Origin of the sequence: Pseudanabaena sp. CCNP1317 (assembly GCF_034931345.1) — a bacterium.
Lineage (GTDB): Bacteria > Cyanobacteriota > Cyanobacteriia > Pseudanabaenales > Pseudanabaenaceae > Pseudanabaena > Pseudanabaena galeata.
Window position 1 is genome coordinate 1 of record NZ_JAYGIF010000110.1, and the last position, 43,503, is coordinate 43,503.

Here is a 43,503-nt window from a genome sequence, read left to right on the forward strand (position 1 = left end):
GCATAATTTTGAGTTTAAGAGCTTTAGTTTTAACTTCTACTCGTTGGGAGCAATTCTGGGACAATCTCAATCAGTATGGGTTTCCTGCTGCTGTCTAATAATTGTATTGTATTGAGGTCGCACCCATCGTATTGACTAAATATGCTGAGAATCCGCTTAGAGGGTGCAGTCGTATATCCATCATTAATATGCTCAGGTGACGGAAACCCACAGCGAATCTTACTCAGATTAACGACTATTTGCGGATCATCACACCAGTTTTTAAAAGCTTCTGGTTCACTGAATAAAAAGCCTTCAAACTCATGAATCATCAGGTTGGCAATGAAGTTTGATTCTGCAATATCATCCTGAAAGGATTGCTGAAGTATCCTTGCTTTCTTAACTGATGATAAACCTGTAGGTATTGCTAATTTGGGAAAATCCGTAGGTAATCCATAAAAATCGATCAATGTCGTTACCCACGCATTCGGATCTTCCTTACATTTTTTTTCAATCTGATTTTTAAGCTTGCCATAGGTTGATATACCACCTTTACCAATTTTACTGGTACGCAAAAGAATGGGATTGATCCAAATATCTAGTCGAGCAAAATGGCTCGTTAGAAGTTCTCGCACAAAGGTTTCTTCGGTTTGCCCCTCACAGAAAATATGGACTCTAATCATCGCGACGGTCTACCACCTAACAAATTTTTTTGCCATAGTTCACCTATAGAGTATTCTTCTAGCCATTCAGCTAAAGCATCTTCATCTAGTCTGTGTAATTGTGTTGCCCCTTCGATACGATCGCACACAATTACATTAGATGCGTCAAACTCATTTAGTAGTGCGACTGACTGCGTAGAAACTATGACTTGTTTAGATTTGGCTGTGGAGCGCAGCAGTGAAGCCAGAACGTTAATGGCATAGGGATGTAACCCCAATTCTGGCTCATCGATCAAAATCATTTCAGGTTGCTTATCCTCTGGCTGCATCAATACAGTTGCAAGACAAATAAACCGCAAAGTCCCATCTGACAGTTGATATGCTTTAAATGGTACATCTTCACCCTTTTCAACCCATTCCAGTTCAATTTGGTCTTGATTGTTGGGATGGGGACGCAAATAAAAATCACCAAAGAATGGTGCTACTAATTGGATCGTTTTGACGATTCTTTGATAGTGCGTTTTATATTGCTCTTTTAGTAAGTAAAGATATGCTGCTAAATTTTGAGCGTCTGATCTGAGGTAAATATTATCGTTTATGGCTTGACGTTGTTTGACTAGAGAACTATCGCCAGTGTCGTGGAAGTGGTAGAGTCGCCAACTTTGCATTACTGGTACTGTGTAATCGTAAATTCCTGTACGCTGCTTTTGTGACTCAACTTTAGTCTCAAAGTAACCCGATCCAACATGCCAATCACCGTATCTATTCCACCAGAAATTCTCATCAACAAAAACCATGCGGTTATCTTGGGTTGGCTCTAGAACAAATTTATAGCCGTTATTACCAAAGTAAAATTCAGCAATCATTTGCGGAGTTCTTTTGCGTCCGAAATACAGTAGAGAATCTGGTCCACCCTGCTTACTGACATAAATCTGTAAGTTTCTAGCAAGGATTTGTTGAATCATGCGAAAGATAGTAATAAAGTTGGACTTACCAGAGCCATTAGCCCCAATCAAGACATTGAGTTCTTTTAATTCAAGATCGCACTCACGGATTGATTTGAACCCTTTCAGTACGATTCGTGATAACTGATCTTGGTTCATTTTTGTAGCCTATGGATACCAAAACATACCTTTGATGCCTTCGGGATCAGCGTTGAAGCCTAGCTGACTGTAAAATTCGACCACATGGGCATCGGCGAAGAGACTGATATTGCTAATGTCGGATTTGCGTAACTCGCGGATCATTTCTTCCATCATCGCTTTACCTAAACCCCTGCCCTGAAAATCAGGGTGAATTACCACATCCCACAATGTCGCGTTAAAGGCATAGTCAGAGGTAGCACGAGCAAAACCGATTAAACGTCTAAAACCGCCACGATGCTCCCACATCGAGAGAACAACAAAGCTATGCTGTAAGGCAATGCGAACTTTACGGATCGGTCGCCTTGCCCAACCTACAGAGTCGCATAATTCTTCTAGTTCGTAGAGATCAAGATCTTTTTCGGTGCTAAAGAAAATCTGTCCGCTTTGGTTTGGCACTTGGCGAAGTTTTGTTTTTTTTGTTGGTTCTAGGGTGTCAGAACCAAATAAGCTTTTCCAGAACCCCATTTGCCTAATTTTTATATAGCAGCGATCGCCCTACTTGTTACAGACATTCTAAACGCTTTTGTATTGTATCCGCTTTTGTTGAAATCACGCGATCGCAAATACTAAAATGCTGTTATTTAAATGCTAGATGCTTTTATCCAGTCTTGACTCTATATTGGTAGAATTATGCCATCATTGCTGCCTTCAACTAAGCCACCAATATTAGCGAGGTATTCAACATTGGTAATCGCACCTACTGTAATACCTACTGTAATATTTAGAGCTAAATTTAGGGCGATATCTTGGACAATATTCTGGATAATGAAATGCAATTGTAAGCGATCGGGAGGTTGGCAATGACGTTTGGGCTAAAAACCTCAACGATCGAATTACTGAAACGCTTTAACATGAGCTTTCCTCAGTTTTACGAGCAGTTTGTGAGTAGTGACATTCAACTGCAAAATTTGCGCTTGGCTTATCAGCTTTATCAAACTAAGGAAGCTGTAATTGAGCTAAAGTCTGAAAGCAGCAAAAGCGTGCTGTATTTTGCCTATCGCAATCAGTCTTTTTTGCTAAATGATATTTTCGGGGTATTAGCAGCCTATGGCTTAACGATTCATAGTCTCAGTTTGTATGGACAGATTCATACGCCGATGTTGGTGTTCATTAAGCTGGTGATTTCTCGTGGTGGTAAATCTTTGCCTCAAAAAACGGCGGAAAATGTGCGAAAGGCAATCAAAGAGACTCTCTTGGGGCGCTTTGAGGTGGAGGAAATGTTGGCGCTAGAGTTTAACCTTGACAGTGGGCTTAAGAAAGTAGAAACCAACTTTTATGTCGATCGCGTATTTCATTTGCCAGCATTGTTAGTTGAGGCAGACAGTCAACCAGGATTATTTTATAAAGTGATGAATGCGATTTGGCAGGAGGATTTGTTGGTGGTGAATGCTAACTTATTAGTCTGGCGTGGGCGGACACGTTTGATCTTGTATTTGTTGGGACCAAATGAAAATTTAATTCCTGAATATTTAGGAACAAAGATTGCTGAAAGTCTCAAGCAGAGATTGTCTTATTAATTTTTGTTCCCCTCTCCCACTGGGAGAGGGGCTAGGGGTGAGGGCTTATTCTTTTAATTTTTGTTCCCCCTCTCCCACTGGGAGAGGGGCTAGGGGTGAGGGCTTATTCTTTTAATTTTTGTTCCCCCTCTCCCACTGGGAGAGGGGCTAGGGGTGAGGGCTTATTCTTTTAGCTTTGCGATCGCATCATACAGAGGCTGCCAATCATCATTAACAGTAATCCGTTCCCACAGTTCTTCAATTTTAGGACGCAAGAAAATAATGGTGGGATTGGAATACTGGAGTTGTTGAGCAATATTTGTTAATTCGGCGATCGGTTGACGGATAAGTAGTTGATGATAAACTTCACGCCACTTTTCTAATAAGGGTAATTGCTCATCAGTGATTTCCCAATCGTGATCAGCAAAAATATTACCTACATCTTCGCGCCAATTGGGTTGAAAAGATTGACGCAAATTCACGAAGAACTGGTTATAGCCGATCGCTTGTACACCTGACAATAATTCCAAAGTTGCACCGATTAAATCCTCAGTTTCAGGCTCGGAAAGCGAAGCAAATCCCAAACGCTTCAGCATCATTTCGCAATAGGCAACCCGATAAAAGTCTTTAAACTTCAGCAATGACTCTTGCATATCATCCTTGTCCATCACCATGCTCAGAGGATCTTGCAGCTTTTCCAAATTCCAATAACAAGCGGCTGGTTGATTGGCATAGCTATAGCGTCCTGCATGATCGAAGTAAGCCGCCGTAAATCTAGGATCATAGTTAGGAATAAAAGCAAATGGTCCGTAATCAAAGCTCTCACCCGTAATTGACATATTGTCAGTATTGAGAACTGCATGGCAAAATCCTGCTGCCATCCATTGAGCACAAAGCTTAGCAACTCGTTCCACTAGTTCCAAATAAAAGATACTATCTTGATTCTCTTTGCCCCAGATATGGGGGTAGTAAACCTGCAAAACATGATCGAGTAGTTTCCGAGCAAGATCATCGCGTCTAATCCAGCGGAGACGCTCGAATGTGCCGAAACGAATATGCGATCGCGAAAAGCGCACCATTACCGATGAGCGTGTTGGCGATGGTTCATCACCACGCCATAGGTCTTCGCCTGTTTCGACAAGACTGAGACAACGGGAAGTTTTAACACCCATACGATGCAATGCTTCTGAAGCAATGATTTCGCGCACGCCGCCCTTGAGGGTAAGCCGACCATCCGCAGTTCTTGAGTAAGGAGTTCTGCCTGAGCCTTTTGTTCCAAAATCATAAAGTTCATTATCGATGCCGCGTACTTGTCCATAGATAAAGCCACGTCCATCGCCGAGTTGGGGGTTATATTCACCAAATTGATAGCCGTGATAGCGCAGAGCTAAGAATGGACGTACAGCATGGAAATGTCCAAAGGCTTCGATAAAGTCATCATCACTTACCTGTGAGGGTTCAAGTCCTAGAGTTGGCAAAATATCATCATTACGCCACCGCAATTTATGAAGTGGATATTCGGCAGCAGTAACGACATCGTGATAGTCTGCTAGGGATTCGATCGCGGGTTCGTAGTTGAGATTAAGGAAGGGGTTGCTAGGGTGACTCATATCGAAGAAATAGGCGGCGAAATATTAGATGCTTCTGCCATCATACTTGGTTCAGAGGAAGATCAAGCTGTTACCTATTGGTATGAAGGGATTTGCCCCTATAGTGGTGAATTGTTGCGATTGCCAAGAACTTTGCAGGTTGAGGCGATCGCTCAAAATCTGATGCAGGAATTCAAACGTAGCTATCCCGAAAATGCAGAAGGGAAAATGTATGGGGTATTGCTCGCGAAATCATCAACGGGAAAAAGATTGGTTCTCAAAGCCTTTTCTGGATTATTAAATGGTCAAAGTGAACTAGAAGGATGGGTTCCCCCAATTGCAGGTCGAGAGAAAGTGGCGATTGAGGAATCAATTACATTAACCAAATTAGCGACCATTAAACAGGAATTAATCGAGTTAAGTGAAATTCCTGAACGTCGGGAATATGAGCAGCAATCTCAGGAATATGCCGCCCAGTTGCAAGCTTTGCGCGATCGCCATCAAGTTTCTAAACAAGAAAGACATGCTAAGCGATCGCAATTATTAGCAGCTTTAACAGGAAAAGAGTTGGAAATTGCACTCAAGGACTTGGATAGGGAAAGCCAACAAGAAAAGATGGCAAGACGGGATTTTAAACGCGATCGCGATCAGGTTCTGTTGCCCTTAAGGGAAATAATTACGCTGGCTGACAGCAAAATGCAAATCCTCAAACAACAACGTCGAGAATTATCACGTACCTTGCAAACCCAAATGCACAATGCCTATGTGTTAACTAATTTCGCAGGAGAAACGCGATCGCTGCGGGAGTTAATTACTGAAGGAGCAATGCCTACGGGAATGGGTGATTGTTGCGCCCCCAAGTTACTACACTATGCTGCAACTCATAACCTTATACCTCTAGCAATGGCAGAGTTTTGGTGGGGTAGTCCTTCGCTTGATGGTTATAAAATTCAGGGTGAGTTTTATGGTGCTTGTGTAGAAAGGTGTCAGCCATTAATGGGATTTTTATTGTCAGGAAGAAGATCCCCCCCAGCCCCCCTTAAAAAGGGGGGAGAAGAACTTTTTAAGGGGGATTTAGGGAAATCTCTTCCAATTGTTTATGAGGACGAACATCTAATTGCGATCGCTAAACCTCCAGAACTTCTCTCTATCCCCGGACGATATTTAGATACTCAAGACAGTGTACTCAGTCGATTACGTCAATCCTTTGGTGCAGATGTTTCCATTTATCCAGTACATCGACTCGATCGCCAAACTTCAGGAATTCTATTATTTGCCCGTGATTTAGAATCTCTTCGTAGTCTGAGTGAACAGTTTCAAAAGCGAGAAATCCACAAAATTTATGAAGCATTGCTATCAGGTAAGATGGAGCGTGAGCAGGGGATAATTGATTTGCCACTATGGGGCAATCCCGAAAATCGCCCCTATCAACAGGTAGACTTGCTACGGGGTAAGCCCAGCGTGACGAAGTTTCGCTTACTAGGACAGGTCGGGAATTATTCACGCATGGAATTTATTCCTTTAACAGGAAGAACTCATCAATTGCGAGTTCACTCTGCTGATTCTCAAGGGTTAGGCATACCAATTTTAGGCGATCGCCTGTATGGTTGTCTTGCTGTGACAAGTCGTCTCCATCTCCACGCGAGGGAGTTGACTTTCAGACATCCGCGATCGCAAGAGTGCATTCATTTGCAAATACCTGTTCCTTTTTAACGCCAGTTCGACGAAAGCGAAAAATGGTAAGAATCGCTAAGCGATTCTTACCATTTTTCGCCATTTGCGGCGTGCTTCGCACGCCGCAAATGGCTATATCGAACTCACGTTACTTTTAAAAATCTTGCTGATCGCTTGCTAAACGCAAAATTTTCCCTGCTAACATCGCCGCTCCGAAGCCGTTATCAATATTGACTACCCCTACACCCGTCGCACAGGAATTAAGCATTGTTAGCAAAGGCGCAAGCCCACTAAAGCTAGCCCCATAGCCGATACTCGTCGGCACAGCCACAATCGGACAATCCGCTAAACCTGCAACCACACTTGCCAACGCCCCCTCCATTCCAGCGACTACGATAATCACATCAGCATCGGCGATCGCGTCACGGTGACTGAGCAAACGGTGGATTCCCGCAACACCCACATCCCAAAGCCGCTTCACTGTAAATCCACATAGTTCACCTGTAACCGCCGCTTCCTCTGCGATCGGCAGATCGGCAGTTCCTGCGGTGATAATCGTCATTGTGCCTTGCTTTTTCATGGTTGATTCACCGAGGCAGCAAATTTGGGCGATCGGGAAATATTTCAATCCACGCAAAGATGGCTGAATTTGGGCATAAACAGAAGCCGAGATTTTGGTTGCCATTACCAAAGGATTTTTGGACTCCATTACGCGCATAATCTGGATAATTTGCTCAGGAGTTTTACCCAAGCCAAAAATCACTTCAGGAAAACCTGTTCGTAAAGTACGATGATGATCGATTTTGGCGAAATCTCCCACTGACTCATAGTGGAGATATTTCAATTCTTCTAAAGCTCTCTCTGGACTAAGTTCTCCTTTTGCTACTGTTTCCAGAATTTGCTTTAAGTTGTCATGCATAGAGGTTCAATGTACTGATTTAGGGCAAACAATTCCAATATAGCAATGTAATACCAAAGCCCAAATAAATAAAGGCATCGCTTCGCACCGCCTTTATTTATTTGGGCTTAGCGACTTATCCGCAAGGCTTTGGAAATATAGAAACCCTGCAGAAGCTAGGAACGTAAAGTAAGCGATCGCTTGTCCAAGAAATAGGCGATCGCGAAAACCCAATAAAGCCTTGAGCAAAATCCCTGGGAATTCTTTGTCTGGTAGCATTTCATGTACATCCCAAACTAAACCACCTAGCAAGCAAGAAGATACCGAGGTTGCTGCCTCAGTGGGAAAACAGATGGCAGTTTGGGAGAGATCGGCAAAGGCTGCCACGGCTTTGTCCAAATGACCGATCGCACTGATTACTAATCCAGCCACGATTAGCAATAAAAATACTCCCATCGCTTGAAAGAATACTTTGAGATTAATACGAACCCCAAATTGAAACAGAGCGACCCCGATCGCTACTGCCCCCACTAAACCCGCGATCGCACCCATGATTGGCACAAGTCCGCCTTGCAGCTTTGCCGAGATAAAGATCACCACCTCAAAACCTTCTCGTAATACCGCGATCAAAATCAGCGTAAAAACAGCCCAACCAGCAGTCTTTTCATCCGCGATCGCCTTACCGATTTGCCCCTCGATTTCTCCCTTTAGCGATTTGGCATTTTCGGTCATCCATACCAACATCCAACTCAACATGGCGATCGCGGTAAGTCCCAAAAGTCCCTGCCATAACTGTCCATAAAAAGCAGCTTGGTTCGGTTCTGTACTTTCAACTTGCTTGAGAAACCAGTTCAGCAATATCCCCACTACAAAGCTTGCCAATACTCCCGTACCAATGCCACCAAATACCCAAGGATTAAGCACAGTGCGATCGGCTTTTTTGAGATAGGCCATCACAATACCAACCACCAGAGCCGCTTCCACCCCCTCTCGTAAAGTAATTGCAAAAACTGGTAATGCAGCGCTGAAATCCATACAAGTTTCCTTTAGTTTTTTAGTGACCATCTCTTATTATTTTAGGACTTACGTAGATCGGTTTATCTTTAGCACTATTCGCAAGTTATAGCCGATCAAACAAGTCACAAGAAAAATCTTAAAGGTGCTGCTTTACAACACTTTTAAAATTTGGCATTGCACAAATGAAAGATGAATGAGTAAATAAAAGATAACGAGTTTTAAGCAATGAAAACTAATAAGGGAACTCCAAGGAAAAAATGATCCCTATAAAACCCAAAAACAATGTGGCGGGCTAAGCTCGCCACATTGTTTTTGGGTTCATCTACTTTGTGTAAGTCCCTAAAATTAGTAAAGTGTGGTTCAACCCATGTTCGTAAAAATGGGAGACAAGGAGATTCATCTTTCATTTGTGCAACGCCCGATCAACACAAGCGCTCTTCTGTAGTATGTATATGCGTTTTCTTCGCCGATGATACTGGTCGCGTTTGGATTTGTCTTTATGATAAGAGGTTTGAAGTTTTTTGGAATTGAGACTATCTGATTCTCTGACAAGATGCTTTCTTACATACAAGGCTCTGTCAGCGCGAGCCAAAGCCTGATCGAGAGATTCTTCTCGAGACCATGGGCTCATTCCAATGCTGCTTGAGACTAAAATCGGTTCCTCTTTGCCCTCAACGCTCAATGAGAAACTGCCGCAGTGGATACGGACTTCTTGCATAACTTGTCTGATTCTAATATCAGAGCCCGTAATCAGGAAGGCGAACTCATCCCCTCCTAGCCGACCCACGATGTCCTCACCAAGGACTAATCGCAAGCGATGCACGATCGCGCAGAGAACTTCATCGCCAAATTGATGACCGAAACTGTCATTGAGAATCTTGAAGGAGTCCAAATCAACCATACCCACGACAACAGAATCAGTATGATGCAGGTTTTGGGTACGGACAGCCGCCTCAGTAAAGAATCCGCGTCGGTTGGCTGCGCCAGTTAGAGGATCGGTGACGGAAAGCTTGAGTAAGGTCAAATAGGCATTGTCCAACCGAACTAGTAAGCTGATCATCAGTCCCACTGTGATAGGAGCAACTAGTAAAGGTATAGCTATAGCGATTATTAGCGAGACCGCTAATATGAGGTCGTGAGAATATTCCAGAGAAAACTGCGGTACGACAAAGGCAAGTGTCGCCAGAACAGACAGCATGACTGAGGCAGATGAGATCAGTGCAATGACCCCTCTTGCACCAATTCGGCGAGAAAGCATTATGATTGCCATCTCTAGAGGCTTTAAATGCATGTGATAACTATCCATAAAATTTTTATATTATATCAATCCTAAATGGGTTGTGAGAGTGCGCCCCAAAGGGGCGCACTCTCACAACCTTCCAAATCTTACAAATCATTTAGGATCGCTATATATCAATTAAATACTTTCAACAATGACTCCTTATTTTATGGCGAAGCCGATCAAGTAGTTTGGTAGGATAATAAGCATTATTTAGCTAGCTAATGCTCTTAACTTGTGTGATTTTCTATGAAGCCCAATGCCAAGATCAAAAAGCAAAATTTTGGTAAGAAATTTTCTTGGACTCCATATTTATTTCTATTGCCAGCGATCGCCTTTCTTGGCTTGACATCATTTTTGCCAGTATTCCAAGCCATATATTTAAGTTTTACCAATTATGATTTTGTTGGTAGTCCTGATTTTATTGGATGGAAAAACTATCTAAATCTCTGGAAAGATCAAACTTTTTGGAAAACCTTGGGTAACACCCTAACTTACTTGATATTTGCAGTTCCTAGCCTTGTAATTTCACCTTTAGCATTGGCGATATTAGTAAATCAAAAATTACGCAGCATTAAATTCTTTCGAGCCATTTATTATTTTCCAGTGATTGTTTCTGTGGTTGTCGCTGGTATTGCATGGAAATGGGTTTACGCTCAAAATGGGATTTTAAATTATTTTCTGTCAACCATTTCATTTCAAGATATTAAAATCCCGTGGTTAACTGACCCCAAAACAGCCATTTTCGCGATTATTGCGGTAGTAATCTGGCGAGGCGTTGGTTACTATATGGTCATCTATCTGGCTGGTTTACAGGCGATTCCCGCAGATTTATACGAGGCGGCGGCGATCGATGGTTCTGATGGCTGGCAAAAACATTTAGATATTACGATTCCCTTAATGAAGCCCTACATTATTCTCGTGGCAGTGATTTCTTCGATTGGAGCCATGAAGGTCTTTGAAGAGGTTTATATAATGTCTCAGGGTGGCCCAGCGAATAGTACCAAAACTGTAGTTTATTATTTATATGATAAAGGTTTTACAAGTTTAGAGATGGGATATGCTTCAGCGATCGGTGTATTTTTATTTCTGATTATTTTTATTATTTCAATCCTAACTTTCAAATTTATTAATCCTGCCAAAACTATTTAAATATGATTAAAACTAGTTCTTTTTTGTTGAGTGCTTCTTTATTTCTCTCTTTACCTGTTTTCGCTCAGGATAGCTCCATTAAATCAACTCCAATATTTCAATCGCAATTTTCCCGTAATCTATCAAAAAACTTTCAAGAAGCAAAATCTGAAGGCTGCTTTGTTTTGTATGACTTAAAACGCGATCGCTATATTCGCTACAACTCAAACCACTGTCAAAAGCGATTCATTCCTGCTTCGACATTTAAGATTTTTAATTCACTAGTTGCCCTTGAGACTAAAGCGATCGCTGATGAAAACACCGTAATTCCTTGGAATGGCGTGGTTAACAATGAATTTACCGCATGGAATCAAGCCCAAAATATGCGAACAGCCTTTACGCGATCGGTTGTTTGGTTTTATCAAGATTTAGCGCGGCGAGTTGGTACTGAAAGAATGGCTAAGTATATAAAAGCTGCTAGCTATGGCAATCAAGATATCTCAGACAAGATTGATTCTTTTTGGTTAAATGGCAATTTGAGAATTTCGCCAGAGGAGCAAATTAAGTTTCTCGTCAGACTTTATCAAGAAGATTTACCATTTTCGACTTCTGTGATGAGAACTGTGAAGGACATCATGCTAATTGAGCGCAAAGATAATTACATTCTTAGAGGTAAGACTGGCTGGGGAATGAATGTTGAGGGAGTACAGAATATTGGTTGGTATGTTGGTTATATAGAGCGAGATAACAACGTTTATTTCTATGCTTTAAATTTTGAAAATCAAGATCCTAACTTTGAGATGATTCCTGTCCGTAGAAAGATTTTGTTTGATGTTTTTAGCGACTTACAACTTCTTAATTAACCTCAGTTCGGGTTAATTTCAAACTAGCTTCTAGAGAGGGTTCGCGCTGCGAACCCTCTCTAGAAGCCAAAACAGTAAAAGCCTCGCTTCGCGAGGCTTTTACTGTTTTGGCTCCTAGATCCTACATTCAGCAGGTTATTTAAGATAAAAAATAATATTTACGAGAAGAGGCTCCGAGAAACTGCAAAATTAGATTTTGTCTGTCTGTAAGCTTAATCTGATACTTAAAATGGTCAAGCCAGACCAAATGAACAGAGAGAAAGCACTGAAGTAGCCAACGTAAAGTAGAGCGATCGGCTTACCTTTTTGGTCGGGAAGAGTAGCATTGGCTTTTTCTAAGGCAAGTCTGAGTTGTCTTTGCCCCAAACTATAGACCATGAGAGCAAGAGTCATGCTCATCGCCAAAGCCATGATCCGTTTCGTATTTTTGAGAAAACCACTGGAAGCAAAGAATAGAGGGTCTTTGAGAAAACGAAATCCCCGTTCCGTAGGTTGCTGCCCCTTATATTCCCGTAAGATTTCGCTTTCAGTCCATTTTTTAGAATCCAGTGAATTGGTGGCAACAATAAAGCGCCCAACTTGTTGACGATGAACAGCAATGATTACAGGGTTCTCAACTAAAGTGGCAAGAACGTGAAAAGAATGATGAGTTGGTTCAGTATTGGGGCGACCTCTTTGCGAATAATGCGGTTGAGCAAGGATTTTAGGTGCATCAAGACTGCTATTTTGAATGCGCTTAAATTAAAATACCTTTTTAACCTGCTGAATGTAGGGTGGAAGTAATGCCTGCGATCATAGAAAACAAGGGCTGGCAAGGGGGCGCAGCCCCTACAAAATCTAAATTATTGGGGTAGGGGCAACCCCCTGCCCGCTTTGCTAGCAGCAAGAGATTCATCATCAGAGTTCTATGTAACATGAGTTAATACTGGTGGTGACAGCTATATCTCAGTTCAAAGTGCAGTAAGTTAAAGTAACAGAATACTTTTTAAGCTGCTAGATGCTTTTATGAACGACAACAAAAACGATAATTTAGATGAAAATGAGTTATTTCGTTTGGGAGGGAAAACAACTAACTTTTTAATTGTGCCTGCGGAAATTCGATATCACCATATTAAAGTTGAAGAATTGGATAAGCCCGTAGCTGCGATTACCTATAATGCATCTACTTATAGTCTATTCCGCACTAGTTTTGACTGGGCTGAGGTACAGAAAATAACCAGCCGACTTTCTTCCGCCTATGTAATTACGGTTATTTCCAAAGGATGGGCAATTTGGACTTTTGAATACTGACTCACAATATCAATTCACGAAAGTGTGACCATACTTTTGTGAATTGATATTGTGAATTGATATTGTGAATTGATATAATGTGAGTATCAGATAAGCTACAAAATTTTAAAAGCCAAAACAGTGAAAGCCTCGCTTTGCGAGGCTTTTACTGTTTTATAGCAATTCACGAAAGTGGAGCAACACTTTTGTGAATTAACGGCAGTTCGATGAAAGCAGAAAATGGTAAGACTGGCTAGGCGATTCTTACCATTTTTCGCCATTTGCGTCGGGCTTCGCACGCCGCAAATGGCTATATCGAACTCACGTTGTTTTATAGCAATGTAAGTTTTGCTTAGGGCATAAAACCAAAAAGATGAGTGGCGGCGCTTTGCGCCGCCACTCATCTTTTTGGTTTTGATTTGTCCTACCTATCTCTTACGTTGCTATAGTATTAGCTCCTAAAGAGTTGCGTTCCTGCGGGACGGAACTTTATGGGGTTTGAATTTATTTACTTAGACACTGCTCGATGACACTAATAACCGATCGCGATAGGCTACTAAAGTCATAGCCACCTTCTAAACCTAATAAAATCTTGGGAGTAATCTCTAAACAAAGCTTGGTAAAAACTCCAAAATCCTCTGGCTTAAGCAAAATACTCGCCAAGGGATCATCAGCATTGGCATCAAAACCCGCGCTGATGATTAATAGATCAGGCTTAAAGTTGCGTAAGAATGGCATAATCTGCTGCTCGAATACGGGTAAATATTCAGGCATTGCCGAACCCGATCGCATGGGAATATTCAAAATATTGCTGTGAGCGCCTGTCTCATCCTTGCGCCCTGTCATCGGATAAAACGGCGCTTGGTGGGTGGACACATAGGCAATATCAGGACGATCCCAAACCGCCTCCTGTGTACCATTTCCATGATGCACATCCCAATCAAGGATGGCAACACGATCTAGATTTAAGCGATCGCAAGCTGACATCGCCGCGATCGCCGCATTACCGAAAATGCAAAAACCCATTCCTGACTGAGCGCGGGCATGATGTCCGGGGGGACGGGCTAGCACAAAGGCAGGACGACCAGACTCAAGGACTAGATCAACACCATCGAGCCAAGCACTTACAGCTAATAGCGCTACTTCATAGGTTTGGGGTGAAGCGATCGTGTCCCCATCAATATAGCCGCCACCGCGATCGGTAAGTTGCTGCAAAGCTTGAATATATTCTGGTGAATGAAAACGCCCCACCTCTTGAAGGATGTTCAGTCCTGATCTGTATCGAGAATTAAGCGAAGTCGGTTCTAGCCAAACCAATTGCGAGGCGATCGCTGAATTTTTGAGAGCATCGACTATAGCTGTAAGCCGACCCGCTTTTTCGGGATGGTAAATACCAGTGTCATGGTTCAAAAAACTCTCAGAATAAATTATCGGGAATTTATCTGTACTTTTTTGTGAAATCGAAATGGGATTTGCAAACATACGTGCTTTTGCCGATCGACAAATCGGTGAATAGTTGTTATCTCCATAGAGACTAGCGTTATACTTTTAAAATCGTGGATTTGTTTGAAATCTTTTATAGTTCCACAGCAATTTTATTTGGGTCTTTCCTGTGGTCGATCCCTTACAGCCAACTCAGCAATCAGATGTAGAGATGCTAGCCGTACCAAAAGAGCTTGCCCTTTCGCTGCAAGAGATTATTAATCTCTATCAAAACCATGACCAACAAAAAATCATCGCATCCCTAGAAAATCTGATCTCTCTAGTAAAAAGTGGGACTGATCAAGCATTCTTAAAAGATCAGTCTTTGGCAAGGGATGCAAATGATTTGGGAATAGAAAATGAGGAAGATTTTCTCAAGAGTTGGGACGATATATTTAATGTCCAAGTTTATATTGATACTGATATTTTTGGCGAATTAGATTCAAGACCACCTGCGCTAGTAGAGATAGATCATAGCAAAGACAACGAAACGATGATCCAGCACACTGATGCCACTGAAGTTTACGTTCAGGCTTGGAAAGAGCTAGCCCAAAGCATGTCTTCTTTCCCTGATGACTTGTTTACTAGGCTCTGGACAACGACAGAGATTGCCAAAATCTTGCAATGCTCTCCCAGTAGTTTAAGGCGATCGCGTAGGAGTGGACGCTTACCGATTAGGGTCAAAGACTTAATTCTAGATTGCATTTCCCATGATGGTAAACGCAGTTTATGGTTTGTGCGTCCAGCCTAATTCCCTATTTTGATAAAAATACAAGGCTCTGTCATAATAAAAAACAAGGGCAACCCCTCTAACAAATCTAAATGTCTTCTCACGGCTGTCGTCAATCTTTTCTCAAAGGCAACATATCCATTTATTGGCTGCTGCTACCGTTTGTATTGCAGCTTATCGTAATAAGGATATTGGCAAATTACTTGACTTCCCGTTATAGCGAAGTAATATCAGATCCTCTACTTAATCCTAATTCAATAACTCTGCTGTTAGGTTTACCAGTAATTGTATCAATGGGACTAGGGTATTTGATACTGCGATGGATTAACAGATCGCATTTAGGTTTGTCTGAAGTTCATGAAGATTCTTTGCAAAATAATTCTAACACTGAAGATACTAGCGAGCAGAAACAAATTGAACTTGACTTAAGAGAGAGTCAAGCCAAACTTAAAGATGCATATATTGAACAGAGTATCCTCCTTGGTGCGATGACTGATGTGGTGCTAGTCCGCAATCGAGAAGGGCGTTGTCTAAAAATAGCCAAAACCCAAAATGTGAACTTAAAAGGAACCCGTGAGGAAGTTCTCAGTAAGCCTATTCATGAAGAACTACCAGAAGAAGCGGCAAATATTATTTTACAAACTATTCAAAAAGCCTTGATCGCTCAACAAGTTGTCAGTTGTGATTACAGATTACAGATTGAGGGAAAAGAGGTATGGTTTGCCTCCAATATTTCTCCCTTATCCGAGGATACAGTTATTCAAATTTCACGGAATATCACAGAGCGCAAACTCTCGGAAATTGCCCTAGCCCAAGCAAAGGAATCCGCCGAAGCCGCAACTAAGGCTAAGAGTGATTTTCTTGCCAACATGAGTCATGAAATCCGCACGCCGATGAATGGAGTATTGGTGATGGCGCAGTTACTCTCAACGACAGAACTCACAGAAGAGCAACAGGATTTTGTACAAACAATTATCGAAAGTGGTGATGTTCTTTTAACAATTATCAACGATATTCTTGATTTCTCTAAAATTGAGTCAGGAATGCTGAAGATAGAGCAGAGAGAATATGCCTTAGCGGATGTGTTTCAATCAGTTTGTCATTTATTAAATGGTCAGGCTAAAGATAAAGGGATTAGTTTGCAATATAAGATTCATCCTGAGGTTCCTTTACATGTCATTGGTGATAGCACTCGCCTGCGTCAGATTCTTGTAAATATTGTTGGAAATGCGGTTAAATTTACCCCTCAAGGTGCTGTTTCAGTTGTAGTTAGTGGTAATCACTTATTTGCAGAAGATCAAAAAGATCAATATGAGCTTCAAGTAGCAGTTACAGATACAGGGATCGGTATTACAGGCGATCGCATTACCAATTTATTTCAAGCTTTTATGCAGGCTGATAATTCAATTAGCCGAAAATATGGTGGTACTGGTTTAGGTTTAGCGATCAGTAAGCGCTTAGCTGAGCTAATGGGAGGAACGATCTGGGTTGAAAGTTTTGGAAAAGTAGGTGGTAATCCTCCATTAAAATGGCAGACCGAGCAAGTCACTCAAGGTGCAACTTTCTATTTTGCGATTAAGGTTGAGCTTTCTCAGTGATTTTGCTAATGTCGTTGTTTGTTTTCTTTTGTTAAGATGAAATCACAATTTTTATTTTGGTCTTGTTTAGAAATTAATCAGTAATTAAATCTAGCATTGCTGCTGCCCCTAGTTATAGCTAGTTATAGCCAGCTATAGCCAGCTATTCTCATTATGAAATTGATTTTAGTGTTTTCAGCGCCTTGGGCGCTGAAAACACTAAAATCAATTTTTTGGTCGCCAATTCTGGCAACTCCAAAAATCAAACAATCAGTGGTGCTTTACAACGCCAACCCATTAATTTTGGGGTTGACATTTAACTACAGCTATACATGATTACTAGTCTCATTGCGATATAATAGGCAGGATTGCTAAAAAGCTCTCCCAGTCTACATTTTAATGTTTTTTAATACAAAGCTTCTAAAACATGGATTACAAGAAGATTTCAAGACTTTTTGAGCTTATATGCCAACAGGGCTAAATATTGGAGTTGATGAAGTTATGCAAACGCAATATTCAACTTATCGCACATTACTTGCCCCTGTTTCTGGGCATGGACTTTCTGAAGCGGAAGCTCAAGACATCTTGCGGCAAATACTTCCTCAACTAAGCGAGTTACATGCTCGCAATCAGGCACATGGGTCAATTTCTCTGGACACAGTTGCCTACGATTACGATCATATGCAGATTATCCTGCTAGATGCCAACGGGAGAAACCATCAAATTTACCTAGCCCCTGAAACCTTACAAACACAACAAGCAACACCCACAGCCGATATTTATGCGATCAGTGTAGTAATTATCGTTCTGCTCACAGGCTTTCCTCCAGAAGCACTCAAAACATCAAACAATACATGGAATTGGCAAGAACTCTGCTCAGTTAGCGATAAGTTTAAGCAAATTCTCAATTCGGCTCTCTCATCTGAACCAGCCTTTCGCTACAATGATGCAGGGCAAATGCTGCAATCTCTACAGCCAGTTATTAGCCCTTCTGAATCTACGATCACCTCTCTGGGGAATAGCGTCAATCCTTCATTGCTATCTCCTCTACTGTCAAATTTGACATCACAACCATCCTCACCAACAACCCCATTACCCACTGAGCCAAATTCTCTAGGAGCTTTAAAATCAGGAAAAAATTCCAGCAATAAAACCAAAAAGCTGAAGGTGAATTTCTCCAATACCCAAATTTATAGAAAAGTCAAGGCTGCTAACCATCAATCTAAACCCAACATCAAAGACTTAACACGATTCTTACTTATCATGCTTTTAGGTGGTGGAGTAACGGTTAGCGGTGCAGTTGGAGCTTACTTTTATATGCAGTCCAGAACGGCTAACAATGGCAATAAAAATATAGAATTTGCTAATTCCATAAATCAATCAATGGATCAAGCGATCGCAAGGATTGATGAAGAGAGAAAGTCTGATGATATAGATAAGTTAATCGCTTTAGCAAAAAATGAATATGAAACTAAAGGTAATTTGAGTGAGTCAAAAAGGATATTACAAGCTATACCGTTAAATAGTCCAATGCGCTCAAAAGCTGATCAACTCTTGGCTCAATGGGAGCTAGATCTGAAGAAAAACAACAGCCTAACTCAAAAAGTAGATGAATCAACGAAGGATGTAAAATGGCTAGCCTCGTTCAATAGTGCTAAAGGAATCTCACCGACTGCCTATTGGCAGTTACGGGGCAAGGAATTTTTAGAAGAAGCAAAGCAAAAGATAACTAACCCTCTCATACCCTCATCTCAATCTGTTGTCATTCCTCCACCAAAAGTAGAACCTCCAGAACCATATATCTCTCCTCCAGAACCATATATCTCTCCTCTAGAAACCTATACCCCTCTTCCAGAAACCTATACCCCTCCTCCAGAAGCCTATACCCCTCCTGTAGAAAGAGTCACTTCACCATTACCACCAGCACCACGTGTTGCTAGATAGAATATCTACGAAACTAAGCTTTCCCATCGAAAATTATGACCTCACACTCTTTACTGCTACGCTTGTTAACCTACGGCTTGATTTTATCAGGTTATACAATAGAATTCTTTGGGGTGTTCACCAACTCTGCTTATAGTCAAAGTCAAAAGCCGATTTGTAATATTGGCTCAACGCCTAATCATCCTGGCAATTACAAGCTACTTGGCAATATTTTTTTGAAGCAAAACCGCTTTCATGAGGCTCTCAATTGTTTTGAAATTGCATTACAAGATGAACGCGGACGTAGAGATCCAGAACTATGGAACAATCACGGTTTAGCATTAGCAGGACTCAAAAAATATGATCTAGCGATTTCTTCCTATGATCAAGCATTGCAAATCAGTCCAGGAGCGATTTTTGTTGATCGCGTCGAGCCTCGCTCCAAGGTGGAAGACTACTATCTATGGTGGTTTAATCGTGGCACAGCTTTAGTTGATCTCAATCGCTATGAAGAGGCGATCGCTTCTTTGGAAGAATCCATCAAGCTTAAGCCTAGCTCTAGCTTTGTCTGGTTTTTTAAAGGGCTAGCATTATTCAGATTAGAACGCTATGAAGAAGCCCGCGCAGCCTATCGTCGGGCAGTTCTATTCTCACACAATAATTCTTACATTGCATCTAAAGACTTACTCAGCCTTCAAGATTATGTCATTTACTATGGCGAAGCTGAAGCAAAATCAAGATTAGGAAGCTATAAAGATACGATTCAATCTTTTGAACGTGGCCAAAAAATTCGTCGTGAGAATCCTCAGATCAGGTTCTTTGGTGGCGATAGCAGTGAAAAGTTCTATGAGACTTATATTGATGGGATTCGACTACTTGATCAAGGCGAAAACCAAAAAGCATTAATCGTTTTTGAGGAATTAATTGCTCAAAATCCAAACTATACTAATGCTTGGTATGGAAAAGCCGATGCACTGACTGCCTTGGGGCTGTATTCAGATGCTATATTAGCCTATGCTCAGGTAATTGCCATTGAGCCTGATGACTATCCTTCTTGGTATAAGAAGGGCAATGTACTAAAGAAAGTCAACCGTAATGAAGAAGCACTGCAAGCCTATGACAAAGCGATAAAACTGTCGGAGGGATTCTCAGAAGTGTGGCACAATCGGGGCGTGATTTTTTACAATCAAAATAAAGATTTGGAAGCTATCAACGCCTTTTCTAATTCCCTCAAAGCCAATATCCTATGGGGAGGAATTTCCAAAATTGATACCCAATATGCCTTAGCAGCAACTCTATACCGTGCTAAGCGTTATAGCGAATCACTTTTTGTGGTTGAGAAAGTACTACAAGCACAGCCTGAATATCAAGAAGCGTTGGAACTGCGTAAGTTAATTAATAAAAACCATCGTTTGCGATCGCGTTGAACTGCTATCTCCTGCTATAGCAATGTAAGTTTTGCTTAGGACATAAAACCAAAAAGGTGAGTGGCGGCGCGAAGCGCCGCCACTCACCTTTTTGGTTTTGATTTGTCCTATCTATCTCTTGCGTTGCTATAAGTAGCTCACCGTAATTAACGTCAGTTCGACGAAAGTGAAAAATGGTATAGCCATTTTGTGTTTTGAGATTAGTTGCGCTAATCTAGATGTAGATTTGTAAAGTCACTAATCAAATATTTAGCCGAAGTGCATTACCCAATGACAACCTTAAACCTACTGAGAACTCCGAACCTATTTTCCCATTATCATCAGCCCTTAAAGGTCACAGCATTTGGTGATAGCCTTATCTATGGTTACGGTGATCCTGTTAATGGGGGGTGGGTCGAGCAACTACGGCGACAATGGATGACGACGGAACCCAGTCATGTCCTCTATAACTTAGGGGTACGTGGCGATACGGCTGCACAAGTTAATCAGCGTTTAGAGCAAGAGTTTTTATTGCGGGGAGAACTGCGAAATAAACGCCCCGACTTGATGATTCTATCCGTTGGCGTGAATGATTCTCCACGAGTTGGTAAACGGTTAGGTCGAAATATGACAGATGGCGATCGCTTTACTTTAGAAATTGTCAATTTGTTGGACAAAGCGCAGAGTCTCTGTCCAGTGATGTTCGTGGGGATGGTTCCTGTTGATGAATCGAAAATGCCTTTTTTAGGTTGTATGCATTTCAACCATGAGGATCAGTTTCGCTACAAAGAGGTCACAAAATCAGCTTGTCAAGTGCGAGATATTCCCTACTTAGATGTATTCGATCTGTGGCAAGAACGGGGAAAAGATTGGATTAAAAATCACCTATGTGAAGATGGACTACATCCTAATACCGATGGCTATAACGCTCTTTTTCAAGACATTCTCAACTGGCAATCACAGATTCAATTGGAACAACTAATATCCATATCATGAGCTTGTGAGATGGGATGTAGCACAAAGCATCCCATCAGAAGGCGACAAATTCTAGAGGAATGTCGAGAGGGTTTGATTGAGTATCGCTCTGGAGTTTTAAAGGCTCAGACTGCGGAGGAAGCGATCGCCGATCTGCGTAGTTATTTGGATAGTGCTGAGGATGCATGAAAAATCTTGTAAAATACAATTAGTTCGCTACTACCTGAAAGTATGAGTATTACTGCAACAATTTATCCTTATATTGCCGCTAGTTCTGAGATTGCGGGTGGTGTGCCAATTATTGAAGGCACGAGGGTAACGGTGCGGCGGATTGCTGGATATTATCAGATGGGGATGAATGTTGATGAAATTTTAAGTGTGCTTTCCCATTTACGCCCTTCTCAGGTACATTCGGCGCTTGCCTATTATTTCGATCATCAGGAAGAAGTTGAGAAGGATTTGGAAGAGTCTTCTAATATTGAGTATTGGAAGAGTCAAGCGTTATTTCATCCTAAAGCAGGTCGTTAAAGATGGCTAAGGTGAAGTTATTGCTAGATGAAGATGTACAGCTTGACTTGGCTTCGGCTTTACGCAAGAGGGGATATGAAGCTACTCATGTGCAAGAGTTGGGTAGAAAGGGGAGAAGCGATCGCGAACAGATTGAGTATGCAGTCGAGAAGGCTAGTTGTATGTTTACTTTCAATGTGAAGGATTTTGTTTTGCTGCACAATGACTATGTGATTTCAGAAAAGGAACATTTTGGAATTATTGTGTCGCCGCAGTTGCCGATTGGCGAAGCTTTGCGAAGGCTGTTAGCTTTGCTACAAAGAAGTTCCCATGAATCGATAAAAAATGTGTTGGAATTTCTATGAATAATATTCTGATTAAATTGCAATCTAAAAACTCCAATTTTTCCTTTTTACTTTCTACTTTTTCCTTATGAATGATGCAGAGTTATTGGCAATAATCGCACAAGCAGAACGAGAGAGCTGGAAGGCACTCGATCTGACGGGAAATGATTTGAAGGTATTGCCGCCTGAAATTGGACGGTTGCAAAAGCTAGAAATGTTGATTTTAGGATGGTATGACGATGTGGAATGGGGAAGAGGAAATCGTTTAACTGCGATTCCCCAAGAGATTTTCCAATTAACCAATCTCAAAGAACTTCATATTCCATACAACCAAATAACGGCGATACCTGACGAGATCGCCCAATTAGCAAATCTGACAGAGCTTTATCTCTCTAGCAACCAAATAACGGCGATACCTGACGCGATCGTCCAATTAGCAAATCTGACAAGACTTGACCTCGGTAGCAACAAAATAACGGCGATACCTGACGCGATCATCCAATTAGCAAATCTGACAAGACTTGACCTCGGTAGCAACAAAATAACGGCGATACCTGACGCGATCATCCAATTAGCAAATCTGACAAGGCTTGACCTCGGTATCAACCAAATAACGGTGATACCTGACGCAATCGCCCAATTAGCAAATCTGACAAGGCTTGACCTCACTAGCAACAAAATAACGGCGATACCTGACGCGATCTCCCAATTAGCAAATCTGACAGAGCTTTACCTCTGGGACAACCAAATAACGGCGATACCTGACGCGATCTCCCAATTAGCAAATCTAACAGGGCTTTACCTCCATCGCAACCAAATAACGGCGATACCTGACGCAATCTCCCAATTAGCAAATCTAACAGAGCTTTACCTCCATAGCAACCAAATAACGGCGATACCTGACGCGATCTCCCAACTCGCTAACCTCAAAGTTCTTAATCTTATATATAATCCGTTACCAATCCCACCAGAGATTTTGAATGATATTAATAACCCAGCAGCGATCATTGGGTATTGGCAAAAGCTGAAACAGGGTGAACGGAAGCCACTGAATGAAGCGAAAGTGATCTTAATCGGACATGGCGCAGTCGGCAAAACCTCACTGATGCGGCAATTGATTGATCGTAACTTCAAACCCGACGAAACCAAAACTGAAGGCATTGATATCAGACATTGGCAAATAAAAGCTCGTGAAGAAACAGTGAAGCTCAGGGTTTGGGACTTTGGCGGACAGGAAATCATGCACGCCACCCATCAGTTCTTTTTGACCGAGCGCAGCCTCTATCTCTTAGTACTCAATGCCCGCAAAGACGAAGGCAACAACGATGTCGAATATTGGCTAAAAATTATTGAGAGCTTCGGCAAAGATGCCCCCGTTCTGATTATTGCCAATAAAAGCGACGAACATCCCCTCAAACTCAACCGCCGCCATCTGCAAGAAAAATATCCTAACATTCAAGGCTTCTTTGAAACCTCCTGCAAAACAGGGCTAGGTGTTGACGATCTTCGCAAGGAAATCACCCAACAAATCGCCGCAATGGATCATGTGTTTAATGAACTACCACAGCAATGGTTTCACCTCAAGGAACAAATCGAACAGGACAACCGTGACCATATCAGCTACACCGAATATGAGCGTATTTGTAACGATCAAGAAATTAGCGATCGCCAAGAACGCCGCGACCTAATTCGACTCCTGCACCTACTGGGCATCGTTCTCAACTTCGCCGAAGATACCAGACTGCAAGACACCAGCGTTCTCAATCCCGAATGGGTCACGGGCGGCGTATATCGCATTCTCAATGACAATCTACTCAGCACCAAACATAAGGGAATGCTGAACTGGCAAGACCTCACCCGCATTCTCACACCGAAAAATAAAGGCGATCGCAATTGTTATGAAGAAAACCGCGATCGGCAATTCATCCTCGACATGATGCAAAAATTCGAGCTATGTTTTCCCCTCGATTCCAATTCTCAAAAACCCATTTACCTAATTCCCGAACTCCTTGACGAAGAAGAACCCGACACAGGCACATGGGAAAATACTCTCAACCTTGAATATCACTACAAAATTCTATTTAGCAGCGTCATTTCCCGCTTCATCGTCAAAATGCATCACTGCATTTCTAAACGAACCTACTGGCGCACAGGCGTAATCCTCGCCTTCTCCGAGAGCAATCGCGCCTACATCAAAGCCGATCTCGCCGATGCAAAAATCTTTATCCGCATTGATGGCAATCCCAACACACGCCGATCCACCCTCGCCGCCATTCGCAACAATTTTGAATCGATCCACCTCAGCATCTCGGCACTAGAAGTCGATGAGCGTGTTCCCTTGCCTGATAATCCTAAATTCAGCATCAGTTACAAACATCTACTCAAGTTAGAATCGAGAGGCGAGACAAACTATTTTCCTGAAGGAAGCGATCACGACTACAATATCCGCGAATTACTTGACGGTATTAGTAGCATCGAAGACAGGCGATCGCGAGACGAGAAAGCCGAAAGTCGAGGTAATACCTATATTTTCCACAAAGAAGTCGGACAGGTAATTGGCGGCAATACCACGACTCAAGGCAAAAATATCGGGATGCAAAATAATAACCTCAATCCGAACACAAATTCTGACGCATCACCCTCCAATAAAGCAAAAAATGAAACTAAACCCATGAAAACAATCCTCATGCTGGCGGCAAACCCTAAAAATTCAGTCTCTTTGAGACTCCAAGAAGAAGAACGCGACATCAAAGAACGATTACGCCTCGCAGGTTATGGCACAGAACCCATCAAAAGTGCCGTCGCCGTTCGCCCTAGAGACATTCAGCAATCAATCCTAGACTTCGATCCGCAAATCATCCATTTTTCAGGGCATGGCGGCAACGAAGCAGGACTAGTATTTGAAGATATCGACGGTAATCCTAAACTGATTAGCGGTGAAGCCCTAGCCGATCTATTTGAACTATTTAGCGATCGCCTTGAATGCGTAGTTCTCAACGCCTGCTACAGCGAAACACAAGCACTTGCCATATCTCAACATATCAACTACGTCATCGGTATGGATCGAAAAATTGGAGATAGAGCTGCGATCGAATTTGCCGTTGGTTTCTACACCGCCCTTGGCGCAAATAAACCCTACGATTTCGCCTTTAAGCTCGGTTGTAACGCCATTCATCTAGCAGGCATCGACGAAGCCCACACACCCCAATTGTTGAAAAAGTAGAAAAAGCAGAAAAAGTAGTAGCGATCGTCTTATGCCAAAACACAAAAGAAATAGCGCTAAACCCAAAAGATGAGTGACGGCGCGAAGCACCGCCACTCATCTTTTGGGTTTTATGTCCTAAGTATTGCCGAAGGATACTTTAAGGCTGTAGTATGGTTAGCTGGACTGAAAAAATAGGAGACTAGTACTATGAGTCGCGTATGCCAACTAACAGGCAAAAAAGCCAATAATGCCGTATCGATTTCTTTCTCACACAAGCGTCATAAGCACTTACAACACGTAAACTTACAAGACAAAAGAATTTGGTGGGAAGAAGGAAAGCGTTTTGTAAAATTACAAATTTCCACCAAAGCCATCAAAACTTTGCAAAAGAAAGGACTATCAGCATTTGCTAAGGAAGCAGGTATTGACCTTCGCAAGTTCTAACTCAAATAGGGTAGCAAGCACAAAGCGCTTGCTACCCTAAATATATTTTATGAACATTGGTATTGTTGGATTAGGACTAATCGGTGGTTCGCTAGGCTTAGATCTGCTCGCCTCAACGCAAGATCATAACCAAGCTCAAAATTATGTATGGGGTCTTAGCCGCAACCCTGAAACCTGCAAACAAGCAGAAGCGATCGCCGCCGTAAATATTGCTGACATAGATATTGAAAATATTCCCGATCGCATTCTTGCCCAAACAGATATCGTTGTCATCTGCACACCGATCGCCTCGATCCTGTCCACAATTGCATTAATTGCGCCAAAGTTACCCGCTAATGTCATCTTTACGGATGTTGGCTCGGTCAAAGCTGCAATTGTGGAACCTGCATCAAAAATCTGTCAGCAATTTAATCAGCAATTTGTGGGCAGTCATCCGATGGCTGGCACTGCCTTTCAAGGCATCTCAGCCGCCGAACGTAATCTATTTCAAAATCGTCCCTGTGTGGTTACGCCGAGTGATGATCTTGATGCAGTAGCAAAGGTGCGATCGCTATGGCAATCCGTGGGCATGAATATTCATGAATGTAGCCCCGAAGAACATGATCGCGCTGTAGCAATGATTAGCCATGCACCTGTAATGATTAGCGCAAGCTTAATTGCATCCTGTCAGCAAGAAGACGATGATCGCGTTTTAAAATTAGCGCAAAATTTAGCAAGTTCAGGCTTCCGTGATACTAGTCGCGTAGGTGGCGGCAATCCTGAACTGGGTCGTCTGATGGCAGAATACAATCAATCAGCAGTATTGCGATCGCTGCAAAATTATCAGCAATCTTTGCAAGCAGTGATTGGTTTAATTGAGAATAAACAATGGGAAGAACTAGAAGCTTTTTTGGCAAACACTCAGCGCGATCGCCCATTTTATATAGACTGATCTATCTGTTGTAGGATTTTCGCTAAAAGGACAAACTTTGAAATAGATCCGCTACAGGAAAAGTAAACCCATTAATAACATCCTCGCCATCTAGAAAATCGCCTCGTTTCAGAAGGCGATCGGGTTCTTGTGCGGAACGATAGACCAGCACATAATGTTGGATTGGATTGACAACCCAAACTAACCGAGTTCCATTCTCAAAATATTCTAAGATTTTGGTGTTGATTTCTTCAACCGTATTAGCAGGGGATAGGATTTCGATCGCCAAATCTGGCGCACCTTCTAAAAAGCTAGTAGGAAGTTCTGAAATTCCTTGTAAGCGCTCTTTGGTAAAGAAAGAAATATCGGGAGAGCGTTTATTGCCATTTTTCATTTTAAAAGCAGTACTCGAATCAAATAATACTCCTAGCTTTTGAGATGAGACAACCGCAAACAAAGCCGAACTCAAAACAATGGAGATATATCCATGCAATGCTCCTGAATTACCCATTACAACTAGTTCTCCGTCCACAATTTCATAATGACATGCATCATCTGGAAGAGACATAAAAGCCGCATCTGTCCAGACTTTTTTGTTTGATGTGCTTGCTGCCTCTATAACTGAAGTAGACATATATGTTGCTCCTTTTCGTTATTGATTTTGGGTTAGTAGAGCATTGCAAGAGCTTAATGACTTTTTAAAGATTTGAGTAGACCACCACAGGCATCAAACAACAGATCGATTACGTAATTAAATCCATCTGCACCGCCATAGTAAGGATCGGGAACTTCTTTATCAGTGGAGGTTTCGCAGTAGTCACACATCATCTTTACCTTGTCGGCAAATTTCCCTTGTGGATCGAGTGCGAGAATATTGCGATAGTTGTCCTTATCCATCGCCAGAATTAAATCAAATTCTCGCAAATCCATCGCCTGAAATTGTCTAGCTGAACCAACAAAATCTAAGCCGCGTTCTTTGGCTGCTGCTCGCATACGACGATCAGGTAATGCGCCCACATGCCAACCGCCTGTCCCAGCCGAATCACAAATAAATTGATCGCCTAGTCCTTCCTGCTCAATCAAATGATTCATAATATTTTCCGCAGCAGGCGATCGGCAAATATTTCCAAGGCAAACAAATAAAAGTTTTTTAGTCATATTTTATATTTCATAACTCTGCATTTATGTGTGGGTCGGCTTTGCCGACCCACACATAAATGCGTTTCAGATTTCTAAAGATGCTGCAAAGCAGCACTTTACAGAAAGAAGTTAAGCACAAAGCACTAAAATTTTCTCGACAACTTTAGGCGTAACATCCTGATTTTCGCCTAAAGCGACAAAACCACGTTTCTCAAAGCGATCGATGATTTTGGGAATTACATCTAACCCTACACCATAGTCTGAGAGATGGGTAGGAACGCCGACAGACTCAAAAAATTCGCGAGTTTTAGCGATCGCCTGATCGATACGTGAGTCTTCTGTCCCATCGACCAGACCCCAAACGCGATCGGCATATTGTAAGAGCTTTAGCCGCTTGCGATCGCGTCTAACAGTTAATGTATTAGGCAAGACGATCGCCAAAGTTTGGGCATGATCGATACCATGTAGAGCCGTTAACTCATGTCCGATCATGTGTGTAGCCCAGTCTTGAGGTACACCCACACCAATCAGTCCATTTAGCGCCATCGTCGCACACCACATCACATTTGCCCGTGCTTCGTAATTATGGAGATCTGCCAAGACCTTGGGACCTTCTTCAATCAAGGTTTTGAGGATAGACTCCGCCATTCGATCTTGCAATGGTGCATTGGCAGGATAGGTCAAATACTGTTCCATGACATGAACATAGGCATCAACAATTCCATTGCTGACCTGACGAATAGGCAAAGAGTAAGTCGTTTCAGGATCTAGCACTGAGAATTTGGGGAATACCAATGGGCTAGCAAAGAAGAGTTTCTCTTGAGTTTCCCACTTAGTTACCACAGAAGCAGTATTCATCTCAGAACCTGTGGCAGGTAAAGTCAATACTGCACCAAAGGGAATCGCCGCCTTTACGGGAGCTTGTTTGGCACAAATATCCCAAGGATCGCCATCAAAGGGAACTGCTGCGGCAATAAATTTTGTACCATCCACGACGGAGCCACCGCCAACCGCTAGCAAGAAATCAATCCCTTCAGCGCGAATCAGATCCACCGCTTTGAGTAGAGTTTCTAGATGCGGATTAGCTTCAATCCCACCAAATTCCAGAAAGTTACGACCTGCTAGGGCAGCTTTTACCTGCTCGTAAACTCCATTGCTTTTGATGCTGCCACCGCCATAGGTGATGAGGATTTTTGCATCAGAGGGGATTTCTGCGCCAATATTCGCAATTTGACCTTTGCCAAATAAAATCTTGACTGGATTGTAAAAAGCAAAATTTTCCATGACTAACTCAAAAACATTAAAGTTGATGCAAAGCATCAACTTTAATATAGCTAAAACGCTAGATCTTCTGATCGTGAGCCAGAGTAGATCATACCTTTGCTAAAGTTAACGCTTAGGGGTTCACCGTCACGAATGAAGCCTGTCGCATTTTGTACGCCAATTAAAATTGGGATACCCAACCTGCGACCAATCACCACCGCATGGGAGTCAAGGCTGGATTCTTCGGTAATTACTGCCGAGGCTTTGCGAATTACTTCGATATAGTCGGCATCGGTGCGATCGATCACCAGAATTTCGCCTTCGTTAAAGTCGCGGACATCAAGGTGATGGAAAGCAACTCTAGCCCGACCGTGAACTATGCCAGAACCGATGCTTAAACCTTTACCAACGACTGAAGAGACAAATTCGACTTTGATCAAATCGGTAGAACCTGCCACATCTTGCAGAGTACCTGCGGACATAACCACCAAGTCCCCAGCAGAGAGCAATTTCATCTCTTGAGCAAGATTAAGCGCCGCTTCAAAATTTTGTCTTGCTGATGGCAAGGATATTAAGACCATCGGCTGTACTCCCCAAACCATTTGCAAACGTCTTGCTACTTGGACATTGGGCGTAACTGCCAAAATCGGAATTGGTGGACGGAATTTGCTGACGTTACGAGCGGTAGAGCCTGTTTTGGTGAGGGTAACGATCGCCGCCGCATTTAGTTGAATCGCAATTCTACCCACTGCTTGGCTGATGGCATTAGGCACAGCGCGTCCCATGCTTTCAAGGGGCTGCATTTTTAGATCCTGTTCTCTTTCGATGCGAACTGCGATTCTTGCCATAGTTTCCACAGCCAAGATCGGATATTTACCCACCGCAGTTTCGTTAGAGAGCATCACCGCATCCGTACCATCGATGATTGCGTTGGCTACGTCAGAAATTTCCGCACGGGTTGCGCGAGGATTGCTAACCATGCTATCGAGCATTTGCGTCGCTGTAATTACGGGAATGCCGAGGCGATTGGCGGTTTTGATTAATTGTTTTTGGGCGATCGGTACATCTTCCGCAGGAATTTCTACGCCAAGATCACCACGCGCTACCATTACGCCATCGCAAACCGAGAGAATCGCTTCCATGTTGGCGATCGCTTCGTGCTTCTCGATTTTGGCTACAACACTAGCCTTACGACCTGAAGCAGCAATTAGATCTTTAACTTCCAGCACATCTTCAGGAGTACAGACAAAGCTAAGTGCTACCCAATCCACACCTTCAGACAATCCAAAGCGTAAATCCTCGCGATCTTTATCGGTCATCGCACTGACTAATAAATGCACGTTCGGAAAATTTACCCCTTTATTGTTAGAGAGCGTGCCACCAATGACTACGCGGCAATAAAGATCGCCTAATTCCACATTCACTGCTTCGACGACCATCTCCACTTTGCCGTCATCCAGCATGATTACTGCGCCGATTGGCACTTCCTCAGCAAGGGTGTCATAGGTAATGCAACTAATTTCCGAGTTACCGTCAACTTGGCGGCTGGTGAGCGTAAACTTGTCACCTTTATTTAAGGTAATTGGACCTTCTTTAAATACACCAAGGCGAATTTTAGGACCTTGCAAGTCTTGCAAAATGCCTACAGGTTGATTGAGTTCACTGGACACTTGGCGAATATTGCAAATGCTGCGATGGTGATCCGCATGAGTGCCGTGGGAAAAGTTGAGGCGAAAAGTACTTGCGCCTGCTTCAATAAGCTGGCGAATCATATCGGGGCTACTAGTCGCGGGTCCAATAGTAGCAACAATTTTTGTGCGACGAAAAGTTTCTCTAACGGTCATGGATTGTCAGCTAACGGCGAACCTCAAACATACCAGAATCTCATGACAATTCTCCAAGTTGTCATTACTCTTTGGGGCATCAAGTACTTAACTACGCTCAGCACCAAAAAATAGGAGACATGCTTCGTATATCTCCTATTTTTTGGTTTTTATTGTGTCAAAATGTTAAGCGTGAGAGTAATTTTTGACCCAAACCAAATTTCTCGTCCCACTGCGATCGCCCTCGGTAACTTTGATGGCGTACATGTGGGACATCGGCATGTGATTGTGCCTATTTTGCCGACATCTTTGCGCGATCGCTACCCAAATTTAACGAGTACCGTCGTTTCTTTTTCGCCGCATCCCCAAGAATTTTTTAATCAAAAACAGCGATCGCTACTTGCCCCCTTTGATGAGAAAGTAGCTTTGCTCAAGTCTCTTGGTGTGGAGCAATTGGTTTTGCTGCCTTTTGATGCGGATCTTGCCAAGCTAACTGCTGCCGAATTTATCCAGAAAATTTTAATTGACTCCCTCCAAGTCGAATTAATCAGCGTCGGCTTTGATTTTCACTTCGGGCAGAAACGACAAGGTAATATCACTGATTTACAAAATATTTGGGGCGATCGCCTTACGGTGATTGCAGAGCAGACGATGAGATTCGGAGAGGGAGAGCAGCCTCCTGTAAGAATCAGTAGCTCGAATATTCGCACAGCCCTAGCCCAAGGTGAAATTGATTTAGCTAATTCGCTGCTCGGTCGTCCTTATAACCTAGTAGGTAGGGTTATCCAAGGTAAGCAATTGGGGCGGACGATAGGCTTCCCCACCGCAAATTTAGAACTGCCTACACAAAAGTGTTTGCCGCGTGATGGGGTGTATGCAGTTCAAGCAACAGTCAATCATCCTGATGTAGAAACACAGTCACAAATATTAGGGGTGATGAATATTGGATTGCGTCCAACTGTAGATGGCGATCAGCGATCGGTTGAGGTGCATTTATTTAATTGGCAGGGTGATCTTTATGACCAGATGCTTAATGTAAATCTCATCAAATTTATTCGACCTGAGAGAAAGTTTGATTCACTAGATGCGCTCAAAGCTCAAATTCAGTCTGATTGTCAAACAGCACTAAACTATCTTCTCCCCTATCGTCAACAGATGGTCGGGGCTTTTCCTCGTAACTTATATGACAATGTAATACCAAGTTAAGAAATGGCGTAGCCATTTCTTAACTTGGTATTACATTGCTGGGTTGGGACTTTACAGAAATTGCCGATCAAACGAGCCACAAGAAAAAATTGAAAGATTTGCTTTGCAACGCTTTCAATTTTTTTCTTGGTTTGAATTTGAGCGCAAAGCGTTGTAATTCACAAAAGTGTTGCTACACTTTCGTGAATTGGGATAACTGATGTTACGTGGAACTCAGATGATGAATCTCTTGCTGCAAGCATGACAGGGCTGGCACGGGGGCGCAGCCCCTACCTCAATAATTTAGATTTTGTAGGGGCTGCGCCCCCGTGCCAGCCCTAGACTTAGATGATTGCAGGAATTCCATCCACGTAACATCAGGGGATAAGAGAACACTAGACAAAAGTGGCGGCGCATTGCGCCGCCACTTTTGTCTAGGTAGAGGATGGCATGATTGTCTTTGCCAATTCTTCAACTCCTCTACGTTGATACAGATTGATTTGTCTGCGATTTGAGAACCTTGATTTGATTGTCGAGTCTGTCAAAAGCTCTTCAACTTGATAAAGAGGAAGCTGTAAAATTATGGCAATGTCTTCTCCAGAAAGCCATTGTTGACCAAATAGATTCAAGATTTCTTCATCTTTAGCACTGAGTAGTTCGTTTAGTAGCTTCTCTAACAGCAACCAACAGGCGATCGCATCCGATTCGGCTCGATGGGACTTACCGACATCAAAGTTGTAGTGTTTGACTAACTTAGGTAGCGATCGCGATGGTAAATGTGGTAGTAGCAGCCTCGATAGCTTGACGGTGCAAAGTTGCTTAGGAGCAATAAATTCAATTCCAAGCCTTTGATATTCAGCTTTAAGAAAAGAGTAGTCAAACCCAATATTGTGGGCAGTCAGAATCCCTGTTTGCAGCATGGGCAAATATCTGGGCAAAATCTGATCGCTGCCATCAACATCAGTAACCATGTCCTGTGAGATACCCGTAAATCTAACGATTTGTTCAGGTATGGGGATATGAGGATTAATTAGGTCGGTAAGTATTTGTTGAATTCCATCTTTGAGCGTGGCTTGAAGAACTGAAATTTCGATAATCCGATCGCGATCGCCTTTTCCTCCTGTTGTTTCTAGGTCAACTACTGTAAACACCTCTGTACTAAGCTGGCGATAGTAGGTGAGTAATTCCGTAGAGAGATTGGCGTTAATTTTCATTGATTCTAATTAGTTAAACGGCTAATGCGTCAGTCCTAAAGCTGCATAGTACGTGAAAATACAAAACCTTGCTTATCAGGATAGGGATATTCGCCCCAAGATTGGATCTGCTCATAGGTGTTGCGTCCCATGATTAGGCGATCGCAGGTCGCATAAAAATCCTCATACTCGTAGTCCTGATCTGTAAATAGCCAGTCCACCGCTCCAGAACTACGCGCAACATAGCCATCTAAACTTGAGGCAATATACAAAATCAATTGTCCCATAGCAGAAAATCTAATCGTTTTCGGTAAACCAGCGATCTTTCGATCCCCATTAAATGATATTTTGAGAAGCGGTTAGCTTTATATGTGAGTGCAAAAAAGTTAAACTCTTAGAGTTTGATCCTATTGATATGTTGCATCTTCTTGCATCTATCTTCTTGCACGTCATTTCATTGCAAATTTTTTAGATTCTGAGTTAAGAGGCTGGAGTAAACAGCAAGCATGGTAACAACCGCAGAGAAAGTATCAGTCGGGCGCATCACCAAGATCATCGGTCCTGTGGTCGATGCCGAATTCCCCAGTGGCAAAATCCCCGAAATTTATAACGCCGTAGTCGTAACTGGACGTAACTCCGCAGGACAAGACATCAACGTCACCTGTGAAGTACAACAATTATTAGGCGATAACCAAGTTCGTGCAGTTGCAATGAGTACCACTGACGGCATCGTTAGAGGTATGGATGTAACCGATACAGGCGCACCGATTAGTGTTCCTGTTGGTCCTAACACCCTTGGTCGTATCTTCAACGTATTAGGCGAACCTATTGATGAATTAGGTCCTGTTACCACCGAAGAAAAATTCCCAATTCACCGTCCATCCCCTGCATTTACATCACTCGAAACCAAACCTAGCACTTTTGAAACGGGCATTAAGGTAATTGACCTTCTCGCACCCTATCGACGTGGTGGCAAAATTGGACTATTCGGTGGTGCTGGTGTAGGCAAAACCGTATTAATTCAAGAATTAATTAACAACATCGCCAAAAAGCACTCTGGTGTGTCGGTGTTTGGTGGTGTAGGCGAACGTACCCGCGAAGGTAATGACCTCTACAACGAAATGAAAGAATCGGGCGTACTTCAGTACCTCGCTCTTGTTTACGGTCAAATGAATGAGCCACCTGGAGCGCGTATGCGTGTTGGCTTAACCGCGTTGACCATGGCTGAATATTTCCGTGATGTCTCCAAGCAAGACGTATTGTTGTTCATCGACAATATTTTCCGCTTCACTCAAGCTGGTTCGGAAGTATCCGCGCTACTTGGTCGGATGCCATCGGCTGTAGGTTATCAACCTACTCTTGCCACCGACATGGGTGCTTTGCAAGAGCGCATTACCTCAACCACCGAAGGTTCCATCACCTCTGTACAAGCGGTGTATGTACCTGCGGATGACTTGACTGACCCAGCTCCTGCAACCACCTTTGCTCACTTGGATGCAACCACCGTGTTGTCTCGTGGCTTGGCTTCTAAGGGTATTTATCCTGCGGTTGACCCCCTCGATTCTTCCTCGACTATGTTGCAACCAGGTGTAGTTAGCGATGAGCACTACCGCGTAGCTCGTGGCGTACAAGCTATTCTTCAGCGCTACAAAGAACTGCAAGATATCATCGCCATCTTGGGCTTGGATGAACTATCTGAAGATGACAAGTTGGCTGTAGCCCGCGCCCGTAAGATTGAGCGTTTCTTGTCTCAGCCCTTCTTCGTTGCCGAAGTATTTACTGGCTCTCCTGGTAAGTATGTCACCCTCGAAGAAAGCATCAGTGGTTTCGATCGCATCCTTAAGGGTGAACTTGATGATCTTCCTGAGCAAGCTTTCTACCTCGTTGGCAACATCGAAGAAGCGATCGCTAAGGCAGAAAAGCTCAAGGCTGGTAACTAGGTGTTTTGGCTATTAGCGCTTAGCTGTTAGCTGTTAGCTTTTGAAAAGCTAAACGCTAATAGCTAACAGCTAATAGCCCAGAAGCTAATAGCTAAAAAAATAACCAACAATTTTAAAAATGACCCTAACTGTAAAAGTAATTTCCCCAGATACAACAATTCTGGATACTGCCGCAGAGGAAGTGATTTTACCTAGTTCCACAGGGCAATTGGGTATTTTGACCGATCACGCCCCTCTGATTTCGGCTCTCGAAACAGGCGTGCTACGTTTTCGCAAGGATAAAGCTTGGGCTGCGATCGCTCTTACGGGCGGTTTTGCTGAAGTCGAAGAAAACGAAGTAACTGTTTTGGTACGTAGTGGCGAATTAGGCAGCACGATCAATGCTGAAGAAGCACGCAAAAAACTTGAAGATGCGGAGCAAGCTTTGGCTGGTATTAAGGCTGAAGATAAGCAAGGCAAGATTCAAGCTGAGCAAAATTTGCGGATGGCTCGCGCTAGATTGCAAGCAACTACTCCAATCTAGTAAAAATTTTCGCTTGACGAAAATCTTTATCGAATCAAAAAAGCGATCGCCACAGGCGATCGCTTTTTTTGTTATTTGTTTGAGATTCCCAGAATCAAAAAAAAGAAATATCATTGGCTATGTTGCCATAATCAAAAGCATGACTAAACTACTGGAAAAAGCCTTTCAAGAAGCCCAAAAGCTCTCAAATAATCTTCAAGATGAAATTGCGCGGCAATTGCTGGAAGATATTCAGAATGAGTTAAATTGGCAAAAAACTTTATCTAATCCAGATATTGATCTAGGTATATTTCAACAAATGGCTCAAGCAGCTATACAGGATGATGATAGGGGTGAAACTGAATCAAAGGGTTTTGGTCAGGAATAATGAGATCCTCTAGAACCAAAGACTTTACAAAATTATTTATAAAGTTACCTCAACACATCAAAGAAACTGCCAAGAAAAACTACGAACTCTGGAAAGACAATCCCTCTCATCCGAGCCTAGAGTTTAAGGAGATTATCCATAATCAAAATATTTGGTCTATTAGAGTAGGTATTGGCTGGAGGGCTTTAGGCATAATCAAACCACAAGAAGAAAAGATCGTATGGTTTTGGATAGGTTCACACGCTGAATATGACAACATCTTAAAAAAGAAATGATAGTTAATGGTGTAAGGCAGAGCAAAGCTCTCCCTCACGCTATTTGAATTATTCAATCGGTGTAGCCAAAATCTTTTTGAGGGCAATTAAGCCTTTTTTGAGTTGTCGTGACACAGTAACAGCACTAATGCCCAGAGTCTCAGCAACTTCACGATGGGTAAACTCTTTCAAAAATACAAACTCCACCACTTCACGGGTGCGATCTTCTAGGAGATCGAGGGCTTGCTGGAGGCGAATATTATCTTCTTGGGCAAGCTGAAAACTTTGGTATTTGTGATCGGTCACCAGATCGCCTATCGATGTGGAGTTATCTTCGCTTTGATCGATGGGTGTATCTAGACTAATCGGCGATCGGTTTTGACAGGCAAGTTTAATGTCATACCACTCACTAACAGTAATGCCTAGCTCATTCGCTATCTCTTGACTTGATGGTTCCCGACCAGTCTCCGTCCGCCTATTACGAATAATTTTGCAGCCTTGGTTATAGGTGGCTAGCCACGCACGCGGCATTCTCACCGTTGGGCTTTTGTCACGTAAATAATGCTGGATTTCACCCTTGATATATGGCACGGCAAAGGAGCTAAAAGCGTTACCTTTACTCACATCAAATCTCTCGATCGCATTAATTAAACCAATTGAGCCGACCTGCATGAGGTCTTCAAAACTTTCTTGGCATTGATTTTTCCAGTGATAGGCTTCACGACGCACTAACCCAATATTTAAATTTACGAGTTTATTCCGTAGCTTGATGGTGGGATTAGCTCGATAGGCTTGCAAAATTTCCAGACTTTCTTGTTTGCGGGTGATGGTAGTTTGCGGATCAGATTCTTCAGCTTCGTGAGGTTCATTACGATTGTCAAGATATTGTCTTTGCAAAAAATTCTCTAGGTGCTGGTGAATATGAGATCGCGCAAATTCAGAAAAATTGGGATTGGTCTCAGGATTAAATTGGAGTAGGGCTTTTTTTAATCCTTGTTTACCAACTTCGAGTAATTCTCGATCGCTGGATCTGCGTTCCCCAACCCGACGATTTGAGACTCTACGCTCGTTTATGTTTGGTCGATCGCTAGATCGGCGATCGCCAATGTTTCTTTGATTAATTAATGAGATAGGTAAAGCCGCGATTGTTTCACGAATTAATCCCATGTGAATTTCAATAAGCTGTTGCTGCAAAGTATCAGAGGGAGAAATCCTATATCCTCTTAAAAGTGTGAATATATTTTCTTTAGTTAAACTACTTTCATCTAATGGCATAAGACAAACATCCTCAATGATGCCAGCAGCCAGAAAATATGCCCAATACAATAAAGGAGAACAAGGAGAACTTTGCATACATGTGCTTGATACCAATAGCTGTCAATGGCACATAGAGTTTCGTTGTCTTAGCTTGACCCAAAGCCTTGCAAGGCTTAACTAAAACCAAATGAAAATCATAGGATCTATGTCTGCATGTTCAATGTCTTTAATTGTCTGAGACAACTACAGAATTTTCATGTTATTCATAGTCCATAGATTATACCTTTAACAATGATTTAGTGCCATGATGGAAATTATGATTAGACTAACATAATCATTACTGCATCTCCCATTGGTACATAGGTTTGGTTGATATGCATTACTGCTAGGGCATTTGAACCGATCGCACTGATCAAATTTCCAGAACTATAATTCTGCACAGGTTGAAAAATAGGCTGTCCTTTTTGATAGCTTAAATCTCCCCATAAGTAGGTTTCGCGCCGCCCTTGTGAGTGTAAATCCTTCATTGTGACGGCTTTGATAAATTGTGGATACCAGTAAGTTTGATTACTTCCATTTAATTTAGCGATCGCACCACGAATAAATCGCCAAAAGCTAGTCATGGCTGACATGGGATTTCCGGGAATTCCGAAGTAAAGAACTTTATCCTCACTTTTATTCACATTAAGAGATGGAGAAATGGATGCGACGGTAAGCGGTTTCCCTGGTTTAATCGCCACTGATTGCACATAAATATCCGCTCCCATTTTTCCTAGGATTTGATCCACATAATCGTAATCACCGACAGAAACGCCGCCCGTAGAGATCACGATATCGGCTGAGGCGATCGCCTGTTGCATGATCTTTCGCAATTCAGATGGATCGTCCCCTACCGATCCAAAGGGCATAGCGATCGCCCCTACTTGATGAATTAATGCTGATAATGCATAGAGATTGGAATCAATAATTTGACCCACTTGAAGCGGCTGTGAACTGTCAAGGCTCAGCAATTCGTTGCCTGTGGAAATAATTGCTATTTTCGGTTGACGGTATACTTTTACCGTTTGACATCTTGCGGAAGCTAAAGCACCGACTTCTGTTGCGCTTAATTTGGTTCCTGCTTTGACTAGAGTTGTCCCAGCCTGAATAAATTCACCCTTGCGGCGGACATATTCACCTTGGATTGGCTTGACCTTAAGCTGTAAAAAATTATCAGTGCGTTCAGTATCTTCCTGCATGATTACCGTATCTGCACCATGCGGCAACATTCCACCCGTAAATATGCGGATACATTCACCTTGTCTTAAGGATTTAGCGATCGCTGTCCCTGCGGGAATTTCCTCAGAGGCGATCACGAGTTTTAGTTCAGGCAAATCGGCTAAGTCTGCATAACGCAAAGCATAGCCATCCATTGCTGAGTTGTCCCAATGGGGAAAGTCCATAGTGCTGTTAATGTCCTCAGCAAGAATTCGAGCGATCGCTTGCGACAAGGGCAAAATTTCACTATCGATTTCAGGATCGAAAGGTTTGACTAAATCTAAAATTATTTTTTCGGTTTCAGCGACGGACAGCATAACTACATTAAAGATAGAGGGCAGCGCGTAGCACTGCCCTCTACTATAGAATTTATTTATGCGTATAGATATTGTCACTCTCTTTCCTGAATTTTTCACTTCGCCATTGCAGACAAGTTTGCTCGGTAAGGCGATCGCCAATCAAATTGCGGAAGTACATCTCACCAATCCGAGAGATTTCACCACCGACAAGCATCATCGTGTCGATGATGAACCCTACGGCGGCGGCGTGGGCATGTTGATGAAGCCTGACCCCATCTTTGCGGCGGTGGAGTCACTACCTAGTTTACCGAAGCGAGAAATTATTTACTTGACTCCGCAAGGGGAGCCAATGAAACAGGAGATGTTTAAGGCACTAGCCAATTACGATCAACTAGTTCTCATTTGTGGCAGCTATGAAGGTGTCGATGAGCGCGTATGTGAACACTTAGTAACTCGCGAAGTTTCTCTCGGTGATTTTGTGTTGACCTGTGGTGAGATTCCTGCGCTGGCGTTGATTAATGGAGTTGTGCGGTTGCGTCCGGGGACAGTTGGGAAAGAAGACTCACTCAAGTTTGAGAGTTTTGAAGATGGATTGTTAGATTATCCACAATATACCAGACCACCCGTATTTCGTGGTTGGGAAGTTCCTGAAGTTTTGCGATCGGGCAACCATAAATTAATTGCGGAATGGAGAAAGGAACAACAAATTTTGAGAACTAAACAACGTCGTCCAGATTTATTGTGTTGACAATCCACTGCTATGCAGCCTCTGGGGTAATAAGTAGCTCACCATAAACCCTAAAACCAGAAGCTGTCCCGCCCGCGTAGCGGGCGGGACAGCTTTCTAGATTTTTAGTTTGCATACAGCGCTTTGCGACTTACCAATTCACAAAAGTGTGGACACACTTTTGTGAATTGGTATAAAAACTTCTCAAACACGCTCTAACAATGTTTGAATCATTTTAGCTAAATTCTTTAACTTAAATGGCTTAGCTAAATAATCACTGGCTCCAGCTTCTAGAAATCTTTCGCGATCGCCAGCCATTGCTAAAGCCGTCAGCGCAATAATTGGAATATCAACCAGATTTGGATCGAGACGGATCTGCCGAGTTGCTTCTAAACCGTCCATGACTGGCATTTGAATATCCATCAAAATCAGATCAGGTTTATGGGCTTTAGTAAGTGCGATCGCTTCTTTACCATCTTTTGCTAAAAGAAATCGATAACTCTTAGCTTTAAGGTAACTCGAAACCGTCATAGAATTGACTTCATCATCGTCTACGATCAATATCAGAAAATCTTGTCTGATATCTGTATAGGTGGTTGAGAGTTCAGTTTCTAAGGGCTTAACTGGTCGATTGCCTGAGCCTATTTTAGTTTGAGGGTTTGGGAGAGGCAGACAAGGTAGCAGGATTGAGAAGCAACTGCCTACGCCCAGTTCGCTAGTTAAATCTACATAGCCACCATGAAGCTCGACAATGCGCTTTACCAATGCTAGCCCCAATCCCGTTCCTTCAAATTGCCGATTTAAGGCGCTATCGATTTGAATAAAGGGCTGAAATAGTTTCTGAATATTCTCTGGCGCGATACCTATACCTGTATCGCTTATAGAAATCTGTAGATAGTCTTGTGTTGTATCTGTTTTATCTAGGACAGAAGGCTGTGTGACTTCTAAGGTGACATAACCGCCACCAGTCGGCGTAAATTTAACTGCATTATTGAGAAGATTAATTAATGCTTGACGAATACGTCGTTCATCTATTAGCAGGTTAGGGAGGTTAGGGGCAAATTTGACTGCTAATTGAATTTGTTTTTTTAAGGCTTGCTGCTGCACAAATTCTAAACTTGATTGAGCTATCGGAGAGATTGAAGCGATCGCAAAATCTAGCTCGATCTGTCCAGATTCAATTTTTGCTAAGTCCAAAATGTCGTTAATTAATTCGAGAAGATGGTTCCCGCTCCTTTCGACAGTTTGTAATGCGTCAAGTTGGCGATCATTGACTGCACCAAATATGTTGACTTGCAATAATTCCGTCATTCCTAAAATGGCATTGAGGGGAGTACGCAGTTCGTGACTCATATTTGCCAAAAAACTGTCCTTTAGTCGATGGGAATCAATTAGTTGAGTATTGGTTAGTTGCAATTGCTGCACAAGATTTTCTTGGCGTTCCATCATACTGAAGAAGGCTGTCGATAAGCGACTAATTTCATCATTGGAGCTAATTTGCTCATTGCTTTCTGTGCCTTTTACTTCGCAAGCCTCTAAAATTGGCTGCAATCGACGGTTTAGATAACGGATAAATAGCACCACAACAAAAGCCATGACGATCGCTGCCGCCAGAGTTGCACTGATGGATAGCAATAGGGCAGGATTGACAACCGTACCATAGGGGATAGATTGCAACATCACCCATTGACTACTTGGCACTCTCTCATAAACCCAAAAACTTTGAGTCGCATCTGACTCGATAATTCCTTGAGATTTCCCTTGAGCTAATTCAGATTGGACATCATTCCACATAATTTTATATGAGGACATTGATGCAATGTTTTCTAAATGAATTGCTCTGTTAGGTTCAGGTTCATAACTTAAAATCATTCCCTCTTGAGTCACAAACACTGAATATCCATCATCCTTGGAGTGACTTTTCTCATTAGAGTGACTTTTCTCATTAAGATTAAGATCTCTAATGTTAATATCACCATTCACAATTCCAATTAAATTGCCGTTGCGATCGCGGATGGGTCCCGCAAATGTCACCAATGGAACTGGATAAACTTCATTGATATATGGCTTTGACCAAAAGAACTTGTTCTCCTTGATTGCATCGGTATAATATTGCAATTCAGGATATTTATCGACTTGCCAAAGTTCTACTAAACTATAATTGGCATCTTCAGGCAGTTTAACACCTCGATTTGGTTGCGTCTCTTCGATATAAGGTCCAAACCACTGGCGATCTACTAAGCCATTTGGAGTTTGCATTATGCCAAAGCCAGTAATTAGCTTGGGGCGAACGGACATAAATGAAAGAACCATTTGGTCGTATACAGATGGCGATCGCACTCCGTTATTTTGTAAATTGATAGTTGCTACGACTAAACTTTGTAAAAAAATCTCACTGTTACGCAACTCAGCATCTACCTCTTTAACCTTGAGATCTGCGTCTGTCGTTAGATGGTATAGCTTGTCAGCTTTCACACTAAAATAAATTAGAGTCCCTAATCCAGCTAATCCGATAGTAACAGGTATCATTATTGATAAAAATAATCTTGTACCAATAGAAGAAAGCCCAAGGCCTCCTAGTTTGAGTGAATTGATAGACTTTATTTTAGATAAACTTTTTCTCATATATATCAAAGCTAGAAATATTAAGGTTAGAAAGAAACCAAAAAATTACACATTTTTCTTTGCGTTTAAAATTTGTTGAATACTAGTAGCCAATTGCTTAAGCTTTAAGGGCTTTTGTAGATATTCATTTGCTCCAGCATCCAGACATCTTTCGCGATCGCCAGCCATTGCTAAAGCCGTCAGCGCAATAATTGGAATATCAACCAGATTTGGATCGAGGCGAATTTGCTTGATTGCTTCTAGCCCATCCAAGACGGGCATTTGAATATCCATCAAAATCAAGTCAGGATGCTCAGCTTTGGCGATCGTGATCGCCTGTTGTCCATCTGTAGCAAATACAAAGCGATAGCCCTTAGCTTCGAGGTAACTGGTAAAGGTCGCAACGTTAGACTTGTTATCTTCAGCTAGCAAAATTAAGGGCGAAGTTGGGATCTTAGTTGGGTTTGGCTCTATATGAGTCTGTCCAGATAAGACATACTCAGTTTGCTCTTCGAGATCAAGAGAGTTGTTACGAAGAGGAAGCTTGAGCCCAAAGCAACTCCCAACTCCTACTTCGCTAGTCAGTTCTACGCTGCCTCCATGAAGTTCGACAAGCTTCCTGACCAAAGCCAATCCCAATCCTGTACCAGTATATTGACGATTCAACGCGCTTTCAATTTGGATAAAGGGCTGAAATAGTTTTTGGATATTCTTGGCTGAGATACCTATCCCCGTATCAATCACGGCTATCCTTAGTTGATTTGGAGTCGTGAGATTGGTCGTACTTGTATTAGATGGAACTATGGATGCTTCTAAGGTGATCGTTCCACCCTCCATTGTAAATTTAACCGCATTATTTAGTAGATTGATTAATACTTGTCGAATCCGTCTCTCATCTAACATTACTTCTGGCAAATACTTCGGTACTTTATTTATTAGTTGAATTCGTTTTGTAAGGGCTTGCTGCTTTATGAATGACAAACTAGATATGCATAGCCTTTCTATATTAGTAGCAGACAAATCTAATGTGACTTGACCAGCTTAGTGGTGCAGAAAACTCAGGAGAGTCTCAAGATGAGACAATGGTAATACGAGCAAATTCGATACGAAAATCTAACTTTTCGCGTTTGGCAATAGAAGCACAGGCAGGTGGAGGATTAGTTCTA

At 42.4% G+C, this 43,503-nt stretch carries 41 protein-coding genes and 1 pseudogene; 22 read left to right on the forward strand and 20 right to left on the reverse strand.

The window, feature by feature from the left end; all coding sequences use genetic code 11:
• Positions 1–29: 29 nt before the first annotated feature.
• From VB775_RS20190 to VB775_RS20205, 4 genes are all read right to left on the reverse strand, one after another.
• A complete protein-coding gene (locus VB775_RS20190) occupies positions 30–662 on the reverse strand; it encodes a DUF4276 family protein (RefSeq protein ID WP_281005335.1) in 633 nt (210 codons plus the stop codon).
• Complete coding sequence (locus VB775_RS20195) at positions 659–1,744, reverse strand: AAA family ATPase (protein ID WP_281005334.1); 1,086 nt, start codon at positions 1,742–1,744, stop codon at positions 659–661. Before VB775_RS20195 ends, VB775_RS20190 begins: the two co-directional genes overlap by 4 nt.
• 9 nt (positions 1,745–1,753) lie before the next feature.
• On the reverse strand, positions 1,754–2,251 hold the full coding sequence (locus VB775_RS20200) for a GNAT family N-acetyltransferase (protein WP_094535982.1): 498 nt from the start codon (positions 2,249–2,251) through the stop codon (positions 1,754–1,756).
• Between the two features lie 149 nt (positions 2,252–2,400).
• Positions 2,401–2,562: a hypothetical protein gene (locus VB775_RS20205; RefSeq protein WP_281005333.1), complete on the reverse strand. Its 162-nt coding sequence runs from the start codon at positions 2,560–2,562 to the stop codon at positions 2,401–2,403.
• A gap of 24 nt (positions 2,563–2,586) precedes the next feature.
• Here VB775_RS20205 and VB775_RS20210 point away from each other — a divergent pair, with 24 nt between their 5' ends.
• The gene (locus VB775_RS20210) at positions 2,587–3,303 is read left to right on the forward strand and encodes a hypothetical protein (protein WP_281005332.1); all 717 of its coding nucleotides are present in this window, start codon (positions 2,587–2,589) and stop codon (positions 3,301–3,303) included.
• Between the two features lie 161 nt (positions 3,304–3,464).
• Here the strand turns inward: VB775_RS20210 and VB775_RS20215 are convergent, their stop codons facing one another.
• Positions 3,465–4,892, reverse strand: a complete 1,428-nt coding sequence (locus VB775_RS20215; protein WP_281005331.1) for a protein adenylyltransferase SelO — start codon at positions 4,890–4,892, stop codon at positions 3,465–3,467.
• Positions 4,893–4,931: 39 nt separating this feature from the next.
• Between VB775_RS20215 and VB775_RS20220 the strand changes: the two genes are divergently transcribed.
• Entirely contained in the window at positions 4,932–6,584 is a 1,653-nt protein-coding gene (locus VB775_RS20220; RefSeq protein WP_407072985.1) for an RluA family pseudouridine synthase, read from the forward strand.
• Positions 6,585–6,699: 115 nt separating this feature from the next.
• Here the strand turns inward: VB775_RS20220 and larB are convergent, their stop codons facing one another.
• From larB to VB775_RS20235, 3 genes are all read right to left on the reverse strand, one after another.
• Positions 6,700–7,464 (reverse strand): nickel pincer cofactor biosynthesis protein LarB, encoded by a 765-nt coding sequence (larB, locus tag VB775_RS20225; protein ID WP_281009352.1) that lies wholly within the window; start codon positions 7,462–7,464, stop codon positions 6,700–6,702.
• 93 nt (positions 7,465–7,557) lie between these two features.
• On the reverse strand, positions 7,558–8,478 hold the full coding sequence (locus tag VB775_RS20230; protein ID WP_281009351.1) for an FTR1 family iron permease: 921 nt from the start codon (positions 8,476–8,478) through the stop codon (positions 7,558–7,560).
• A gap of 385 nt (positions 8,479–8,863) precedes the next feature.
• Positions 8,864–9,766 (reverse strand): GGDEF domain-containing protein, encoded by a 903-nt coding sequence (locus VB775_RS20235; protein ID WP_281009350.1) that lies wholly within the window; start codon positions 9,764–9,766, stop codon positions 8,864–8,866.
• A 222-nt stretch (positions 9,767–9,988) separates the two neighbouring features.
• On the opposite strand from VB775_RS20235, the gene VB775_RS20240 reads away from it, so the two are divergent.
• Both VB775_RS20240 and blaOXA read left to right on the forward strand, forming a co-directional pair.
• The gene (locus tag VB775_RS20240) at positions 9,989–10,891 is read left to right on the forward strand and encodes a carbohydrate ABC transporter permease (protein WP_281009349.1); all 903 of its coding nucleotides are present in this window, start codon (positions 9,989–9,991) and stop codon (positions 10,889–10,891) included.
• Positions 10,892–10,893: 2 nt separating this feature from the next.
• A complete protein-coding gene (gene blaOXA, locus VB775_RS20245) occupies positions 10,894–11,733 on the forward strand; it encodes a class D beta-lactamase (RefSeq protein ID WP_281009348.1) in 840 nt (279 codons plus the stop codon).
• A 189-nt stretch (positions 11,734–11,922) separates the two neighbouring features.
• Here blaOXA and VB775_RS20250 read toward each other — a convergent pair whose 3' ends face one another.
• Positions 11,923–12,465 (reverse strand): IS1634 family transposase, encoded by a 543-nt coding sequence (locus VB775_RS20250; RefSeq protein ID WP_323216923.1) that lies wholly within the window; start codon positions 12,463–12,465, stop codon positions 11,923–11,925.
• Positions 12,466–12,738: 273 nt separating this feature from the next.
• On the opposite strand from VB775_RS20250, the gene VB775_RS20255 reads away from it, so the two are divergent.
• Positions 12,739–13,023 (forward strand): hypothetical protein, encoded by a 285-nt coding sequence (locus VB775_RS20255; protein ID WP_281009347.1) that lies wholly within the window; start codon positions 12,739–12,741, stop codon positions 13,021–13,023.
• Between the two features lie 483 nt (positions 13,024–13,506).
• Here the strand turns inward: VB775_RS20255 and VB775_RS20260 are convergent, their stop codons facing one another.
• Positions 13,507–14,484, reverse strand: coding sequence for a histone deacetylase family protein (locus VB775_RS20260; RefSeq protein ID WP_281009346.1), 978 nt, complete (start codon positions 14,482–14,484; stop codon positions 13,507–13,509).
• Between the two features lie 130 nt (positions 14,485–14,614).
• On the opposite strand from VB775_RS20260, the gene VB775_RS20265 reads away from it, so the two are divergent.
• The 11 genes from VB775_RS20265 to VB775_RS20315 all read left to right on the forward strand — a co-directional run bounded on the left by VB775_RS20265 (position 14,615) and on the right by VB775_RS20315 (position 26,526).
• Positions 14,615–15,235, forward strand: a complete 621-nt coding sequence (locus VB775_RS20265) for a hypothetical protein (protein ID WP_281009345.1) — start codon at positions 14,615–14,617, stop codon at positions 15,233–15,235.
• 71 nt (positions 15,236–15,306) lie between these two features.
• Positions 15,307–16,812, forward strand: a complete 1,506-nt coding sequence (locus VB775_RS20270; RefSeq protein WP_281009344.1) for a PAS domain-containing hybrid sensor histidine kinase/response regulator — start codon at positions 15,307–15,309, stop codon at positions 16,810–16,812.
• 444 nt (positions 16,813–17,256) lie between these two features.
• The gene (locus tag VB775_RS20275; RefSeq protein WP_323216920.1) at positions 17,257–18,735 is read left to right on the forward strand and encodes a hypothetical protein; all 1,479 of its coding nucleotides are present in this window, start codon (positions 17,257–17,259) and stop codon (positions 18,733–18,735) included.
• Between the two features lie 35 nt (positions 18,736–18,770).
• Positions 18,771–20,141, forward strand: a complete 1,371-nt coding sequence (locus tag VB775_RS20280) for a tetratricopeptide repeat protein (RefSeq protein ID WP_281009342.1) — start codon at positions 18,771–18,773, stop codon at positions 20,139–20,141.
• 270 nt (positions 20,142–20,411) lie between these two features.
• Positions 20,412–21,116 (forward strand): GDSL-type esterase/lipase family protein, encoded by a 705-nt coding sequence (locus VB775_RS20285; protein ID WP_281009341.1) that lies wholly within the window; start codon positions 20,412–20,414, stop codon positions 21,114–21,116.
• 9 nt (positions 21,117–21,125) lie between these two features.
• Complete coding sequence (locus VB775_RS20290) at positions 21,126–21,284, forward strand: hypothetical protein (RefSeq protein ID WP_281009340.1); 159 nt, start codon at positions 21,126–21,128, stop codon at positions 21,282–21,284.
• A 42-nt stretch (positions 21,285–21,326) separates the two neighbouring features.
• Complete coding sequence (locus VB775_RS20295) at positions 21,327–21,623, forward strand: DUF433 domain-containing protein (protein ID WP_281009339.1); 297 nt, start codon at positions 21,327–21,329, stop codon at positions 21,621–21,623.
• A 2-nt stretch (positions 21,624–21,625) separates the two neighbouring features.
• Positions 21,626–21,967 carry a DUF5615 family PIN-like protein gene (locus VB775_RS20300; protein WP_281009338.1) on the forward strand — a complete coding sequence of 114 codons (342 nt, stop codon included), beginning with the start codon at positions 21,626–21,628 and terminating at the stop codon, positions 21,965–21,967.
• Positions 21,968–22,034: 67 nt separating this feature from the next.
• Entirely contained in the window at positions 22,035–25,169 is a 3,135-nt protein-coding gene (locus VB775_RS20305) for a COR domain-containing protein (RefSeq protein ID WP_281009337.1), read from the forward strand.
• Positions 25,170–25,358: 189 nt separating this feature from the next.
• Positions 25,359–25,595 carry a 50S ribosomal protein L28 gene (gene rpmB / locus VB775_RS20310; protein ID WP_094535250.1) on the forward strand — a complete coding sequence of 79 codons (237 nt, stop codon included), beginning with the start codon at positions 25,359–25,361 and terminating at the stop codon, positions 25,593–25,595.
• Between the two features lie 49 nt (positions 25,596–25,644).
• The gene (locus tag VB775_RS20315) at positions 25,645–26,526 is read left to right on the forward strand and encodes a prephenate/arogenate dehydrogenase (protein ID WP_281009336.1); all 882 of its coding nucleotides are present in this window, start codon (positions 25,645–25,647) and stop codon (positions 26,524–26,526) included.
• 22 nt (positions 26,527–26,548) lie between these two features.
• On the opposite strand, the gene VB775_RS20320 is transcribed toward VB775_RS20315, so the two are convergent.
• The 4 genes from VB775_RS20320 to pyk form a co-directional block, all read right to left on the reverse strand.
• Complete coding sequence (locus VB775_RS20320; RefSeq protein ID WP_281009335.1) at positions 26,549–27,139, reverse strand: Uma2 family endonuclease; 591 nt, start codon at positions 27,137–27,139, stop codon at positions 26,549–26,551.
• A gap of 53 nt (positions 27,140–27,192) precedes the next feature.
• On the reverse strand, positions 27,193–27,663 hold the full coding sequence (locus VB775_RS20325) for a low molecular weight protein-tyrosine-phosphatase (RefSeq protein WP_281009334.1): 471 nt from the start codon (positions 27,661–27,663) through the stop codon (positions 27,193–27,195).
• Positions 27,664–27,774: 111 nt separating this feature from the next.
• Positions 27,775–28,929, reverse strand: a complete 1,155-nt coding sequence (locus VB775_RS20330; protein ID WP_281009333.1) for an iron-containing alcohol dehydrogenase — start codon at positions 28,927–28,929, stop codon at positions 27,775–27,777.
• Positions 28,930–28,979: 50 nt separating this feature from the next.
• A complete protein-coding gene (gene pyk, locus VB775_RS20335; protein ID WP_190579709.1) occupies positions 28,980–30,752 on the reverse strand; it encodes a pyruvate kinase in 1,773 nt (590 codons plus the stop codon).
• Positions 30,753–30,923: 171 nt separating this feature from the next.
• Between pyk and VB775_RS20340 the strand changes: the two genes are divergently transcribed.
• Complete coding sequence (locus VB775_RS20340) at positions 30,924–31,937, forward strand: bifunctional riboflavin kinase/FAD synthetase (RefSeq protein WP_407072984.1); 1,014 nt, start codon at positions 30,924–30,926, stop codon at positions 31,935–31,937.
• Positions 31,938–32,350: 413 nt separating this feature from the next.
• Here the strand turns inward: VB775_RS20340 and VB775_RS20345 are convergent, their stop codons facing one another.
• Both VB775_RS20345 and VB775_RS20350 read right to left on the reverse strand, forming a co-directional pair.
• On the reverse strand, positions 32,351–33,130 hold the full coding sequence (locus tag VB775_RS20345) for a PolC-type DNA polymerase III (protein WP_281009331.1): 780 nt from the start codon (positions 33,128–33,130) through the stop codon (positions 32,351–32,353).
• Between the two features lie 35 nt (positions 33,131–33,165).
• Positions 33,166–33,396: a dihydrofolate reductase family protein gene (locus VB775_RS20350; protein ID WP_281009330.1), complete on the reverse strand. Its 231-nt coding sequence runs from the start codon at positions 33,394–33,396 to the stop codon at positions 33,166–33,168.
• Between the two features lie 219 nt (positions 33,397–33,615).
• Here VB775_RS20350 and atpD point away from each other — a divergent pair, with 219 nt between their 5' ends.
• From atpD to VB775_RS20370, 4 genes are all read left to right on the forward strand, one after another.
• On the forward strand, positions 33,616–35,049 hold the full coding sequence (gene atpD / locus VB775_RS20355) for a F0F1 ATP synthase subunit beta (RefSeq protein WP_190577763.1): 1,434 nt from the start codon (positions 33,616–33,618) through the stop codon (positions 35,047–35,049).
• A gap of 118 nt (positions 35,050–35,167) precedes the next feature.
• On the forward strand, positions 35,168–35,572 hold the full coding sequence (atpC, locus tag VB775_RS20360) for an ATP synthase F1 subunit epsilon (protein ID WP_281009329.1): 405 nt from the start codon (positions 35,168–35,170) through the stop codon (positions 35,570–35,572).
• Between the two features lie 13 nt (positions 35,573–35,585).
• The gene (locus VB775_RS20365) at positions 35,586–35,939 is read left to right on the forward strand and encodes a hypothetical protein (protein WP_281009328.1); all 354 of its coding nucleotides are present in this window, start codon (positions 35,586–35,588) and stop codon (positions 35,937–35,939) included.
• The gene (locus VB775_RS20370; RefSeq protein WP_281009327.1) at positions 35,939–36,214 is read left to right on the forward strand and encodes a hypothetical protein; all 276 of its coding nucleotides are present in this window, start codon (positions 35,939–35,941) and stop codon (positions 36,212–36,214) included. Before VB775_RS20365 ends, VB775_RS20370 begins: the two co-directional genes overlap by 1 nt.
• A gap of 48 nt (positions 36,215–36,262) precedes the next feature.
• Here VB775_RS20370 and VB775_RS20375 read toward each other — a convergent pair whose 3' ends face one another.
• Together VB775_RS20375 and glp are read right to left on the reverse strand one after the other, a co-directional pair.
• The gene (locus tag VB775_RS20375; RefSeq protein ID WP_323216922.1) at positions 36,263–37,546 is read right to left on the reverse strand and encodes an RNA polymerase sigma factor SigF; all 1,284 of its coding nucleotides are present in this window, start codon (positions 37,544–37,546) and stop codon (positions 36,263–36,265) included.
• 224 nt (positions 37,547–37,770) lie between these two features.
• Positions 37,771–39,024, reverse strand: coding sequence for a gephyrin-like molybdotransferase Glp (glp, locus tag VB775_RS20380; protein ID WP_281009326.1), 1,254 nt, complete (start codon positions 39,022–39,024; stop codon positions 37,771–37,773).
• 58 nt (positions 39,025–39,082) lie between these two features.
• Between glp and trmD the strand changes: the two genes are divergently transcribed.
• Positions 39,083–39,754, forward strand: coding sequence for a tRNA (guanosine(37)-N1)-methyltransferase TrmD (gene trmD / locus VB775_RS20385; protein ID WP_281009325.1), 672 nt, complete (start codon positions 39,083–39,085; stop codon positions 39,752–39,754).
• 183 nt (positions 39,755–39,937) lie between these two features.
• On the opposite strand, the gene VB775_RS20390 is transcribed toward trmD, so the two are convergent.
• Together VB775_RS20390 and VB775_RS20395 are read right to left on the reverse strand one after the other, a co-directional pair.
• The gene (locus VB775_RS20390; protein ID WP_281009324.1) at positions 39,938–42,262 is read right to left on the reverse strand and encodes a response regulator; all 2,325 of its coding nucleotides are present in this window, start codon (positions 42,260–42,262) and stop codon (positions 39,938–39,940) included.
• A gap of 141 nt (positions 42,263–42,403) precedes the next feature.
• A pseudogene (locus VB775_RS20395) lies at positions 42,404–43,378 on the reverse strand (ATP-binding protein); the annotation flags it as partial.
• Between the last annotated feature and the right edge of the window lie 125 nt (positions 43,379–43,503).

Coding starts and splice junctions, on each gene's coding strand:
- VB775_RS20190 (WP_281005335.1), bottom strand. CDS start 662: ATGATTAGAGTCCATATTTTCTGTGAGGGGCAAACCGAAGAAACCTTT.
- VB775_RS20195 (WP_281005334.1), bottom strand. CDS start 1,744: ATGAACCAAGATCAGTTATCACGAATCGTACTGAAAGGGTTCAAATCA.
- VB775_RS20200 (WP_094535982.1), bottom strand. CDS start 2,251: ATGGGGTTCTGGAAAAGCTTATTTGGTTCTGACACCCTAGAACCAACA.
- VB775_RS20210 (WP_281005332.1), top strand. CDS start 2,587: ATGACGTTTGGGCTAAAAACCTCAACGATCGAATTACTGAAACGCTTT.
- VB775_RS20215 (WP_281005331.1), bottom strand. CDS start 4,892: ATGAGTCACCCTAGCAACCCCTTCCTTAATCTCAACTACGAACCCGCG.
- larB (WP_281009352.1), bottom strand. CDS start 7,464: ATGCATGACAACTTAAAGCAAATTCTGGAAACAGTAGCAAAAGGAGAA.
- VB775_RS20230 (WP_281009351.1), bottom strand. CDS start 8,478: ATGGATTTCAGCGCTGCATTACCAGTTTTTGCAATTACTTTACGAGAG.
- VB775_RS20235 (WP_281009350.1), bottom strand. CDS start 9,766: ATGGATAGTTATCACATGCATTTAAAGCCTCTAGAGATGGCAATCATA.
- VB775_RS20240 (WP_281009349.1), top strand. CDS start 9,989: ATGAAGCCCAATGCCAAGATCAAAAAGCAAAATTTTGGTAAGAAATTT.
- blaOXA (WP_281009348.1), top strand. CDS start 10,894: ATGATTAAAACTAGTTCTTTTTTGTTGAGTGCTTCTTTATTTCTCTCT.
- VB775_RS20255 (WP_281009347.1), top strand. CDS start 12,739: ATGAACGACAACAAAAACGATAATTTAGATGAAAATGAGTTATTTCGT.
- VB775_RS20260 (WP_281009346.1), bottom strand. CDS start 14,484: ATGTTTGCAAATCCCATTTCGATTTCACAAAAAAGTACAGATAAATTC.
- VB775_RS20270 (WP_281009344.1), top strand. CDS start 15,307: ATGTCTTCTCACGGCTGTCGTCAATCTTTTCTCAAAGGCAACATATCC.
- VB775_RS20275 (WP_323216920.1), top strand. CDS start 17,257: ATGCCAACAGGGCTAAATATTGGAGTTGATGAAGTTATGCAAACGCAA.
- VB775_RS20280 (WP_281009342.1), top strand. CDS start 18,771: ATGACCTCACACTCTTTACTGCTACGCTTGTTAACCTACGGCTTGATT.
- VB775_RS20285 (WP_281009341.1), top strand. CDS start 20,412: ATGACAACCTTAAACCTACTGAGAACTCCGAACCTATTTTCCCATTAT.
- VB775_RS20290 (WP_281009340.1), top strand. CDS start 21,126: ATGGGATGTAGCACAAAGCATCCCATCAGAAGGCGACAAATTCTAGAG.
- VB775_RS20295 (WP_281009339.1), top strand. CDS start 21,327: ATGAGTATTACTGCAACAATTTATCCTTATATTGCCGCTAGTTCTGAG.
- VB775_RS20300 (WP_281009338.1), top strand. CDS start 21,626: ATGGCTAAGGTGAAGTTATTGCTAGATGAAGATGTACAGCTTGACTTG.
- VB775_RS20305 (WP_281009337.1), top strand. CDS start 22,035: ATGAATGATGCAGAGTTATTGGCAATAATCGCACAAGCAGAACGAGAG.
- rpmB (WP_094535250.1), top strand. CDS start 25,359: ATGAGTCGCGTATGCCAACTAACAGGCAAAAAAGCCAATAATGCCGTA.
- VB775_RS20315 (WP_281009336.1), top strand. CDS start 25,645: ATGAACATTGGTATTGTTGGATTAGGACTAATCGGTGGTTCGCTAGGC.
- VB775_RS20320 (WP_281009335.1), bottom strand. CDS start 27,139: ATGTCTACTTCAGTTATAGAGGCAGCAAGCACATCAAACAAAAAAGTC.
- VB775_RS20325 (WP_281009334.1), bottom strand. CDS start 27,663: ATGACTAAAAAACTTTTATTTGTTTGCCTTGGAAATATTTGCCGATCG.
- VB775_RS20330 (WP_281009333.1), bottom strand. CDS start 28,929: ATGGAAAATTTTGCTTTTTACAATCCAGTCAAGATTTTATTTGGCAAA.
- pyk (WP_190579709.1), bottom strand. CDS start 30,752: ATGACCGTTAGAGAAACTTTTCGTCGCACAAAAATTGTTGCTACTATT.
- VB775_RS20345 (WP_281009331.1), bottom strand. CDS start 33,130: ATGAAAATTAACGCCAATCTCTCTACGGAATTACTCACCTACTATCGC.
- VB775_RS20350 (WP_281009330.1), bottom strand. CDS start 33,396: ATGGGACAATTGATTTTGTATATTGCCTCAAGTTTAGATGGCTATGTT.
- atpD (WP_190577763.1), top strand. CDS start 33,616: ATGGTAACAACCGCAGAGAAAGTATCAGTCGGGCGCATCACCAAGATC.
- atpC (WP_281009329.1), top strand. CDS start 35,168: ATGACCCTAACTGTAAAAGTAATTTCCCCAGATACAACAATTCTGGAT.
- VB775_RS20370 (WP_281009327.1), top strand. CDS start 35,939: ATGAGATCCTCTAGAACCAAAGACTTTACAAAATTATTTATAAAGTTA.
- VB775_RS20375 (WP_323216922.1), bottom strand. CDS start 37,546: ATGCAAAGTTCTCCTTGTTCTCCTTTATTGTATTGGGCATATTTTCTG.
- glp (WP_281009326.1), bottom strand. CDS start 39,024: ATGCTGTCCGTCGCTGAAACCGAAAAAATAATTTTAGATTTAGTCAAA.
- trmD (WP_281009325.1), top strand. CDS start 39,083: ATGCGTATAGATATTGTCACTCTCTTTCCTGAATTTTTCACTTCGCCA.
- VB775_RS20390 (WP_281009324.1), bottom strand. CDS start 42,262: ATGATACCTGTTACTATCGGATTAGCTGGATTAGGGACTCTAATTTAT.